The following is a 57,671-nucleotide window of genomic DNA, read 5'->3' as shown; positions in this document are numbered from 1 at the left end:
GGTAGGCTGATAGCAAGCATTTCTGGCAAACACTTTCAGATTATTCGAACATGCATACAGCCATTACGATTGACGCACTCAAAGTGCTGGACGCCATTGACCGCAAGGGCAGTTTTGCCGGGGCTGCCTCGGAGCTGTTCCGGGTGCCATCCGCCATCAGTTACACGGTTCAGAAGCTCGAAGAGGATCTGAACGTCAGTATCTTTGACCGCAGCGGTCATAAGGCTGTGTTGACCTCGGCCGGGCGGTATCTGCTTGAGGAGGGGCGTTCACTGCTGGAAGCCGCTGAGAACCTTGCCCATACCACGCGGCAGGTGGCCCAGGGCTGGGAAACCCGGCTGCGCATTGGCTTTAACTCGCTGCTGCCGGCTGAATGCCTGTTTCCGGCCATTCAGGATTTCCATCAGCTTGGGGTTCCGGTTGATGTGCAGATTATCGAAGAAGTTTTCGCCGGCGCCTGGGATGCCCTGCAAAGCCGCCGTGTGGATATGGTTGTCGGGGCAGACCTGCTTAGCAAACCAGCCGGAGCTTTCGCCACCAAATCGCTGGGGGAGGTGCCGTTTGTGTTCGCGGTAGGCGCAGAGCACCCTCTCGCCAGTGTAACCGGCCCGCTGGCCGAAGCGGATATTGCGCCATATCCGGCAGCGGTAGCGGCCGATACTTCACGTTCGCTGCCACCGGGACATGCGGGAATATTCCGGCGCCAGAGAACCCTCACCGTCAGCAACATTGACCAAAAGATTCTGGCCCAGGAGGCAGGTCTGGGCGTTGGCTGGCTCCCCTACCCGCGTATCCGGGAACAGCTTGCCCGGGGCTCGCTGATTGCCAAAGAGACGAGTGAACCCCGCTCCGCCATCAGCGTACATCTGGCCCGCCACAGCGAAGACAAAGGCAAGGCACTGATGTGGTTCTGGGACAGACTCAGCCACGATGAGACCATCCACAAATGGCTTCAACCGGAATAAAATCGGGGCATCGGGGCCAATAGGCCCCATCATGCCATGGGCTATACTCCAAGGCCCGCAACCTTAACCGTGACACACAAGGGAGTGCGCTGGATGCGTCAGCTGTCGGAACTGGATGCCTCATTTCTCTACCTGGAGTCAGAAACCACCCCCATGCACATTGGCGGTGTGTACCTGTTCGACGCCAGCGGCCTGAGCGATCCCCTGGCCTTCAGTACGTTTGTGTCATACCTGCGTAGCCGCCTGCACGTAGTGCCCCTGTTTCGGCAAAAGCTCAAGGAAATCCCCCTGCGCCTGGGTCGCCCCTACTGGATCGATGACCCCGGCTTCAGTATTGAGCGGCACCTGGCCTACGTTAACCTGGGCGAGCACGGTAAACAGGCAAGTCTGATGTCTTTGGCGTCAAAAATCATGGAAGAGCCGCTCAAACGTGACCGGCCCCTTTGGCACATCACATTTGTCGACGGCTTTCGCATTGACGACCCGGAAGGCGATAAACAAGGATTTGCGCTGATCGTCAAACTGCACCATGCCGCCATTGATGCCTTCAGTGGCGAGGAGATCATGGGCAAGTTACTGGAATACACGCCGGAGCCCCGATCCATCGCACCGCCACGACCCTGGCTGGCGCGACCGGAGCCTTCCGAGGAGCGTGTATTTCTTCAGGCCAGCGCCAACATGCTCAAGACCCCCATGCAGGTTGCCTCACTCGCCTACAACGCGGCAGAAGCCACCGCCCGGGGCCTGGTCAAGAAACAGCTGCAGAAACTGCCGGTACCCTTCCCCCTGTTCACCGCACCCCACAGTCCGTTTAACCGGCAAATCACCGCCAACCGACGCATTGTCTCCGCCAGTGTCAGCCTATCCCGGCTCAAGGCAATCAAGGCCAGCCTCGGGGATGTCACCCTGAACGACGTTGTGCTCGGATTATGCGCTGAAACGCTACACCGTTACCTCGACCAACAGGGTGGCGACACCGACAAGTCTCTGGTAGCAATGACGCCGATTTCCGTGCGCTCCAGCAGCCTGCGCAAAGCCACCGGCAACCAGATGTCTGCGATGCTGCTGGATCTTGCCACTAACGAACCCAATCCCGCGGCCCGGATCAGGCGAATCCATCAGAACGCGGTGGAGTCTGAACCCTACCGAGAAGCCATTGCCGCCGACCGGCTGACAGAACTGCTGCCATCCACCCTGCTGGCGCTGTCTGCCCGGCTATATTCCGAACTGCAGGTGGCGCAGCGTTATCACCCGCTCTTCAACTTGCCGATCACCAATGTACCCGGACCACAGGTTCCGCTGTTCCTGCAAGGCGCGCGACTGATCCGGCAATACAACACGGCCCCGCTGTTCGATAGCCTTGGTCTGGTCATTGTGGCGGTGAGCTATCAGGGGCAACTGACTTTGAACTTTACCCTGTGCCCGGACGTGGTTCCCGATGGAGACAGCCTGAAAGACCTGATTGAGGATAGCCTGACCGGGATCGAGGAATGCCTGCATGACCTCGGCCCCGATCAGGGCCTGGAGACTCCGCACGGCAGCGGCCAAAACCTGACCGATGAGGTACTAGGGGCGCTTGAAAACATGATCAAGGGCGGGCTTCAGCGCTTTCGCCGATAGCTCGGGCCGGGCACCAAACGCCCGGCCCGCCGACAATATTACTCAAACGCCCAGCGAAGGAAGGTTCGCTTCTCTTCCTCGGTAGCGTCTTCCCACAGAGCTTTCAGGCGCTCCAGCGTGGTCGAGCCAGGTTCGCTGCCGGCGCTACCGCCAGATGCCGCCAACGGCGTGCGAGAAGCGCTGCCCTGAGACGCCCCATCCCACTTGCTGGATTCAGCCACCAGCGCCCCATTACTGTCGATAATGGCTGCGGAAAAGCCCGTCATCATGGCTTCAGCCTGCTGCCGCGACGACGGCTTGTCAAAACGGAAGCGATACTCTGCGCCCGGCTGGGCGTCGAAGCGCACCACTTGTTGCTCGCTTTCAACGGTATGCACTTTGGATTCGCCATCACGCACCACCCCGGTTCGGGCCCATATGGTCTTGTAGGTAAAGACGACCTCGGTTTCGCCGGGCAACAAGCCGTAGTCCAGAGCCAGATCGTCCAACATGAAGCGGGTCATGCTTCTGCCGTTGATGGCAGCTACCTGGATTTCACCCGGGGCTTTCAACACCGCCGGGTTCGCCGCCCCCTCGGGGTCGCCCTGCCAGGCATCCACTCGCGTCAGTGATGATGCACAACCTACCAAGGTAACGCTCAGCATCAGGGCAACCAACTTGAAAACCCTGGAAACGTGACACATACTCATTTCATCTCCTTTTCCTTGAGAGGCCTGGGCGGCCATGACGGAATCACACGCTCTCGCATTCTGACCATCCAGGCCATGGGGAGCAAGCAAAGCTTTGATATGCGGGTGCCAAGTACCGGAGATTTTTACCGGGCTCATGCAACGCCGATCACAAGAATGTAAAAAATTGTTGAATTAAGCGGCAATTGGATTAATTTTAATCAGGTCGGCAAACAAAACGCGTTGCCCGAGAAGAAAAGAATAAGCGGGCTCAGGAGCAACCATGGACACTCAGCGCAGGACCGGGGAACAAGGCCCGGCACCCTTTCGCAGCAGTCGTTTTTTCTGTGTAGGCAGCAAATGGTATTTCACCACCCGGGAAGGCTTTGACAGCGGTCCCTTTGCGTCCCGGGAACGTGCAGAGATCGGCCTCAAGCGATTTCTGCACGTGGTCAGGATGCTACCGGAAGAACAGCAACTCCATTAAACCTGGCCGAACGGAAGCTCCGGCTGGCCCATCCGCCGGGTAATGTTCTTCAGATGATGAAGGGCATTACCCAAACATCGATACCCCACAAGCAGACCAGGGCCATGAATCCGGCCACCACATCATCCACCATGATCCCCAGCCCTCCTGGCATCCGGGCATCCAGCCAACTGATGGGCCAGGGCTTGACCACATCGAACAGCCGGAACAGCAGAAACGCCATCAATACACCGTAGATCTGGTCCGGGAACAGGCCAAGGGCTATCCACATGCCTACAAACTCGTCCCAGACGATACCTCCATGGTCATGCACCTTGAGCGAGTCTGCGGTTTTCCCACACAACCAGATACCCACCAGGAAAGCCGCCAGAACCACCAGCCAATAGGCAACCGGGGGCAACCAGGCGAAGGTGTACCATACCGGTATCGCCGCCAGGCTCCCCCAGGTGCCGGGCGCCTTTGGCATGGCGCCACTGCCGAAGCCAAAGGCCAGAAAATGCACTGGGTGTCGCAAAAAGCCCGGTGGCAGTATAGCCGTTGGACTGTCTGGTTCATGCATCAGATCTTCGTCCTTCAAACCGATCTCCCAAAATGATCAAATCCGGCGGGTGATTCCGTCATGTCCACTCCCGTCACGCGCAGCCCCGACGCCTGCTGAATACGCCCTATAATAATCAACCCACCCTGCACCTCCGGTGCCAGGGCAGCGTATTGATCAGGCGCGATGGCCACGCACAATTCATAGTCGTCGCCTGCGGTCAACGCCAGACTGAGCGCCGCAACCCCTTTAAGTCGGCGCAACTCCGGCAACATTGGAATGCTATTGGCGTCCAGCTCAGCACCCACACCGGACTGCTCGAGAATGTGCTCAAGATCCGCCAGCAAGCCATCGGAGATATCGATCGCCGCTGAAGCCCTGCCAATCAGCTGTTGGCCAAGCGCCAGCCTGGGCTCAGGAAAATGGTAGCGAGCCAGCACGGCTTTCTCGTCGGAAGCTGGGGCGGTTGCCTCCAGAAATTCGAGTGCGGCGCCGGCGGCACCCAATGGTCCGGACACGCAGATAAGATCACCCGGGCGGGCGCCAGAGCGCCGGATAGCAGAGCCTTGTGTCACCGTACCGTGTACCTGGATGGAGACCGCCAACGGCCCCCGGGTAGTATCGCCACCGGCCAGAGCAATTCCGAAATTATCACTGGCCTTAGCAAGCCCTTGGGCAAAATCCGCCAACCATTCAGGCTGCGCCTCAGGCAATGTCAGTGCAAGGGTAAAGCAAACAGGTGTAGCGCCCATGGCAGCCAAATCACTGGTGGCTACCGCCAGCGCTCGCCATCCCAGACAGAAAGGGGAATAGTTAGCAGGAAAATGAACGCCTTCTACCAGCGTATCCACTGAGAAGACCAGATCCCGGCCCTCGGGAACACGCTGGATAGCGCAATCATCCCCGGGGCCGAGCACAAGCTGATCTGTCATGGCCTTGTTGGCCAAGGGCACAAAGAAGCGACGGATCAGCTCGAATTCACCCATGAATCAACGCGGGCGAGTCTCTGCCAGGCGCAGGCGCTGGCTCAGTTTATCCAGAATACTGTTCACAAACTTGTGGCCTTCGGTACCGCCAAAACGCTTGGCCATCTCGATGCCTTCGTTAATCACCACCTTGTAGGGCACATCAATCCGATGCTTCAGCTCATAGGTGCCCAGGCGGACAATCGCCAGCTCAACCGGATCCACCTCTTTCAGGGGCCGATCAAGGAAAGGCTCGATCAGTTTATCCAGCTCGGCCTGTTCCCGATGGATGCCCCGCAACAAATCCCGGAAATACATGATGTCTACTTTGCTCATGTCATTATCGACCATGAACTCCGCTTCAATGTCAGAGATCGGCGTTTTGCTGAAGTGCCGCTGGTACAGGCCCTGCATGGCAAGGGCCCGTGCCCTGCGCCGATCACCAGCCTTGGGCTGGCCGGTTTTCCCCGGCTGGGGGGAGGTATCACCCGCTTCGTTCATTACTCACCCAACTTTTTGAACAGACTGACCATTTCCAGGGCAGTAATGGCCGCTTCCGCGCCTTTGTTGCCGGCCTTGGTGCCTGAGCGCTCAATGGCCTGTTCGATCGAATCGACGGTCAATACGCCAAAGGTAACCGGAACGTCGGTTTCCAGGCTGACCGCGCCCAAACCACTGGAGGCTTCGCCGGCGACGTATTCGAAGTGCGGCGTGCCACCACGAATAACCGCGCCCAGGGCGATGATGGCATCGTAGTCGGAGGTTTCGGCTACGCGCTTGACTGCCAGCGGCATTTCATAGGCACCCGGTACCCGGATGATGGTGATGTCGTCTTTGGAAATACCGTGGCGCAACAGGGTATCTACAGCCCCATCTACAAGACTTTCAACCACAAAACCGTTAAACCGGCCAACCACCAGCGCGTAACGGCCGCTGCACTGGGTAAAATCACCTTCAATTACTTTGATATCTGCCATCTTGGGCTCCTTCGCGAGCTGCGGCACTCAGAGCCGCAGCCGGGTTTATCATTCGGGGGTGTAGGGTACGTATTCCACAACTTCCAGATCGAAACCGGAAATGGCAGAGAATTTTACCGGCGGGCTCAACAAGCGCATTTTGCCTACGCCGATATCCCGCAGAATCTGGGAACCGGTTCCGACGGTGAAGTACACGCCAGAACTGCCCTTCCCGGCAGATGCTGTGCCCTCGTCGTAGAATTCCTGGATTCGATCTTCCAGGTTATAGCTGTCTTCAGCGCTGTTCAGCAGAACCACAACGCCACGCCCTTCCTCAGCCACTTTCTCAAGGGCATGATGCAATGGCCAACTGCGCGAGTCCTTTCGGCGTGCACCCAGCAGATCCCGAAGGGTATCGGTGATGTGTACACGCACAAACACAGGCTCTTCAGGGGCAATATCTCCCATCACCATGGCCAGGTGGGTAGCACCCTGAATGTTGTCTCGGTAGGTACGTAACTTGAAAAGACCATACTCGGTATCCAGGTCATGCTCTTCCACGCACTCCACGGTTTTTTCATTCATGGTGCGGTAGTGGATCAGATCTGCGATGGTGCCGATTTTCAGGTCATGCTCTTCTGCGAATCTTTCCAGGTCTTCACGGCGCGCCATGGAACCGTCGTCATTCATGATTTCACAGATCACGCCGGCAGGCTCGCAACCGGCAAGAGCCGCCAGGTCACAGGAGGCTTCGGTGTGCCCGGCCCGGCTCAACACCCCACCAGGATCCGACATCAAGGGGAAAATATGGCCCGGCTGAACCAGGTCTGACGCCTTGGCATTGCGGGCAACCGCCACTTGTACCGTGCGGGCGCGATCAGCCGCAGAGATACCGGTGGTCACGCCTTCACGCGCCTCGATAGACAGCGTGAACTTGGTGCCGAAGCCGGAAGCATTCTGCTGCACCATCAACGGCAAGCCCAGCTGTTCGCACCGGTCGCGGGTCATCGGCATACAGATCAGGCCCCGGCCGAAGCGAGCCATGAAATTGATCGCTTCCGGCGTGCAATGTTCTGCAGCCATTACCAGATCGCCTTCGTTCTCGCGATCCTCATCGTCCATCAGGATCACCATTTTGCCCTGGCGGATGTCTTCGATGATGTCTTCAATGCTGTTCAGTGCCATACGGTTCTGCACCCTGTCACCCTGGCCGCATCTTGCTGCGACCGAAGGGAATGAATTGAATGATTAGCTGCGGGCCAGGATCAGCCTCTGATCCTCACCCACCTGACGCCGATCCAGCACTTTCCATTGCACTTTATCAGCCATTGTTTCAAGCGGCAGATGAGCGGTTGGTCGCCCGGTGCTGCCCAGAAATACCGGCGCCTGATACAACCAGAGTTCATCCACAAGGTTTTCCCGAATGAACGTTCCGGCCAGTGTTGGCCCCGCCTCTACCAATAATTCGTTGATGCCAAGTTCGCCCAGGGCATCCAGCAGCTCAGCAAGGTCAACACCATTATCTTTCCAGGCCACACCGGTCAGGCTAACGCCCAGCGCGGCCAGATCCTGCGCCGGCGCCGATGCCAGTGCCGAACTGGCGCAGAACACCTGAACATTGCCCCCCTGGAGTATACGCGCCGTCGCCGGTGTGCGGGCGTCCCGGTCTGCAATAACCCGCAGAGGCTGGCGTGAGGGGTCCGTGGCATCACCAATCTCCCCCATTTCATCCCGACGCACCGTCAACGATGGATCATCCGCCAGAACGGTACCTACTCCCGTCAGGATAGCATCGCTGATGGCGCGCAGCCGCTGCACGTCCCTCCGGGCTTCGGTCCCGGTGATCCACTGGCTTTCGCCAGAGGCCATGGCAGTACGGCCATCCAGGCTGGCGGCCATTTTCAGGCGAACCCAGGGCCGGCCAGTATTCATGCGCTTCATAAAACCGGGGTTCAAGCGAACCGCTTCATCGGCCATCAACCCCTCGGTCACCTTGATGCCGGCATCCCGGAGCATGTCCAGCCCCCGGCCAGACACTGACGGATTAGGATCTTTGGTTGCGGCAAATACCTGCGCCACGCCAGCATCGATCAGCGCTCTGGCACAGGGCGGCGTTCGGCCATAATGGCTGCAGGGCTCCAGGGTGACATACGCGGTCGCCCCACGGGCATCCTGGCCTGCCTGACTCAGAGCGCGAACTTCTGCGTGAGCCTCTCCGGCACGTTCGTGCCAGCCTTCCCCGACGATGCGGTTGCCCTTGGCAATCACGCAGCCAACCCGGGGGTTGGGGTGGGTAGAATAGCGACCACGCCAGGCCAACTGAATGGCCCGGGCCATCATCGCCCGGTCACGGTCTGCAATCATGCCTTGCCTTTTCCGGACTGCTTGTCGGCCAACGCCCTTGCCACATCAGCCGCGGTTTCACCATTGCCCTGAGACAATCGTTCAATCTCTTCCTTGAACTCGTTGATGTCCTGAAAGCTGCGATAAACAGAGGCAAAGCGAACGTAGGCCACCTTGTCGAGCTGGCGCAGCTCTGTCATCACTTCCTCACCGAGCTGCATCGACTTTACTTCACGCTCGCCAGTGGAACGCAGGCGGTACTTGATGCGGTTCAGGGCAGCGTCGATTTCCTCGATGCTGACCGGCCGCTTTTCCAGCGCCTTCATCAGGCCTGCCCGAAGCTTTTCTTCATCGAATGGCTGCCGGGTGCCATCCTGCTTGACCACGCGCGGCATCACCAGCTCGGCGTTTTCGAACGTAGTGAACCGCTCGCGGCAGGACAAACACTCCCTGCGGCGGCGAACCTGATCACCTTCAGCCACCAGGCGCGAATCAATCACCTTGGTATCGGCTTCACCACAGAAAGGACAATGCATAATTCAGATGCTCCGGAAAGGAAGAGCCCGGGGCTCCGTTAGGAACACCCGGGCAGTCTTGTTACGCTATCACTTAGCCATAGACCGGGAAGCGGGCACACACCGCTTCTACCTGCTCACGCACGCGGCTGATGGTTGCTTCGTCTTCGAGGTTGTCGAGGATGTCACACATCCAGCCGGCCAGATCACGACACTCCCCTTCCTTGAAACCACGAGTGGTGACTGCGGGGGTACCAATGCGCAGACCAGAGGTCACAAACGGCGAGCGCGGGTCATTCGGGACGGCGTTCTTGTTCACGGTGATGTGCGCTTTGCCAAGCGCGGCGTCGGCGTCTTTACCAGTAATGTCCTGCTTGATCAGGCTGACCAGGAACAGATGGTTCTTGGTGCCACCGGAAACCACGTCAAAACCACGCTCAACAAACACTTCAGCCATGGCTGCAGCATTCTTGACCACTTGCTTCTGGTAAGCCTTGAACTCATCGCTCATGGCTTCCTTGAAGCACACAGCCTTGGCAGCGATCACGTGCATCAGCGGGCCGCCCTGGCCACCCGGGAATACGGCAGAGTTCAGTTTCTTCTGCAGATCTTCATCATCACAGGCCAGGATCAGGCCACCACGGGGGCCGCGCAGGGTCTTGTGAGTGGTGGTTGCAACCACGTGGGCGTGTGGCACCGGGTCCGGATACACGCCCGCAGCAACCAGGCCAGCCACATGAGCCATGTCCACAAACAGGTAGGCGCCAACCTTGTCGGCGATGGCACGGAAGCGGGCAAAGTCTAATTCCTGGGAATATGCTGAGAAGCCGGCAATGATCATCTTCGGCTTGTGCTCAACGGCCAGTGCCTCGATTTCGTCGTAGTCCAGCAAGCCGGTGTCGGTGTTGATACCGTACTGAACGGCGTTATAGATCTTGCCGGAGAAGTTGACGCTGGCACCGTGGGTCAGGTGGCCACCGTGGGCCAGGCTCATGCCCAGAACGGTATCGCCGGGTTTGAGCAGGGCCATGAACACGGCAGAGTTGGCCTGGGAGCCAGAATGGGGCTGCACATTGGCGTAGGCAGCACCAAACAGTTCCTTGGCACGGGCAATGGCCAGGTCTTCAGCGATATCGACAAACTCACAGCCGCCGTAATAACGCTTGCCGGGATAACCTTCGGCGTATTTGTTGGTCAGCACACTGCCCTGGGCTTCCATCACCCGCGGGCTTGTGTAGTTTTCAGACGCGATCAGTTCGATGTGCGCTTCCTGACGCTTCTCTTCCGCCTGCATGGCGTTCCACAGTTCGTCATCGAAACCGGCGATTTTCATATCACGATTAAACATGGATGTGCTGCCCCTGTCTGTATGGCTGGCCCGGCGCTGCCTCTGTGCATGCCGTAACCCCTGAAAAATTGGGCCGCTATTCTATCCCGAAAGCGGGTTAAAAATCATCCTTTATGCCGTCCGCAGATACCGGCACACCGAGGGTCCCGATTTTCACTCAATTGCTATCCCGGATAGGTTTAGATACCTTAGCCGATCAACATTCAATGGTGTCGACTTTGGCAGTGACGGCCTTCGGGGTGGGCGATTCGGGATACGCTGTGAATACGTCCCTGTACGCTCCGCAAAAACATCCCTGTTTTTGAGGATCCCGAATCGCCCACCCCGAAGGCCTTAGCCAGACACCTGTCGTGTTTTCTGTTATCTACGCGAATTTCGGATAAGGATTCTGCCAATATGGCCCAGTACGTATACACCATGAACCGCGTGGGCAAGGTGGTACCACCCAAGCGGGAGATTCTGAAAGACATTTCCCTGAGCTTCTTCCCGGGCGCCAAAATCGGCGTTCTCGGCCTTAACGGCTCCGGTAAATCCACCCTGCTCCGTATTATGGCGGGTGTCGACCAGGATTACATCGGCGAAGCCCGGCCACAGCCCGGCATCAATGTAGGCTACCTGCCACAGGAGCCGGAGCTGGACGAAGAGAAAACCGTCAAGGAAATCGTCGACGAGTCCGTCGCCCACGTACACAACGCCCTGGCCGAACTGGACCAGGTATACGCCGCATACGCCGAGCCGGATGCCGATTTCGACGCCCTGGCCAAAAAGCAGGGCGAACTGGAAGCCATCATCCAGGCCACCGACGGCCACGATATCGAACGCAAAATGGAAGTGGCCGCCGACGCTCTTCGCCTGCCGGCCTGGGATCAGAAAGTCAAAGTACTGTCCGGCGGTGAACGCCGCCGTGTCGCCCTATGCCGCCTGCTGCTGTCCGGCCCGGACATGCTGCTGCTGGACGAGCCCACCAACCACCTGGATGCGGAATCCGTGGCCTGGCTGGAGCGCTTCCTGCACGACTACGATGGCACTGTGGTCGCCATTACCCACGACCGCTACTTCCTCGACAATGTGGCCGGCTGGATCCTGGAACTGGACCGTGGCCACGGCATTCCGTTCGAAGGCAACTACAGCCAGTGGCTGGAGAATAAAGAGAAGCGCCTGGAAATGGAATCCAAACAGGAAGCCTCGCACCAGAAAGCCATCAAGCAGGAGCTTGAGTGGGTGCGTTCCAACGCCAAGGGCCGCCAGTCCAAGAGCAAGGCCCGCCTGGCCCGCTTCGAAGAGATGAGCTCACAGGAATTCCAGAAGCGCAACGAAACCAACGAACTGTATATCCCGCCCGGACCGCGCCTGGGCGGCAAAGTGATCGAAGTGGAAGGCATCAGCAAAGCCTTCGATGATCGCCTGCTTTATGAAAACGTGTCTTTCAGCGTACCGCCGGGCGCCATTGTTGGCATTATCGGTGGTAACGGCGCGGGTAAATCCACGCTGTTCAAAATGATTGCCGGCATGGACCAACCAAACTCCGGCACCATTACCGTGGGCGAAACCGTGGAACTGGCCTACGTAGACCAGATGCGCGACCTGGACGGCAGCAAGACCGTGTGGGAAGAACTGTCCGACGGCAACGACATCATTAAGGTAGGTAACTACGAAACACCTTCCCGCGCTTATGTGGGCCGCTTTAACTTCAAGGGCACCGACCAGCAAAAACGGGTAGGCGACCTGTCCGGCGGTGAGCGTAACCGCCTGCATCTGGCCAAGCTGTTAAAGCAAGGTGGCAACGTGTTGCTGCTGGACGAACCTACCAACGATCTGGACGTGGAGACCCTGCGCGCCCTGGAAGAAGCCATCCTGAACTTCCCCGGCTCCGCACTGATCATCTCGCACGACCGCTGGTTCCTGGACCGCGTCGCCAGCCACATCCTGGCGTTCGAAGATGACGGCGAGGTGGTGTATTTTGAAGGCAACTTCACCGACTACGACGCCGACTTCAAGAAGCGCAAGGGCGAATCAGCGATGCAGCCCAAGCGCATGAAGTACAAGAAGCTGGCCTGATGGCAAAAGCAAAAACTGCCTATGTCTGCACCGAATGCGGTGCAGACTATTCCAAGTGGCAAGGCCAGTGCACAGCTTGCCAGGCCTGGAATACCATCAGCGAAGTACGCGGCGTTTCCGGCCCCGGCAAGGGCGCCCGCAGCGCCCGTTTTGAGGGCTACGCGGGCAGCCTCTCCGAGGTCAAAAGCCTGGACGAAGTCAGCCTGGCCGAACAGGCCCGCATCAGTACCGGCATGCAGGAGTTCGACCGGGTACTGGGCGGCGGGTTAGTGGAAGGCTCGGCAGTCTTGATGGGCGGCCACCCCGGCGCGGGCAAAAGCACCCTGCTACTTCAGGCGGTCTGCCAGTTGGCCGAGCAACACTCAGCCCTGTATGTCACTGGCGAGGAATCCCTGCAACAGGTCGCCATGCGCGCCAAACGCCTTGGTTTGCCCACCAAAGACCTGAAAATGCTCTCGGAAACCTCCGTGGAGCGGTTGATGCAGGTGGCGGAAATGGAGAAGCCGCGCATTTTGGTGATCGACAGTATCCAGGTGATGCACGTGGCCGATATCGAATCCGCCCCGGGTTCGGTATCCCAGGTGCGTGAGAGCGCCGCCTTCCTCACCCGTTTCGCCAAACAAACCGGCACGATTTTGCTTCTGGTCGGCCACGTCACCAAAGACGGCAGCCTGGCCGGTCCGAAGGTGCTGGAGCACATGATCGATTGCTCCATCCTGCTGGAAGGCTCCAGCGACAGCCGCTACCGCACCCTGCGGGGCATCAAGAACCGTTTCGGCGCGGTAAACGAGCTGGGCGTGTTTGCGATGCTGGAACAAGGCCTGAAGGAAGTGAAAAACCCCAGCGCCATTTTCCTGAACCGGGGCGAAGAGGCGGCTCCCGGCAGTGTGGTGATGGTGGTCTGGGAAGGCACCCGGCCGATGCTGGTGGAAATCCAGGCACTGGTGGACATGGCTCAGGGCAGCTATCCGAGGCGGGTAGCCGTGGGTACCGACCAGAACCGGTTGGCGATGCTTCTGGCGGTGTTACATCGTCATGGCGGTATGCATGTGGCCGATCAGGATGTGTTCGTGAACGTGGTAGCGGGTGTGAAGGTCAACGAAACCAGCGCGGACCTTGCTCTGTTGTCAGCGGTGGTGTCATCGTTCCGGAATCGGGCGCTGCCCCAGGATCTGGTGATTTTTGGGGAAGTGGGACTGTCCGGCGAGATCCGGCCGGTGCCGAATGGTCAGGAGCGGATTTACGAGGCAGCCAAGCACGGCTTCACCCGGGCTTTGGTGCCCAAGGCCAACGTGCCGCGCAAGCCTGTTGAAGGCATGAAGGTCATTCCGGTGACCAAGCTTTCTGATGCCCTTTCAGCTTTAGAGGAACTTTAGGCTCTAGCACCCAGCCTTCCCAGGCTTGGAGTTAGGGCGGTGTTGGGTGACCTTTCAAAAAAACGCTACGAGCACATCCCTGTGCGCTTCGCTCCGGCCATCCATGGCCTACGAGATTTTTTGAAAGGTCACCCAACACCACCCTCTCTATCAGTCGTCCAAACCGCTAATCCAACAGAGAAATACAAACACACCCGCATCAGTCAATCAGATGCGCAAACTCCCGCTCCAACAGCGCCTGATCCCCAAGATTTAACTCAACCAGCCGCTTCAAATGCGTGGCACTTTCAAGATCAATATACTGACACCGAAATCCCAACCGATGATCCTCCACGTGCTTCAACTCCACCGCCATCACAATCGCGGCTTCATGCTCATTCAGATGAATCACCACCTCACAAGGCTTGTTCAGCGGAACCTTCCAACCTTCCGGCCGCTGGACCAAAACGCCCTTCAGGGAAATATCCAACACCTCGGTTGACCACACCTGGTCCTGACAATGCAGCTCACAGGGCGCATCGAAACTGATTCGATGGAAACGGCGTTTTTCGGAAGTTTTGGTAGACAAGGGGCAGCTCCGGCTCGACGGTCATTACTCTCTATGACTATAGACCGGACATAAAAGGGAGTACAGCGTGGAGTGGTTAACGAGAGCTTCGCTCCCGAGGGCTTAAGATATTCCCGAAACGTTGGACTGCAGGGTGGCGATAGGGCCTCCAAAAAATCTCGGAGGCCATGGATGGCCGGAGCGAAGCGCTCAGGGATGAGCTCGTAGCGTTTTTTTGGAGGCCCTATCGCCACCCTGCCTACTCCACAGCCCGCAGGCTAGGAGTAAACAAAGCACAAACTCGAACCTATTGGTGATACTGCCCGCTAAGCTCAACAACCGCCTCAATGAAGGCCCCGGCATGCTCCGGATCCACATCCGGCGTAATCCCATGCCCCAGGTTGAAGATATGCCCGGAACCCGAGCCATAACGCTTCAGGATATCCGCCACTTCCTGGCGAATCCGCGCCTTCGGCGCATACAACATGGCCGGGTCCATATTGCCCTGCAGAGCCACTTTATCGCCCACGCGGGCGCGGGCATTGCCGATGTCCGTCGTCCAGTCCAGGCCCACGGCGTCGGCGCCACAGTCGGCAATGGACTCCAGCCACTGACCACCGTTCTTGGTGAACACAATCACCGGCACACGGCGACCCTCGCTCTCGCGAATCAGACCATCCACAATCTTCTTCATGTAGCGCAGAGAAAACTCCTCGTAGGCCCAGCTGCTCAGCACGCCACCCCAGGTATCAAAAATCTGTACCGCCTGGGCACCGGCCTTAATCTGGCCGTTGAGATAGTCGATCACCGAATCGGCCAGATGGTCCAGCAAGCGGTGCATCACTTCCGGCTGGCCGTACATCAGCTTCTTGGCTTCAGAGAAGGTCTTGGAGGAACCACCCTCAATCATGTACGTGGCCAGGGTCCAGGGGCTGCCGGAGAAACCGATCAGCGGTACCCGGCCGTTGAGTTCGCGGCGGATGGTGGAGACGGCGTTCATCACGTAGTCCAGATCCGACTCAGCGTTCATTTTCGGCAACGCGTCTACATCCGCTTCTGAGCGAATCACCTTGCGGAACTTCGGGCCTTCGCCGGTTTCGAAGTACAGACCAAGACCCAGCGCATCAGGAATGGTCAGGATATCCGAGAACAGGATGGCAGCGTCCAGCGGATAGCGCTCGAGCGGCTGCAGGGTAACTTCGCAGGCCAGCGGCGTGTTCTTGCACAGGCTGAGAAAATCACCGGCTTTTGCCCGGGTTGCGCGGTACTCCGGCAGGTAGCGGCCCGCCTGGCGCATCATCCACACCGGGGTGCGGTCTACAGGCTGGCGCATCAGGGCGCGCAGGAAGCGGTCATTCTTCAGCTCGGTCATAAGGTATCCCGTTCTCGTCGGTAAATGGTCAGAGATAATGGGGAGCAATGATACCCCGTTTATACGAATAAAAAAGGGCGGCTTACCCGTAGCAAGCCGCCCTTCTGACTCTGATCAACTCAGAGTTATACGTCGAGGTAGTCCAGAATGCCTTCCGCAGCCTGGCGACCTTCCCAGATGGCAGTGACCACAAGATCTGAGCCGCGCACCATATCGCCACCGGCGAAGATCTTCGGGTTGCTGGTCTGGAACGGGAACTCGGCTTCCTCCGGCGCTGCAACACGACCGGAATCATCGGTGCTCACCTTGTGTTCACCGAACCAGTCAGCGGGGCTCGGCCGGAAACCAAACGCCACCAGCACCGCATCCGCAGGAATGACTTCCTCACTGCCCGGCACGACTTCAGGGCGGCGACGGCCATTTTCGTCCGGTTCTCCCAACTGGGTAGACACAACCTTGACGCCCTCAACACGGTCTTCACCGATGATGGCGATAGGCTGCCGGTTAAACAGGAACTTCACACCTTCTTCCTTGGCGTTTGCGACTTCCCGGCGCGACCCCGGCATGTTGGCTTCATCCCGACGGTAGGCACAGGTGACGCTCTCCGCCTGCTGACGAATGGAGGTCCGGTTGCAGTCCATGGCGGTATCACCACCACCCAGCACCACCACGCGCTTGCCCTTCATATCGATGAAGTCTGACGCTTTTTTCTCGAACCCAAGACGGCGATTCACGTTGGAAATCAGGAACGGCAGAGCATCATAAACACCCGGCAATTCTTCTCCCGGGAAGCCGCCTTTCATGTAGGTGTAGGTGCCCATGCCCATGAACACCGCATCGAATTCTTCCATGATGCTCTTCAACTGGACGTCTTTACCCACCTCGGTGTTCAGACGGAATTCCACGCCCATCTCCTCAAAAACCTTACGGCGCCGGGACATCACGGACTTTTCCAGTTTGAACTCGGGAATACCGAAGGTCAGCAGGCCGCCAATTTCAGGGTAACGATCGAAAACCACCGCCTTGACGCCATTACGCACCAGGATATCGGCACAGCCGAGGCCAGCGGGGCCGGCGCCGATAACGGCAACTTTTTTGTCTGTCCATTTCACATTGGACATATCAGGCTTCCAACCCAGCGCGAAGGCCGTGTCGGTAATGTATTTTTCCACCGAACCGATGGTTACCGCACCGTAGCCATCGTTCAGGGTACAGGCACCTTCACACAGGCGATCCTGTGGGCACACCCGGCCGCACACTTCCGGCAGGGAGTTCGTCTGGTGGCACAACTCCACGGCCTTCATGATGTTGCCCTCAGACACCAGCTTCAGCCAGTTCGGAATATAGTTGTGTACCGGGCATTTCCACTCGCAATAGGGGTTACCGCAAGCCAGGCAGCGGTGAGACTGAGATGCCGCATGGGTTTCGGTAAACGGGTGATAGATCTCACCGAATTCTTTCTTCCGCTTTTTGGCAGGCACCTTCTTCGGGTCTACCCGCCCAACTTCCACAAACTGAAAGTCATTGTTGAGACGTTCTTTCATGTTGCTACTCTCATCAGCTCAATTTCGACGGGGGCTGCGCCCGTTGGCGCAGCCCATCAACCTTTGCGTTGCCCAGCCTTATTCCGGGCGGGCACGGGTGCTGGCCAGCAGGCTGCGCAGGTTCGCAGCCTTTGGCTTCACCAGCCAGAAGCGGCCGATGTAATCGTCGAAATCTTCAAGTAGGTGCTCCGCCCAGGCGCTTCCGGTTTCGGAAATATGCTCCCGGATCACACCACGCAGGTGGTTCCGGTAGGCTTCCATGTCTTCCCGCGAAATGCGCTGGATCTCAACCAGTTCATGGTTGTACTTGTCCACGAAGGTGTTGTCCAGATCCAGCACATAGGCGAAGCCGCCGGTCATGCCGGCACCGAAGTTGTAGCCGGTGGAACCGAGAACGGTAACCAGGCCGCCGGTCATGTATTCACAACAGTGGTCCCCGGCCCCTTCTACAACCGCATGGGCACCAGAGTTACGAACGGCAAAGCGTTCACCGGCTGTGCCAGCGGCAAACAGCTTGCCCCCTGTCGCGCCGTACAGGCAGGTATTACCCACGATGGATGTTTCCTGGGTTTTGAAGTCGCTGCCGCGGGGCGGTTTAACAACCAGCTTGCCGCCAGTCATACCCTTGCCCACATAGTCGTTGGCATCGCCTTCAAGAATCAGGTTCAGACCACCCACGTTCCACACACCAAAGCTCTGGCCTGCGGTCCCGGTAAGATCCAGAGTGATCGGTGCATCCACCATTCCCTGGTTACCGTACTGCGCTGCAATTTCGCCAGACAGCCGCGCACCAATGGAGCGATCGCAGTTGGTAACCTTGTAGCTCCAGGCGCCGCCGGACTTCTCTGCGATAGCTGCAGCGGTGTCTTTCACCATCTGCTCCGCCAGGCGGCCTTCGTCGAACGGATGGTTGCGCTCAACCTGACAAGTCTGGGGCTTGTCCGCCGGGATGTGATCATTCTGCAGCAGACGGGTCAGGTCCAGCTTTTTCTGGCGCTCGGTATTGCCCGGCAGGCGCTCAAGCAGATCGACACGGCCAACCAGTTCCTCAAGACTGCGAACACCCAGCTTGGCCATCCACTCGCGGGTTTCTTCCGCGACAAAACGGAAGAAATTCATGGCCATCTCAACGGTGCCCTTGAAGTGCTCTTCCCGCAGGTAATCGTTCTGGGTAGCAACACCGGTGGCACAGTTATTCAGGTGACAGATACGCAGGTATTTACAACCCAGGGCCACCATTGGCGTAGTGCCGAAGCCGAAGCTTTCGGCGCCCAGAATGGCTGCTTTAACAACATCCAAGCCAGTCTTGATACCACCGTCAGTCTGCAGGCGAATCTTGCCCCGCAGGTCATTTGCCCTCAGCGCCTGTTGGGTTTCGGTCAGACCCAGCTCCCACGGCGAGCCGGCATAGCGAATCGATGTCAGCGGGCTGGCCGCAGTACCGCCATCGTAACCAGATACAGTAATCAGGTCGGCATAGGCCTTTGCCACACCGGCGGCGATAGTACCCACTCCAGGTTCGGACACCAGCTTCACCGACACCAGAGCTTCCGGGTTCACCTGCTTCAGATCGAAAATCAGCTGCGCCAGATCCTCGATAGAATAGATATCGTGGTGCGGTGGTGGCGAAATCAGGGTCACACCCGGCACGGAATAACGCAGGCGAGCGATCAGATCATTCACCTTGCCACCAGGCAACTGGCCACCCTCACCGGGCTTGGCACCCTGGGCGACTTTAATCTGCATGACATCGGCGCTTCGCAGGTATTCTGCGGTTACACCGAATCGGCCAGAGGCAACCTGCTTGATCTTCGAACGGCGGTTGGTGCCATGGCGGGCAGGGTCTTCACCACCCTCACCAGAGTTAGACCGGCCACCCAGAGTATTCATGGCTACTGCCAGCGCCTCGTGGGCCTCGGGAGACAAAGCGCCCAACGACATGGCCGCCGAATCAAACCGGGGGAAGATATTCTCAACCGGCTCAACCTCGGAGATATCAATCGGCTTGAGATCTTTCTTGAATACCAGGAGGTCACGCAGAGTGGCCACCGGGCGCTCGTTCACCAGGCCAGCATATTCCTGGTAATGGCCGTAATCACCACTGATAACCGCATCCTGGAGCTTGGCAACCACGTCCGGGTTAAAAGCGTGATATTCCTGGCCGTGAACGTACTTGAGCAAGCCACCTTGAGACAGCGGCTTACGGGGCTTCCAGGCAACGGCTGCGAGCTGCTCCTGATCCTGCTGGAAGTCGAAGAAGTCCGCGCCTTGAATACGGCTGGGCACACCCTTGAAGCAGAGATCCACAACGTTATCGGCCAGACCGATGGCTTCAAACAGCTGGGCACCGCGGTAGGAGGTGATGGTGGAGATCCCCATCTTCGACAGGATCTTCAGCAAGCCTTTGTTGATGCCCTTACGGTAGTTGTTCTTGGCTTCAATCGGATCCATCAGCAACTCGCCGGTCCGGATCAGATCGTTAAGGACCTGATAGGCCAGGTACGGATAAACCGCAGTGGCACCAAAGCCGAACAGTACGGCGAAGTGATGGGGATCCCGGGCCCAGCCGGTTTCCACAATGATGTTGGAATCGCAGCGCAGACCCCGCTCAACCAGGTGGTGGTGCACAGCACCGGTCACCATCATGGCGTTGACAGGCAACTCGCCTTCCACCAGGTCCTTGTCGCTTAGAATCAGCAGTACCTTACCGTCGCGGACCGACTTTTCAGCCTCATCGCACATCCGGCGAACCGCCTCCTGAAGGCCTTCCTCCGGGCGGTAGCTCATGGCAATTCTGGCCACTTCAAAGCCCGGGCGATCGTTATTGCTGAGCTTGAGGAACTTGGCCGGCGACAACACCGGGGTTGTCAGAATAATCCGGTTGGCGTGTTCCGGGGTCTCCTCAAAGACGTTTTGCTCCGCACCCAAGCAGGTTTCCAGCGACATCACGATGGTTTCGCGCAGCGGGTCGATAGGCGGGTTGGTGACCTGGGCAAACTTCTGGCGGAAATAATCCGCCGCATGCCGCACCTTGCTGGACAGCACGGCCATCGGCGTATCGTCACCCATGGAGCCCACAGCTTCTTGCGCGCTTTCAGCCAGCGGACGCAACACCTGGTCGCGCTCTTCAAAGGAGATATTGAACATCTTCTGATGAACCAGAAGTTCGTCCGGCTCCATCAGTTTGAACTCAGGGGTGGCCTGGTTCAGCGTGGTTTCTACCCGCAGGGCGTTGTCTTTCAACCAGCGCTTATAAGGCTGCGCGGTTTTCAGGCGCTGATCGATATCCGCTGTGTGCAACACCTCCCCTGACTCGGTATCGATGGCCAGCATCTGCCCGGGCCCCACACGGCCCTTGGCAACCACATCGTCGGGCGAGTACCCGTAGGTGCCCACTTCCGACGCCAGGGTGATGAAGTCGTCCTTGGTGATGACCCAGCGAGCCGGGCGCAAGCCGTTACGGTCGAGCATACACAGGGCATAGCGACCATCAGACATAACCAGGCCGGCAGGGCCATCCCAGGGCTCCATGTGCATGGAGTTGTATTCATAGAACGCCCGCAACTGGGAATCCATGGTGTCTACATTCTGCCAGGCCGGTGGGATCATCATCCGAACGGCACGGAAAAGGTCAACGCCACCGGCCAGCAATATCTCCAGCATGTTATCCATGCTGGATGAATCCGAGCCGGTCAGGTTAACCAGCGGCTGCAGGGTTTGCAGGTCTGGCAGGTCCGGTGAACTGAACTTGGCCGCACGGGCGATCGCCCAGTTACGGTTGCCGTCGATGGTGTTGATCTCACCGTTATGAGCCAGGAACCGGAACGGCTGGGCCAACGGCCACTTGGGCATGGTGTTGGTGGAAAACCGCTGGTGGAACACACAAATGGCGGTTTGCAGATCCGGGTCACCCAGATCCTTATAAAAGTTGGCGAGATCCGCCGGCATCATCAGGCCTTTGTAGGCCAGGGTCCGATGCGACAAGCTGCAGATGTAAAACTCAGAGTCGTCCGACATCTCCCGCTCAGCATGGCGGCGGCCAACAAACAGCGCAACGGCAAACTCCTGCTCGGTTTTTCCACCCGGCTCAACAAAAACCTGCTCAATCCTGGGCAGACAATCCAGGGCCATCGGCCCCAGGCAACTGTCGTCCACAGGCACTTCTCGCCAGCCCACGATTTCCAGCCCCTGATCGACGAGATTTTTCTCAACCGCAGCGCGACCCGCGGCCGCCTGGCTTTCGTCCCGGGCTAAAAAAACCTGGCCGACTGCAAATAAGTCTCCAGGTTTTTTCCCGAACGCCGCCTGAGCAGCTTTGTAGAGGAAGGCCTTGGGACTTTGAATAAGAAGCCCACAACCATCACCGGTTTTGCCATCGGCTGCGATGCCTCCACGGTGGGTCATGCAAGTCAATGACTCGATGGCCGTTTGCAACAGCTTATGGCTCGCCTCGCCCTTCATGTGGGCAATCAGGCCAAAACCACAGTTGTCCCTGAACTCATCGGGATGATACAAGCCTGTTGTCATAAGCGTTCTCTCGCGTGTAAATGCTTTCTCGCCAGCCCGAAGCGCACCAAATTAGTGCGCAAAACGTACTGACACCGAAAAAAAGGGGGAAGCGATTTTACACACGTGAAACTACGTATACAATTTTTTTCGCTGTTTTACCGCTAGAACAGGACGAAAATGCACCATAACGGTGCACCTAGTAACTTTCGAAGGATCGCACCCAAGGCTCAGATATCCCGAGCGCGGCGGGCAATTGTCCGGCTGCCTCCCGGGCGGATTCGAGGCTGGGATACTGGCCATACACCAGCATAAACCAAGGCTGCCCCTGGCGCTCTCCGACGGTATAGCTCAACTGAGGGTTATCTGGCTGGCGATCAATAACGCTCAGAATCGTACGCTCCTGATTACCAGCCACGAGCTGAAGCGTCCAACCTTTACGTTGTTTCAGTTGCGCCAAAGCCACAAAGTTCTCCGGTCTTGCCGGAGCGAAGGCTGGTTCTGGTTCTGGTTCTGGTTCTGGTTCTGGTTCTGGCTCTGGCTCTGGCTCTGGCTCTGGCTCTGGCTCTGGCTCTGGTTCTGGCTCTGGCTCTGGCTCTGGCTCTGGCTCTGGCTCTGGCTCTGGCTCTGGCTCTGGCTCTGGCTCTGGCTCTGGCTCAGCTTCGGTCACCGCATCCAGGTCCGTCAACGCGGGGTTATCCGGTTCCTGCTGGCGTGCCAACTCCGGCGACGGCAGTGCATCAACGGGAAGTGTTTCACCCGCCCCTCGCCCTGCCTCAGGCCCGACGGTAATGCTCCTTCGAACAGTCTCTCTCGGGGTCTCCATACCCGCAGAACCAGCGACCGAGTCATCGTATTGCCGCGCCACGAACCACCATGACACCAGCAATATCACCAGTGCCAAGGCGGGCCAACGCATTGAAGCAAGGGGTGGCCAGCTACGGGCTGCGGCTCGGCTTTGTGGCGCAACCATGTCGAGCCAGATACCTGGTGCAACGCGTTTCAGTCGGCCGAAACTGCCCTGACTCAAAGCATGAAGCTGCTTTAGCCGTGATGAAGAAAGCAACTCTTCCTTTCGGCCACCAGCGCGGTGAACCCGGGGCTCAAGGAAGGCGAAAATCTCGTCTCGGCTTAACGGGGGAAGGCTGATGTGGTGGATGTGAACGGCAAGATCTTCCACCCGAAACTGATCCTGCAAACCTTCGGCACCAGAGAACACCAAAGCAGCGGCCAGCGACCGGTCAGCCGCAAGAAATCCGGAGAGTAAAAGATTCAATAACTCCGGAGCTACCCGGTCGGCATCATCCAGAATCAACACCAGCCGCTGCCCACGTTGAGCACGCGCCTGGGACCACCGGAAAAATTGGTAAACCAGCTCTCGAGGCTCCGAGTCCGCCGGTACACCTGAACGGGCGATTTTACGGAGATCCCTGGCCAATGCCTGGGCACTCGTCAGCGCTGCCGTGGGGATACGATGAAAATCGAGCCGGGATGATTCGCTGCGAACCAACTCCGTGAGTATCCGCGTTTTGCCAGCACCTGGCGCACCCGTTACCAGCAGCGCCATATCCCCGAAACCGCAGAGATGACGCAGTGACTCCAGTGCATGGTGGCGCATGGCGTCCGGGAAGAACGGCGTCTCCATGTCCAGCGGATTATCGCGCAAGCCGTAGCGTTGCTGGAGGCGGGGAAACAATCCGCCACTGTCTATCGCGTTCAGGTTATCCTGGGTCACAACTCATCCCTGCCCGTTGCTCAATCACTGCGTGATACGACGCTTAATCGATAAATTCCAATAAGGTCTTTCTGAGGTTGTCCGGCTGGGCGTCAGCGGTTACAAAAGCATCCCCCAAGGCCCGCATCAACACCAGCCGGAGCTTGCCATCCACATTCTTCTTATCAACGGCCATCAGAGACATGAAATCATCGGGCGTCATGCCTTTGGGGGCCCGCTCCGGTAGCCCAGCCCGGCGAATCAAGGCCAACGCTCTCTTATGATCGTCGGCACTGATCATACCTTCTCTCAAAGACAAGTCAGATGCCATCATCATCCCGGTTCCAACCGCCTCGCCGTGGAGCCAGTTGCCGTAACCCGCGTAGGTTTCGATCGCATGACCAAAGGTATGGCCAAGATTCAGGATGGCCCGCAAGCCCCCTTCCCTCTCATCAAAGGCCACAACGTCTGCCTTGCACTGGCAGGAACGAAAAATGGCCTCTCCTACTGCTTCGGGCTCCAGCCGGACCAACGCATCCATGTTAGCTTCCAGCCACTCCAGAAAAGGCACGTCACGAATCAGGCCGTACTTGATAACTTCCGCAAGCCCAGCCGACACCTCCCTGGGGGGAAGTGTGGTCAGGGAATCGGTATCAATCAGGACGATGTTCGGCTGATGAAAAGCGCCAACCATGTTCTTGCCCAATGGATGATTGATTCCGGTTTTACCACCAACGGATGAATCCACCTGGGAAAGCAGGGTTGTGGGCATCTGGATAAATGGCACGCCCCGCTGATAGCAGGCCGCTGCAAACCCCGCCATATCCCCGATGACGCCGCCGCCCAGGGCAGCAAGCGTTGTTTTTCGGGAGTGCCGGCGCTCCAGCAGCCGGTCGAAAATCAGGTTAAGGGTCTGCCAATCCTTGAACTTCTCGCCATCCGGAAGCGTGACCACATCAACCGATTTTCCTGGGAAGCAAGCCTTCGCGCGCTCAAGATATAAAGGTGCAACCGTCTCGTTGGTGACAATCATAACCTGACTGCCGGAGACCCAGGGTGTCAGATCATAAGCCCCCAGCAACCCCTGACCAATAACGATGGGATAGCTGCGGTCACCCAGCTCTACTTTAAGCTCTTTGAGTACCTGGTACATGTTGACGACCTTCTTTACGTCTCTGCCGTTTGTGTCTTGGGGTTTTGGGATTGATTCGATTCACCAGCTGGCGCACCACCAATCGTGGACTCTTGCGATCGGTGAACATCACGATATCAGCGAGCTTGGTGTATAGCGGGTCCCGGACTGCGAACAGCCTTCTCAACACACCCTCGGGGTCATCGTTCTGAAGCAGGGGGCGATTTCGATCTTTTCGGGTGCGCTCTACCTGCTGCTCAATCGACGTTTTGAGATAGATCACCACTGCATTTTTCCGCAACAATGCATGGTTTTCCGGGCGCATGACCGCACCACCTCCGGTCGCCAATACCGTTCCCTGCGTTTCTGAAAGCTCATCCAGCATGGCGGTTTCGCGCTGCCGGAATCCGTCTTCTCCCTCGACATCGAATATCCAGGGAATATTGGCTCCGCACCGCTCTTCGATTATCCGGTCTGAATCAAGAAAACGATAACCCAGCTCTTTGGCGAGCATACGGCCAATCGTACTTTTTCCGGCTCCCATAGGGCCGACCAGGACAACACGTTCGGGCAAAGACATAATTTCCGCTCAACAGGGTTCAAGCGCGTGAGAATAGCACAGGGCAAGACATTCCATAAGCCGGAGGCCGATACAAAGAAAAAAGCCGCCGGGGTTAGCGGCGGCTTTTTATGTGCGGAGCGATTACTGAATCAGATCGTTTTTGATGATCTTGGGTGTGATGAAGATCAGCAACTCGCTGCGCTCATCAATGTGTACTGTTCGCTTGAACAGGCGCCCAAGGTAAGGAATGTCCCCCAGGAATGGAGTTTTGGTGGTTTGAGTCGCCACTTCAGACTGGAAGATACCGCCCAACACCACGGTCTCCCCATTGGCTACCAGAACCTGAGTCGTAACAGAGTTGGTATTGATGGACGGAATACCAGCTGTTACCTCACCCCGGGAATCCTGGTTTACCACCAGATCCATGATGATCTTGTCATCCGGAGTGATCTGCGGGGTTACTTCCAGAGACAGAACCGCTTCCTTGAACTCAACGTTTGTCGCACCGCTTGAGGTTGCTTCCTGGTAGGGAATTTCCTCACCGGACTTAATGGAGGCACTCTGGCGATCCGCTGTCACCACGCGCGGCTGAGACACAACCTCGGCACGACCATCGGTTTCAAGAGCAGAAAGCTCAAGGTCGATCAGGAAGTCGTCACTACCCCAGCCAATCGCAAAGGATGATGCGCCGTCTCCTGAAACACCCATATCGACACCCAGAGCACCGGGGAAGGAAATGGCGCCACTGCCGCCCGCCGCAGCGTCACGAGCTTCCTGGAGTGTACCCAGGGAACCACCAATACTGATGACATCGTTACCACTGACGTTATATGCGGCGCCGCCCCAACGAACCCCGAGACTCTCCGCAACGTTGGTCTGGGCGCGGACAATACGGGCCTCAATGGACACCTGACGGACCGGTACATCCCAGGTACCCACAAGTCGACGAATCTCTTCCAGCTTCTGCTGCGTCTCACGAACGCTAATCGTGTTGGTGCGGACGTCTGAAGAGACAAAGCCACGAGAGGATATCAACTCTTCATCCGCACGAATCAGCGCCACAATATCTGCCGCTTTCGCGTAGTTCACCTGAATAATATCCAGGCGCACCGGCGCCAGTTCGGCGATTTGCTTACTGGTCTCGAGCTCAAGCTTTTCGCGGGCGGCGATTTCCTCTGCCGGAGCCACCAGCAGAACGTTGCCAATTTGACGCTTGTCCAGCCCCTTGGTCTTCAGAATAAGGTCAAGCGCCTGATCCCAGGGTACATTCTGCAACCGCAGGGTAATGCTGCCACCAACGGTGTCACTGGCCACCAGGTTCAGGCCGGTAAAGTCGGCAATCAACTGGAGAACCGAACGTACTTCGATGTCCTGGAAGTTCAAGGACAGCTTGTCGCCGGTGTACGGGAATTTCTCTTCGCGACGGGTCTCCGCCTCTTCTTCAGTAAGCTTCTCAACGCTAACGGTAAACTCGCGACCTGACTGATAGGCAATATAGTCATAATTGCCTTCCGGGCGAATCTCAACCACCGCGTTGCCGTCCTCAACGAATGTATCGATCCGGGTAACAGGAGTGGCAAAGTCTGTAACATCAAGACGACGACGAAGATCTGAAGGGACATCCAGCCCCGGCATGGTCAGCCGGATGCGACCAGCCTGCTCAGACAGATTCACCGCCGCAGAGGCACTTCCAAGATCAACGATGACGCGCCCCTCGCCTTCCTTGCTCCGGCGGAAGTCCACGCCTGCAAGGGCATTGGAGGAGGCAGCGGCCGTCGATCCTGACTGGCTCTGCTGGGAAGCTGCCGCAGTGGCCGTAGCTCCACTGGCGCCGCCAATAGTCATGACCAGCGAATTGTTTTGACGAACTGTCTCGTGGGGAGTCAATTCCACCAGATTGAAGATCAGCCGAGTGCGATCTTTGGTTTCCACCACGGTCACGCTTTGCGCATTGCCGGACCCAAGCGGAATACTCCGCTGGTTAAGCCCACTGGTGGTGTCCTTGAGGTCCACAGCGATGCGCGCCGGGCGCTCAATCGTGTACCCGGTAGGCTCGGGCGGTGGCCCATCGAATTTCATGGTCACTTCCAGGCGTTCTCCCGGCAGCGACGAAAACGACACGTCTTCCAGCGTGACCGCGCTGGCCAGGCTGCTCCATAACCCGATGGCGATCACGCCCACGCAGACATTGAGTTTTTTGAACATCGCTAGCCTCGACCTTAAACCATTTTGTTCGTGCATGTTTTTTTCATTCATCCTTTATCGCTCCCGGCCTTATCCTTCATCCAAAGACAGGGAACGCGGGCGCTCGACCCAGCCACCCCGGCCATTTGGAACGATTTCAATCAATTCAATGCGAGTTTCACTGATACCGACAATCCGGCCGTAGTTCTGACCCATATAATTTCCGCTTCGCACCCGGTGGATGCCGCCACTGCCATCACGAATCAATGCAAACAATCCGCCGCCGACACCCTGAAGCGTACCAACCATGGTCAGAGATTTAAGATCGAAGTTCTCAAGAACCTCTCTCGGCCTGTCCAGGTCCGGCTCGACATCACTGATCGGCTGTTCGTCCACCATGGTCAACTGAACGTCGACGGGCGGCTCAAAGGGGGCCCGGCGATCTGCCGCTGAATAACTGAACGCCTCGTAGGCCTTGAATTCTGGCAGGGGCTCCACGTGCCCCCGGGGCTTCGCCCGGGTATCGGCCATGAACTTGTCCAGATCCGAGAAACCGTTGCCCTGGGAACAAGCCGTCAGCAAAGACGCCAGACACACACCCAGCCAGGCTTTTCCCGCATGCTTTCCTGTCATGCTCACTCTCCAGCCCGGTAGCGGTAGGTACGTGCAACAACTTGCATATCAAGCCGCTCACCATCTCCGCCAATTGGTTTTATGGTTAAATCGTGCAATGTCACAATCCGCGGCAGACTTGCCACACTGCTAACAAACGTCGCAAGTTCGTGATACGCACCGGATACCCGGATATTGATCGGCAACTCCGAGTAAAAATCCCGCCGCCGCTCAGGCTGCAGCGCCACTTGCTGCAGAGACAGACCACTACCCAATGCGGTATTGGTAATGTCCTCCAACAAGCCCGGCACCTCAGTCTCACTGGGCAACTGGCGTACCAGCGCGCCAAACGTCTCTTCCATCTCGGCCATTTGAGCCTTGAACACGTCAAGGTTGGCCACCTGATAGGCCTTACGCTCATATTGTTGCTTGAGTTCCTGCTCGGTGCGCTCGACCCTGTCCAGTTGGACATATTGATCTTTGATAAAGAACCAGTATCCGCCGCCAAGAATCAGGCCAAAGATAATCAGTGCAACAATCACTTTTATCGGTGCAGGCCAGATACCGGCGTTATTGATATCGAGGTCGTTGATATCAAATTCGTTCAAGCTTTTGAGTGAGTCCGCGAGGCTCATTAATTATCCTCCCCTTCGGGCTCTGGTGTCTGCTGCTGAACAGACAGGTTGAACTGGCTATAACCTGCACGCCGGGCTTCGGCGGCGGCCACATTGGTGAGATTGGGATTGGTAAACCAGTCCGAGTCTTCAAACTGGCGCATCAGATTGGAAATGCGGCTGTTCGACTCCGCCATACCCACGATCTCGATGCGCTCGCCAGTCCGCTTAAGATCAGTGTAGAAGAGGCCGTCCGGCAAGGTGCGTACCAGCTCATCAAATACCCGAACGATGACCGGGCGAGTACCCTGCAGATCCTGAATTACCTGCATTCTCGCCAGCAATTCATCGCGCTGACGCTTGAGGTTCTCGATTTCCCTGATCTGTTGATCAAGCTGTTTTGTCGCGGTTTCAATATAGGCGTTTCGGGATTGCTGATAGGCAATCCGGCTGTCCAGATCGGATTTCCAGAGAAACGCCAGGCCGGCAGCAACAATAGCTGCGCCAAGGATCATGACCACGAACTGCTTCTGCTTCTCAGCTCGCAGTTCCTCACGCCATGGTCTGAGGTTAATCTTTGCCATCAGTCGAAACTCCTCATTGCCAGGCCGCAGGCAATCATCAACGATGGAGCATCATTGCTCAGGGCTGATGCATTCACCCTGGAACCCACGGCCATGTCGGCGAATGGATTCGCAACCAGGGTTGGCGTACCGGTCTTCTCCTCCACCATCTCGGTCAGGCCCTGAATGGATGCCGTACCGCCTGCAAGAACGACGTAATCAACGGCGTTGTACTGGCTGGCACCAAAGAAGAACTGGAGAGCGCGTGCAACTTGCTGCACAACCGCTTCACGGAAGGGGGTAAGGACCTCCGGCTCATAGTCGTCCGGAAGCCCGCCCTGTTTCTTCGCGAGACCGGCTTCTTCAAGTGATAAGCCGTAGCGGCGCTGAATTTCCTCGGTAAGCTGCTTGCCCCCGAAAATCTGCTCACGGGTATAAACTGTCTTACCCTCAGCCAGCACACTCAGCGTGGTCATGGTTGCGCCGATATCGACGATGGCAACCACCAGCTCTTCGCCCTGGGACTCCAACTGGGGCTCGATCAGTTTGTACGCCCTTTCCAGTGCATAGGCCTCGACATCGACAATCTTGGTGGTCAGGCCGGCAATCTCGAGAGCGTCCTCACGGATATCCACGTTCTCTTTTCTGCACGCAGCCAGCAGCACGTCGACCTGGTCCGGATTCGACTCAGACGGACCCTGCACCTCAAAATCGATGGCTACTTCATCCAGCGGATACGGGATGTACTGATCGGCCTCGAGGGTGATCTGGTCTTCCATCTCGAACTCGTTGAGGCCGCCATCCATCTGGATGACCTTGGTGATAACCGCAGAACCTGACACAGCCACGGCAACCTGCTTAACGCTGGTACGGGACTTAGAGGCCACTCGCTTGAGCACCTCACCCACCGCTTCTACATCAGTGATGTTTTTCTCGACAACTGCGTTGGCCGGCAACGGCTCAACCGCATAGCTTTCGACCTTGTAACGGTCGCCATGCCTTGACAGTTCCAGAAGTTTGACCGAGCTGGAGCTGACATCCACGCCCAGCACTGCACTGGATTTTTTTCCTAGCAATCCGAACACGCGCTCACCCTATACCTGGTTTAATGCACCCGGCTAAGGCGCCTCTGAACCAATCCCTGATACGGCAATCATGACAGAGACGCTTTATGTGTTTTTTATGTAAGAGAATTCTTCAAGTTTTCCGTCTACAATGCAGGCTCTTTGTTATTCAAGAGATCTTGCATTCAGTGAAGCAACTCAACCTTCCTAAAGCAATTTCTCAAATAATAGACCTATATCCAACTGTTGTCAGAAAAAAATGTCTCATTTGCTGCGCACATCTCGTGTTTTCGCCTGGTTCCTGCTCACCGGCCTGAGTGTCGCCATTATTATCGCCTCGGCCTTCTATTTATACCTTCGGCCCAGTCTGCCTCCTGTTCACCAACTGCTGGACGTAAAACTTCAGACGCCGCTTCGGGTATACAGTGCAGACAACAGATTAATAGCAGAATTCGGCGAAAAGAGAAGGGCACCGATCACAATCGAACAGATCCCTACAATTCAGTTACAAGCCTTTCTGGCCGCGGAAGACGCCCGATTCCACGACCATTTCGGAGTCGACATCAAAGGGTTGACGCGGGCTGCCATCGAACTGGTGTCCACCGGCAGTATCCAGTCCGGCGGTAGTACTATCACCATGCAGGTTGCAAAAAATTACTTTTTGTCACGCGACCGCACCTTTATTCGTAAGTTCAACGAGATACTTCTGGCTCTTCAGATCGAACGTGAACTTGATAAAGACAAGATCCTGGAGTTGTACCTGAACAAGATCTACCTGGGCAACCGCGCCTACGGCATCGCCGCCGCCGCCCAGGTCTATTACGACAAACCCGTCGACGAGCTCACCCTTGCCCAGATGGCCATGCTGGCTGGACTGCCAAAGGCGCCTTCTGCCTACAACCCTCTAGCCAACCCTGAGCGAGCACTGATACGCCGAAACTGGATTCTTGGAAGAATGCGGGATCTCGGCTACATCACACAGGAAGACTGGTCAGAAGCAACCAAAGCCCCGCTCACCGCCACCTATAACATGCGGGAAGCTGAGGTAGACGCCGATTACGTCGCCGAGATGGCACGAACGGAGATGGTTCGCCGTTTTGGTGAAGCTGCCTACAATGATGGCTACAGCGTGACGCTGACCGTTGACGGAACCAAACAACAAGCGGCAACGGAAGCCCTTCGCACCGGCCTTGAAAACTACGATCGGCGTCACGGCTTCCGGGGCCCCATCGGCCAGTTTGACGTTGCCGGTATGTCTACAGCAGAGCTGTCCAATCAGCTACTCAACTACCCGAGGGTAGAAGGCCTCATCCCTGCAGTGATCACCTCAGTCAACGATGATGAGGGCGCAGCAAGGGTTCACACCCGCCACCTCGGTCCGGGAAAAATGGACTTCGAAACCATGACCTGGGCTAAGCGATACCGCACAGAGAACCTGACAGGACCAACCCCGGAGAAGCCATCCGATGTCGTTAATGTCGGCGACGTGGTCTATGTGAAGGTAACGCAACTGCCGCAAATTCAGGAGCAACCCCCTGAAACCGACGGCAACGAGCCTCGGCTTGAACTGCAGGTTGCGCTCTCTCAGGCCCCAAGAGTGGAAGGCGCAGTGATTTCTCTGTCGGCAAAAACCGGCGCCATTGAGGCCCTTGCCGGCGGCTACAGCTTTAGCCAGAGCAAATACAACCGGGCAACCCAGGCTAACCGCCAGCCGGGTTCTACGTTCAAGCCTTTCCTGTACCTCTCTGCCCTGGAGAACGGCCGCACACCGGCAACCATTTACAATGATGCACCCATCGTATTTGAGGACTCAGAACTCGAAGGCGCCTGGCGCCCCCAGAATTCATCGGGCCAGTTTTATGGCCCAACGACACTCAGGGAAGGCCTCTATCGCTCGCGCAACCTGGTTTCAATCCGGCTGCTGAGAGATCTGGGCATTCGCCAAACACTGAACTATCTGGATCAATTGAAGATCCCGACCGCCAACATGCCAGCCAACTTGTCTCTCTCCCTGGGGGCAGGCCAGCTCACGCCAATGGAGCTGGCGCGCGGCTTCGCCGTTATCGCCAACGGCGGCTATGACGTGGAACCGTATCTGATTAAAACCATCCAGGAACCGGATGGCACCGTTGTCTACGAGGCACCTGAAACCGTACTTTGCGACAGCGACTGCGAACAGCAACTGACAGATAACGTCAGTGAAGGCCCGCTCACAGAGAGCAACAGCGACACACCGGAAACGGATGGCATTCTGTTGCCGGCAAGCGCTCAGCAGTCTTCGGAAAAACGCGTGATGAAACGCCTGGCCGACGAACGCTCGGTTTATATCATGCACACGATTCTTCAGGACGTGGTCCGTCGCGGCACTGGTCGCCGCGCACTGGCACTGAACCGCAAAGACCTGGCCGGTAAAACCGGCACCACAAACGAACAGAAAGACACCTGGTTTGCCGGCTTCAATCACGACGTGGCAACAACCGTATGGGTGGGCTTCGACCAGCCAGCCCCCCTCGGCCGACGGGAATTTGGCGCAAGCACAGCCCTGCCAATCTGGGTTGACTACATGAAAACCGCCATGCAAGGCGCACCCGAATCTACCATGGCAAGACCCAACGGGATTGTGAACATCCGCATTAACCCCAGAACCGGCGAACGGGCGCGCCCTGGAGAAGATGGCACGTTTGAAATCTTCAAAGAGGAAGATGCCCCAGCGCCGCTATCACAGGACACCAACGGCAACGGGTCTGGCGCCAACGACTCTGACAGCCTGCCCGGACAGATTTTCTGATCCGGCGCAGCCGAGCCCAGCAATGGGCAGACACAAAAAAACCGGCGGGATCTCCGCCGGTTTTTTTGAGGCCCAACAACTACATCCAGATCAGATGATGTCGTCCATGGACTTCAGCGGGTAGTGCGCCGGGTAAGGATTGCGCGCCACACCAGAGTCTACGGCAGCACGGGCAACCGCAGCAGGCACTACGTCAAGCAGACGAACGTCCATCGGCTTGGGAATAATGTATTCCTTACCGAACTCCAGGCTGTCGACACCGTAAGCGGCGCAGATTTCCTGGGGCACGGGCTCTTTAGCCAGTTCACGAATAGCATGAACCGCTGCCACTTTCATTTCCTCGTTGATGGCGGTTGCACGAACGTCCAGCGCGCCACGGAAAATGAACGGGAAGCCCAGAACGTTGTTCACCTGGTTCGGATAGTCCGAACGGCCGGTTGCCATGATCAGATCATCGCGGGTAGCCAGAGCCACTTCCGGACTGATTTCCGGATCCGGGTTGGAGCACGCGAATACGATCGGGTTCGGAGCCATCTTCGCCAGCTGCTCAGCACTCAACAGGTCCGGACCAGACAGACCCAGGAACACGTCGGCGCCGTCAATGGCGTCATCCAGTGTACGCTTGTCTGTCTCGTTGGCGAACATCGCTTTGTACTGGTTCAGATCGTCACGACCAGAGTGGATCACACCCTTGCGGTCGAGCATGAAAATGTTTTCAGAGCGAATACCGCAGCTGATCAACAACTTCATGCAGGCAATGGCAGCCGCACCGGCGCCCAGACAAACCACCTTTGCCTCTTCAATTTTCTTACCCTGCAGCTCAAGGGCATTGATCATGCCAGCTGCAGTCACGATGGCAGTACCGTGCTGGTCATCATGGAAGATGGGCACGTTGCACTTTTCGATCAGCGCACGCTCAATCTCGAAGCACTCCGGTGCCTTGATGTCTTCGAGGTTGATACCACCGAAGGTATCCGCGATACGCTCTACAGTTTCAATAAACGCTTGCGGGCTTTCGGAATTGACTTCGATATCGAACACGTCAATACCAGCAAAGCGCTTGAACAGTACGCCCTTGCCTTCCATTACCGGCTTGCTTGCCAGGGGGCCGAGATTACCCAGACCCAGGATCGCAGTACCATCAGAAATCACAGCTACCAGGTTGCCCTTGGCCGTGTACTTGTATGCGTTCTCGGGGTCCTTCGCGATCTCGCGGACCGGTTCGGCAACCCCGGGGCTGTACGCCAGGGAAAGGTCGCGGGAAGTTTGGGTTGGCTTGGTGATTTCAACACTCAGCTTACCCGGCCGCGGTTTGGCGTGATATTCAAGGGCTGCTTCTTTCAGATCTTGAGACATTGCCACTGTTCCGTTTGTCACGTTTAAAGGTATTAACCGCCGGGGCTCGCCCAACGGAGCGCGACATTATGGCGCGACCGCCCCGAAACGACAAGCCAAAACCGAATATTTTATGACCAGTCAATAGTGCATTTTGCGTATAAGACATCGAAAAAACCGACGTCCAGACACAAAAAAAGCGCCCTGAGGCGCTTTTTTGCAACATTTCGGTGCAGATCAGGCTTTCTTGCCGCCGATACGGCTGCCGAAACGCTTCTGGAACCGATCAATACGACCGCCGGTGTCCATAACCTTCTGCTTGCCAGTGTAGAACGGGTGGCACTGGGAGCATACGTCCAGCTGCAGGTCGTGGCCTACAGTGGAGCGAGTCTTGATCACGTTACCGCATGAACAGGTGGCGGTAATGTCTTCGTACTTCGGGTGAATACCTTCTTTCATGGCGAACCTCTGTCGGTCATGCCGCTACCTGATCACCCGCCGAAAACGGCCTACATGCCAGGCACCGCATGTTTGAATCAATTGGAAAGACCGTGCACAATCATGCCCGGCCATAAACAGACCGCGAATCTTACTGACAAACCCGGCCACAGGCAAGTATCTTGACTCCTCACAAGACTCCAGAACACAACGCCCGGCGCCAGAAGGCCCGCCATCAGGATACGCAGATACCGTGACACGGCCAGCTATCGCCCGAATCGCCCTGAACCGCCCCCTGAGGCGCCTGTTTGACTACCTGATTCCCGACAGCCTTGAGCTCGCACCTGGCCAGCGGGTTACCGTGCCTTTCGGGCGCCAGACTTTGACTGGCCTGGTAGTAGAGATTGGCGTTGAGCCCCCGCCCGGCGTCAACCTGAAGGCTATCAAAGGCACACTGGAAGCCTGGCCAGCCCTGCCAGACAACACCTTTAACCTGCTCACCTGGGCCAGCGATTATTACCAGCATCCGCTGGGAGAATGCCTGTTTACCGCCCTCCCCCCGGCCTTGCGACGGGGTCGGCCCGCTCAGGAGAAAGCCGATGAAAGCTGGCACCCGGCAGCAACAGAGGCCGTCTTACCAGCCAACGCACATCGGCAAGTCGCCCTGTTCAATGCCATCAAGGAATCACCCGGCATTAGCTCCAGCGCGCTGGTGAAATCCGGCTTCAGCCGGGCCCAGATTCGCAATCTGCAACAGAAAGATCTGATCACCGAGGGCGCCAAAGCCATAACTGCGCCGGCCACCAAAGACCTGCCGGCCCCGACCCTGTCCGCCGCCCAACAGGCAGCGTCAGCTCAGATGCCGGAGCACACACACGAATTCTCTGCCACCCTGCTCTATGGAATAACCGGTAGCGGTAAAACCGAACTTTACCTTCATTATTTAAAAACGCACCTCAACGCGAACGAGCAGGCACTGGTACTGGTACCCGAGATCAACCTGACACCACAAACACTCGCCCGCTTTCGCCGCTACTTCGGCAACCGCATTCAGGTATGGCACTCTGCCCTGAATGACGGTGAGCGCCTGAGCACCTGGCTGAAAATCCGCAATGGCGAACCGGTGATCCTGATAGGCACCCGCTCGGCAGTACTGCTTCCTTTTAGCCACCTTCGCACCATCATCGTCGATGAGGAGCACGACAGCTCCTACAAACAGGGCGAAGGTTTCCGGTATTCCGGGCGGGATGTTGCCGTCTACCGCGCTCACCTGAACCGGTGCCCGGTGATTCTCGGCTCGGCCACACCGTCCCTGGAATCCTGGCATAACGCGCAACAGGGCAAATACCAACTGATTCGACTGGAAGAACGGGCCGGCAACGCGAAGCCGCCCCAGCTTGAATTACTGGACATCCGAAGCCGGCCACTTGAAGCGGGACTGTCCCGCCCAACCCTGAATACGATCAAAGAAACGCTTGCGAGGGGCGAGCAAGCACTGGTCTTCGTCAACAGACGGGGATTTGCCCCGGTAATGATGTGCTTTGATTGCGGCCACTTAGAAGAATGCCCACGCTGCGACACCCGACTGACCTACCACCGCCGCGACCACGCCATGCGCTGCCACCACTGCGACTTCCAGATGGCGGCCAGCCACACCTGCCCAAAATGCCAGAGCGAAAACTACAAACCCGTTGGCCAGGGCACCGAGCGCACCGAAGACACCCTTGCCGAGCAATTTCCGGACACGCCCATCGTGCGGGTAGACAGGGACAGCACCCAGCGCAAAGGCAGTATCCAAGCCATCCTGAAAAGGGTGAATACCGGCGAGCCCTGCATTCTTGTCGGCACCCAGATGCTGGCCAAGGGCCACGACTTCCCCAACGTCACCCTGGTGTGCGTGGTAAACGCCGACGGCGGCCTGTTCAGTGTTGATTTCCGGGCACCGGAACAGATGATCCAGACTCTGCTACAAGTCAGTGGCCGCGCCGGTCGGGGCGACAAACCGGGAAAAGTGCTGATCCAGACCTGCCACAGCGACCACCCGCTTCTCACCAACTTGTGCCGGGGTAACTACGCTGCGATCGCCGACCAGCTCCTGGCCGAGCGAGAAACCGGCGCCCTGCCACCCTACCGCGCTATGGCGATCGTACGAGCCGAAGCCGACACCATGCAGAACAGCCTGCAACTTCTGGACACCCTGAAACCCATGGCGCAAAGCCCCGGCATCGAAATCTGGGGCCCGTTACCTGCCGTTATCGCCCGCAAAGCCGACCGCCACCGGGCCCAACTGATTCTGTGCAGCGATAGCCGTGGCCACCTCAATCGCGTGCTGACACAGCTATGCCAATACCTGGACCAAGCCAGACTGTCCTCCAGTACCCGATGGGTGGTTGATGTAGATCCGCAGGAAACCGGCTAACCTGTTCAGCCAACAAAATGTGACGCAGTCGATAACCTGCAAATCGTTACAATCTTTTGCAGAAATCCGCACCCGTAAGCATTGCGTTTGCTCCGACTGTGCTATGATTTTCAGCAAACTACCTAACAAAGCTGTAACAACACCTGAGGTTGCGGTTCTCGTGCAGGGAATGCGCAGCGAAAAGGCTTTTGCTGTAACGAAAACTGGAGATATAAAAATGTCAGGGAAATTCCTTGCGCGTGCGTCAGCGTTGTCGCTGGCTTTTTTGTTGGCGGCTTGTGGTGGAGATGATAGTTCCACCCCACTTGCCGGCGGTGGCAATCAACAAAACAACGACTCCCCGGATACTGGCACCGGAGGCGGTGTAGACACTGATGGCGACGGGGTGCCAGATACCACCATCGGCTCACTCAGAATCAGCGCTTCTCCCGTTCAGATGGGGACCAGCGAAGCGTCTGTATCGGAAATACTCGTATTTGCTCGGGACGCAAACAACGTATTAGCTGAGAACGTTCTTATAAATTTCAGCGTTGATTCCGACGCCACACTGCAGGTTACGCGAAGCACGACAGATGAAACGGGAACAGCTGAGGCGCGGCTCTCAACCCGCCAAAACCCAAAGAACAGACCGGCGACCGTCACAGCCACAGCGGGCGGGCTCGAAGCTTCGATTATGGTCAACATAACAGGGACAACACTCTCCCTTAACGGCCCAACCAACATTTCAGCGGGTAATGCAGGAACCTATACAGCAGTCCTTCTGGATTCTGAAGGCAACGGAATTCCCCTCGAAATCGTCTCGATCGACAGCCCGCTAACGAACCCAGGGACACTTAATACCGACGATGAGGGAGAGGCCGCATTTACGCTTCAGTCGAATACTGCAGGTAGTTACCCAGTTGAAATTTCTGCATTCTCAGGACAGAGCTCACTGAGCGCAAGCCTCGAAGTTAATGTGTCCGACAGCGACTTCAGATTTACAAACCCGATGCCTGGTTCCGAAGTTCCGATTAACTCTCCATCAAACCTGACGTTTTCCTGGGAGGAAAATAGTAGCGGAGTTGCAGGAGAGACTATTTCTATTAGCCTTTCTCGTGGCTTGATTGACGGAGGCCTATCTTTCCAGGGCACAACAGATGCTAATGGCGAAATTTCCACCACCATTACATCTGACTCCGCCGGCCCAGCGACAATAGTTGCTCGTAATGAAGCATCAGGCCTAGAGACCAAAATGAACTTTGAGTTCGTGGCAACCGTCCCCGACAGCTTGGTAGTTCAAGCCAGTCAAACACAAGTAAAGCCAAATGAGCAAAGCAGAATTACTGCGGTTGTAAGAGACGCCAATAACAACCTCGTGAAAAACCAAAGAGTACTCTTCAACATTCAAGAGGGTTATGGAAACCTCTCTACCCCAGATGCGGTCACCGATTCACTTGGCCGTGCGTCCACAGTATTCACTGCAGGTAGCAGCGGCAATGGATCAGATGGAACTGTGATTACCGCAGCCCTTGAAAGTGACAATTCTATACAGGATCAAGCTTTGCTGACCGTTTCCGACGGCCCACTGCGCCTTTCTATCGGAACGGGCAACACCATTCAAGAAGAGAATAGCGCCACCTACCTCAAGGAATGGGTAGTGTTCGTATCCGATGCAAATGGGCAGCCAATTCCTGATGCCGACGTTGAGCTATCTGTACTACCTTCTCGCTACTTTAAAGGTGTTTGGGTGCCCGGCATCTGTGGAACAGGAACAGAGCCTAACTGTTGGGTAGCAGATGTAACAGCGTCCTGTCCAGCAGAGGACATCAACCGGAATGGTCAGCTTGACGCTGGCGAAGACGTTAACTCAAGCGGCAAACTAGAACCAACAAATGAAGCGGTTGCCGTCGCTAACAGCAACGCATCAGCTGATGATGGCGCTTATGGTTTCAATCTCAAGTATCCACAAAGCGCATGCCGTTGGACCGAGGTAACCGTTCAAGCCAAGGTTTCCGTTCGAGGGTCAGAGTTTAGCGAATCGGCTACTACAACACTTTCCTGCCTGGCCAGCGACCTAAATAATCTGGACGTTACTCCGCCAGCAATTAGTGGCGGAAGCCGTTACGGCCAATCAACTAGCTGCTTTGATGCTGACTGATAGCAAATGAACGAGAAAGCCCGGCCCCAGCGCCGGGCTTTTTGCTTACACCCAAACTTTCCGCGATAATACGCCTCTTCTGATTTCAACGGGCGCCCAGCCCTGCACCCATTCTCCTGAAAACCGAGTCATCTGACGCATGAAAGAGACCGTATCCGAGCTTCTCCAGTCCGCACTGGCTGCCCTGCAGTCTGAAGGCACTCTGCCGGCTGACCAGACCTTTACCCCCCAGGTTGGCAACACCAAGGACAAATCCCATGGCGATTACGCTTGCAACATTGCCCTGATGGCCGCCAAGGCGGCTGGCTGCCCGCCGCGAAAGCTGGCCGAGGCCCTGGTGGCGGCGTTGCCGGAGAGTTCAGCGGTCGAGAAGGTGGAGATTGCCGGGCCGGGCTTTATTAACTTTTTCATGAGCACCGCCAGCGCGTTCGGAATAGTGAATACCATCCTGGGCGAAGCGGAACAGTTTGGCCGTAACAACTCGGGCAAAGGTGAAAAGGTTCAGGTGGAGTTTGTGTCGGCCAACCCCACCGGCCCCCTGCACGTGGGCCATGGCCGCGGTGCCGCTATTGGCGACTGCCTGTGTCGCCTGCTGGAAGCCAACGGTTACGACGTTACCCGTGAGTTTTATTACAACGACGCCGGCGCCCAGATCAACAATCTGGCGCGGTCGGTTCAGTCCCGCGTGAAAGGCCTGACCCCGGAGCATGAAAGCTGGCCGGAAGACGGATACCGGGGCGACTATATTGTCGACGTGGCCAACGCCTATATGGCCGGCGAAACGGTGATTGCCGATGACCGGGAAGTGACCGCCAAGGCCGACCCGGACGACCAGGACGCCATCCGCGACTTTGCCGTGGCCTACCTGCGCCGGGAGCAGGACCTGGACCTGAAAGCCTTTGGCGTTCAGTTTGATGTGTATTTCCTGGAATCTTCCCTGTACGAGGACGGCAAGGTGGAAGCCACCGTTGAGCGCCTGAAGGCCAACGGCTACACCTACGAGCAAGACGGCGCCATGTGGCTGAAAACCACCGAGTTTGGCGATGACAAAGACCGGGTTATGCGTAAAAAGGATGGCGGCTACACCTACTTCCTGCCGGATGTGGCCTATCACCTGGACAAGTGGCAGCGTGGCTTTACCACCGTGATCAACGAACAGGGTGCAGACCACCACTCCACCGTGACCCGCGTGCGCGCCGGCCTGCAGGCACTGAAAGCCGACATCCCACAGGGCTGGCCGGACTACGTTCTGCACCAGATGGTGATGGTGACCCGCTCCGGCCAGGAAGTGAAAATCTCCAAGCGGGCCGGCAGCTACGTAACCGTACGGGACCTGATCGACGAAGTCGGCCGCGATGCCACCCGTTTCTTCCTGGCCGCGCGCCGTGTCGATTCCCAGTTGACCTTCGATATCGACCTGGCCCGCTCCCAGACCAATGAAAACCCGGTGTATTACATCCAGTATGCCCATGCCCGTATTTGCAGCGTGCTGCGTAAGCTCGCAGCCGAGGGCGTACAACGGGGCATGACCGAATGTGTTGGCGATCTCAGCCTGTTAACCCTGGACGAAGAGAAAGAACTGGCCAATCAGCTGGCCAAGTATCCGGAGCTGATTGCCAACTCCGCCACCCAGCGGGAACCGCACCACCTCACCCATTACCTGCGTGAGCTAGCCGGCCAGTTCCATACCTATTACAACGCCCACAAGGTGTTGATTGAAGACACCGCCCTGCGGGATGCCCGTGTCAGCCTTTATCTGGCCGTGCGCCAGGTGATTGCCAACGGCCTGGATTTGCTGGGCGTTAGTGCGCCAGAGGAGATGTAAAAAGACCATGGCCAGAGACTACGCCAAGAAAGACCGGCCTGCGGGAAAAGGAGCGGCCTCGTCCAGAAAGCCCGCGCCGAAGCCCCGTAAAGCTTCCCCCGCCAAGCGGAGTGCGCCATCGCACTCCCAGCACGGGGCGCTGTCGTTCAAATGGATTCTGTCTCTGGCTGCGGTGGGTGGTTTTGTCGGCTTTATCGTGTATCTCAACACACTGCCTACGGGCCAGGAATCCGCCAGGCCGAGCCAACCCGCACAGCAGTCTGCCCAGCCCAAAACACCCGCGCCCAGCACCGCCAAGCAGGAGCCAAGCCGGCCACGGGAGCAGAATTTCCGGTTCTACGATATGTTGCCGGAATCAGAAGTGGTGCCCCCCAAGGTTCAGGAGTACTCCCCCAACCCTGCTCAGCAAGACTTCAATTATATCGTCCAGTCCGGCTCTTTCCGCAGCCAGGCGGATGCCGAACGGCAGCGGGCTCAGATCGCGTTCCAGGGTTTGCGAGCGCAGGTTCAGCGCATTGATCTGGAAAGTGGCAGTGTGTGGTATCGGGTGAATGTGGGGCCATTTGAGTCTCGCAGCCAGATGAATGCGGCGGTGGATAAGCTGGTTTCTATTAATATTCAGCCGCTGGTTCGGAAGATCCCGAAAGAAGGCTAGACTGTTGGAGTTGTCGGGGCTCAGGAAAGGTTTTACGAAACACGCTGTGAATACATCCCTGTACGCTCCGCTCCGCCATCCATGGCTCCGCAGGGTTTCGTAAAACCTTTCCTGAGCCCCTCCAGATATTACTCCAGTGGATTCTAAAGCGGGGTCTGCCCCCGAGGGGTCCGAAAAGATAACCGCGCCGGAGATTGGGACAGGTTTGCGGGGGTGCTTTTCAAAACCTTGCGGAGCCATGGATGGCGGAGCAGAGCGTACATGGACGTATTCACAGCGTGTTTTGAAAAGCACCCCCGCAAACCTGGCCTCCACCTCAAGCCGGCCCTCTTGAATTCCCGCCAGAAGCCTCCATAAAGCTCCAAGACACTTTTACATCAGGCAACTGGAGCCAAAATGACTACCATAGTTTCCGTCCGTCGGGACGATGAAGTCGCCATGGGCGGCGATGGCCAGGTTTCTCTGGGCAACACCGTCATGAAAGGCAATGCCCGTAAGGTTCGCAGGCTCTATAACGGCCAGGTGATTGCCGGGTTTGCCGGCGGCACCGCTGATGCGTTTACCCTGTTTGAACGCTTTGAAGCCCAGCTGGAGAAGCACCAGGGCAATCTGACCCGGGCTGCGGTAGAGCTGGCCAAAGACTGGCGTACCGATCGCGCCCTGCGAAAGCTCGAGGCCCTGCTGGCCGTGGCCGATAAAACCGCCTCGCTCATCATTACCGGCAATGGCGATGTCATCGAGCCTGAACAAGGGCTGATTGCCATTGGCTCCGGTGGCCCGTTTGCCCAGGCCTCGGCTCGTGCGCTGCTTGAAAATACCGACCTGAGTGCACATGAAATCGCCGAAAAGGCGCTCGAGATCGCCGGTGATATCTGCATTTACACCAATCAGAACCGCACTCTGGAAGTGCTGTCCTTCAAAGACTGACCGGAGCGACCATGTCTGCAATGACTCCCCGTGAGATTGTCCACGAGCTCAATAAACACATCGTGGGTCAGGATGAAGCCAAGCGTGCCGTAGCCATTGCCCTGCGTAACCGCTGGCGCCGCATGCAGCTGGACAGCAGCCTGCGTGACGAAATCACTCCCAAGAACATTTTGATGATTGGCCCCACCGGCGTGGGTAAAACCGAGATCGCCCGGCGCCTGGCCAAGCTGGCGGATGCGCCCTTCCTGAAAGTGGAAGCCACCAAGTTTACCGAGGTGGGCTATGTGGGCCGGGATGTGGAATCCATCATCCGGGACCTGGCGGATATGGCGGTGAAACTGCTCCGCGAGAAGGAGATGAAACGCCACGAGAACCGTGCCCTGGATGCCGCCGAGGACCGTATTCTGGATGCCTTGCTGCCACCAGCCCGGGATTTCAACGAAGACAGCCAGCGCGCCAGTAACGATTCCGCCACTCGCCAGATGTTCCGCAAAAAGCTGCGGGAAGGCGAGCTGGATGACAAGGAAATCGAGATTGATGTTCGCAGTGGCGGCGCCGGCGTTGAAATCATGGCTCCTCCTGGCATGGAGGAGATGACCAACCAGCTTCAGAGCATGTTCTCCAACCTGTCATCTGACAAGCGCAAGACCCGCAAGATGAAAGTGGCGGACGCCATGAAGCAGGTGAAAGACGAGGAAGCCGCCAAACTGGTGAACGAGGAAGAGATCAAGCACAAAGCCATTGATGCGGTTGAGCAGAATGGCATTGTATTCATTGATGAGATCGACAAAGTCGCCAAGCGCTCGGAGAACACCTCATCGGATGTCTCCCGCGAGGGCGTGCAGCGGGATTTGCTGCCGTTGATTGAAGGCAGCACCGTCAGCACCAAGTATGGCGCGGTGCGCACAGATCACATTCTGTTTATCGCCTCCGGCGCCTTCCACCTGTCCAAGCCGTCAGACCTGATCCCGGAACTGCAGGGGCGTTTGCCGATCCGGGTAGAACTCCAGGCGCTGACACCGGACGACTTCAAACGCATCCTGACCGAACCAGACGCCTCTCTGGTGCAGCAATACGAAGCCCTGATGGGCACCGAAGGCGTGAAGCTCAACTTCAGCGAAGATGCCATTGCGCGGATCGCAGAGGTGGCTTTCAAGGTGAACGAAACCACCGAGAACATCGGTGCCCGTCGCCTGCATACGGTGCTGGAACGCTTGCTTGAAAGCCTGTCGTTCGATGCCGGTGACAAGGTAACGGATGGCTTCGAGATTACTGCGGAGTACGTCGATGAGAAGCTGGGCGAGTTGTCTGAAGACGAGGACCTGAGCCGGTATATTCTGTAACCGGCTTCGCCCGACACTGAAATGGCCGGATGTGTTTAACGCATCCGGCCTTTTTTGTACCCTGGCGCTTTTTTTACTGGGCTTTCGAGAACAAATGAGTGACGTTGCCGATACTTGCGGCTAACTTGCCCTTCTCCGCCTGCTTCTTGCGGCCCTTGGCCACATACAAGGGCAGCATTTCGCCATACAGGCTGGTGCTGATGGTGCGTTGTTCGTCTTCCAGGCGATCCCGGCGCAGTTTGATACCGTACTTGAGCAGCTTTGGCTCCAGTTCATCGGCCCGATTCAGCAGATCTCTACGCGTCATTTGATAGGCGTGTTCGCACACCATCCTCCGGCTCTGGAAGCTGAACACGTTGGAGAAGAACAGCTTGGCGTCGTCCCGGGTGGGCTCGAACAGCAGGATGTCTTTGTCCGGGTAGTCACGACCATACTGGGCAATACCGGACTGCATCCGTGAGTAGACCATGGTGCGGAACGTCTGGGACAACAGGTTGGGCATGCCTGAGCGCGTGAGGTCGCCAGGCTTCATGGTGCCTGCACGCACCGCTGCGCTGGCGTCGATAGGCACCTGAGGGTTCACCGCCAGCACCAGATCGGCGCCGTCTTCGAAGGCGACCGAGGCATGCAACCCCTTACGCAAGGTGCCGTCCACATAATAACGACCATCGATGTCGACCGGCACATACAGCCCCGGCGAAGCCGTGCTGGCCTGGACCGCCTTGGAAATGGGCACGTGGTCATACCCCGGGGCACCAAAGCATACCGCTTCCGTGCTCTCCACATCCGCAGCCACCACGTACAGGCTACGCTTTAGCTGACGGAAATCGTTGGTGCGGCCAAGCATGGTAAACGCCCGCCGCAGGTATTCGTGCAGCCCCTCGTTATCAAACAACCCGGCTGGCGCGGCTTGGGCCAGAATGGTCAAGGCTTCCAGAAGGCTCTGGTCGTAGGGGTTATTGATAAAACGGCTGACAGCCGAAGACAACAAACCGGGAACCGCCAGCAAGCGACTACCAATCTCCCGGAATGCAGGGCGATAGAATACTTCCGGGTGGAACGGGTGAACCTCGGCTTCATTGCGCACGAAGATACGACACAACTGGGCCGTGGTCATCTGATTGGCCAGGTTAGCCGCCACAAAGGAGCCGGAGTTAACCCCGACATAAACATCGATATTATTGAAATCCAGGCCTTCCAGGGCTTCGTCCAGCGCCCTTAGCGCTCCGATCTCATAAATGCCACCCAGTGGCCCACCGCCCCCAAGGGCGAGGCCAATGCGCGGTGCTGGTTTGAGCTCGGTCGCTTTGGTCATAGCCTGTCCTTCGTAGGTACTGCAGTAAGAATTACGTTACTAACCTATCAACGGATTTTAGAGTAAGCACCCTATTACTGTCACAGTCGGTCAGGAAACCGCCTGCTCTGCCATCGCAGCGCTGGAGGATTTCACCGGTCGCAAATACCGGCCAAACCCGGCATTACGCAGGGCCAGGTCGACACAGCTCTTGATGACGTGGGGGGAATCCAGCAGCAGAACATCTTCCAGCAACTGGATAGCCCACTCCCGATCAATGCTGCGGATAACGGATTTCACCTTCGGCAGACTGGCCGCGTTCATCGACAGGGAATCATAGCCCATCGCCATTAACAGCAACGCGCCACCCGGGTCGCCGGCCAGCTCGCCACAGATGCCCACCGGCTTACCCACGGAGTGGGCATCCTGGGCAATGCGCACCAATGCCTGTAAAACGGCCGGATGATAGGAATGGTAAAGCTGGGCAACACGCGGGTTGTTGCGATCTACCGCCAACAGGTATTGGGTCAGGTCGTTGGAACCCACCGATAGAAAGTCCACGCGCTCAGCCAGTTCACGAATCTGGTAAACGGCAGCCGGCACTTCCACCATCACACCCACTTTGGGCATGTGGATGTCGTAGCCTTCTTCGCGCACTTCGTGATAAACCCGGTAAATCAGGTGCAGGGATTCCTCCACCTCGGAAATGTTGCTGATCATCGGCAGCATGATCTGCAGGTTGTTCAAGCCTTCGCTGGCCTTCAGCATGGCCCGCACCTGAACAAGAAAGATCTCGGGGTGATCCAGGGTAACCCGGATGCCCCGCCAACCAAGAAAGGGGTTTTCCTCCTCAATCGGGAAATAGGTCAGGGCTTTGTCACCACCGATGTCCAGAGTACGCATGGTCACCGGATTAGGCGCAAAGGCTTCCAGTTGTTCCCGGTAATACTCCCGCTGCTCCTGCTCAGACGGAAAGCGGTCCTTGATCATGAACGGGACTTCGGTGCGATACAGCCCAATGCCTTCGGCCCCGTGAGACAGCGAGCGCACCACATCGGTCATCAGGCCGGTATTTACCAGCAGTGATACCCGATGGCCATCGGTGGTTTCGCAGGGCTTGTCCCGCAGCACCTCAAGCCCACGGATCAGCTCGTCTTCTTCCTCACAGATGGCCTGGTAGAAAGCGCGAAGATCCGATGACGGCGAGGCAAAAATCTGCCCTTCAAAGCCGTCCACCACCAGTTCTCGGCCGTCCAGCTGGTTGACCGGAATATCCACCAGCCCCATCACCGTGGGCACACCCATGGCGCGGGCCAGTATGGCCACATGGGAGTTACTGGACCCTTTGACGGACACAAGGCCAACCAGTTGCCCTTTCGGCACTTCGCCCAGCATGGCTGGCGTCAGTTCTTCACTGACCAGTACCGTGTGCTCCGGGTATTCCTGAAGCTTTTGCTCGCCTTCCTGCATATGGGACAGCAGCCGCCGGCCGAGATCCCGGATATCCACCACCCGCTCTTGCAGGTAAAGATCATCCATCATCTCGAAATGACGGATGTACTGCTGCACCACCTGTTTCAAAGCACCCTGAGCCCAGATGCCTTCGCGAATTTTGATCGCAACTTCGCCTGGCAGGGCACCGTCATCCAGCATCCGCAGGTAAACGTCAAACAGGGCCTGTTCTTCGGGGCGCAGTTGCGAGGCCAGGCGGTTCGCTACCCGCTCGATGTCTTCCCTAACGGCCTGCACGGCAGACTGGAACAGCTCCAGTTCCTGCTCGATGTTCTCGGTCGGTTTCTCCGGCACCACATCCAGATCGGCGGACGGATACACCACCACACCAGTACCAATCGCGACACCAGGGGAGCCCGGCACACCATTGAAACTGACATCCTGGGTTTCTTCCCCGGTCAACGACAAGCCGCTTATGGCCCCGGTGGCCTCGCTGTGGGCAATGACACCCGCCAACTGGGCAGAGACCGTGACCAGGAACGCCTCTTCGCCCTCATCAAAACAACGGGAGCTCTCCCGTTGCTGAACCACCAGCACGCCCAGTACCCGGCGATGGTGAATGATGGGCACGCCCAGGAATGAACGGAAGCGTTCCTCACCCGTCTCCGGGAAGTAACGATAGCGGGGATGGGCAGGGGCGTCTTCAAGATTGATAGGCTCCTCACGGGAGCCTACCAGGCCCACCAGGCCCTCAGAATAAGCAAGACTGACCTTTCCAACAGAGTCTTTGTAAAGACCCTCGGTAGCCATCAGGATGTAACGGTTGGATGCCGGATCTAAAAGATAGACGGAGCAGACCTCGGTATTCATGGCCTTTTGCACCCGCGAGACAATGATATCCAGCGCCTCCTGCAAATCGCGGGCGCTGTTTACCTCTTGTACTAGACTTCGCAGGATGCTCAGCATGGAGTCAGTCCGTCATTTCTGGTGTTCCTTCAAACGCCGGTTCTGCTCACTCCGTTGCCACTGTTCCATGTTGTGGAACAGCCTGGGAGCCAGTTCTCTCAGCGCGCGCCTATACACTTCTCTCTTGAATGAAACTACTTGTCCTAACGGATACCAGTAGCTTACCCACTGCCACCCGTCGAATTCCGGTGAATCGGTACCATCCACGCGCACATGCGCGTCTGGCGACATCATCCTCAGCAGGAACCATTTCTGTTTTTGCCCCACACAAACGGGGTGCGAGTTATGGCGTACCATCCTCCTCGGAAGCCGGTAACGCAGCCAGCCCCGGGTGCAGCTGATGATTTCCACATCGCTGGCACTCAGGCCGATTTCCTCTCCAAGCTCCCGATAAAGCGCATCCTCCGGTGATTCGTCGTGCTTGATACCACCTTGTGGAAACTGCCAGGAGTCCTGCCCTATTCGCCTTGCCCAGAGAACCTCTCCCCTGTGGTTGGCCAGAATGATTCCGACGTTGGGTCTGAAACCGTCTGAGTCGATCACGGCACAGTCCTCATTAAAGTCGGCACCGGTTAAGTTTTAACCGGCGAAAATTGTCCAAGTTGCTCTCATTCTTACAGAATCCCAAGGCTTCGGCAAACGGAGCCGTTAGCGGCAGGTCATGGTAGACTGTGGCTCCTGCTTCAGAGCCTGTCACAATGGGAGGAAACGGCTTGACGCTCGCAATATTTGATCTGGACAACACCTTGCTGAACGGTGACAGCGACCATGCCTGGGGTGAGTTTCTGGTGGAAGAGGGCATGGTGGATGCCGAAGAGTACAAGCGCGCCAATGACCGCTTTTACGAAGAGTATCTGAACGGAGAGCTCGACGTATTCCACTATCAGCGCTTTGTCCTGGCACCACTGACCCGGCACAACATGGACGAACTGGAACGCTGGCGCGAAGCCTTCATGGCCAAGAAAGTACAGCCCATGATGCAGGATAAGGCGGCGAAGCTACTGGCCGACCACCGCGAACAGGGCCATACCCTGATGATTATCACCGCCACCAACCGATTCATTACCGAGCCAATTGCTGAACTAATGGGCATTGAGCACCTGATCGCCACCGAACCCGAGCTGGTCAACGGCAAATTCACCGGTGAAGTGGCTGGCACACCAAGTTTTCAGGAAGGCAAAGTGGAACGGCTGAACGACTGGCTGGCAGCTCACGGTGAGAGCCTTGAGGGCGCCTGGTTCTACAGCGACTCACATAACGACCTGCCGCTGTTGCGGAGGGTGGAGAACCCGGTGGCGGTTGATCCGGATCCGACGCTGGAGAAGACGGCTGTGGAGAATGGCTGGAAGGTTATGTCGTTACGGGTCTGACCTAGGGGTCTGTCCCCATTCGGGGACAGACCCTTAAAACCTAGAAAAACCCTGTCAGAGACCGCACAAAGCAGGACTTGATGTAGTCCGTCTCCGGAATCCCCGGCACAATCGGATGGTCCGGCGCTTGGTGCCCCTGCTCCAGCAGCTGCACAAACCGATCAATCTTGCGGCCACTGCCACGAATAATGTCGATCAGCTTTTCCTGGGACAGATGCATGGAGCAAGATGCTGACACCAGCAATCCATCACGCTCCAGCAGCCTGAGCCCCAATTGATTCAGCCGGGCATAGGCCTGCTCCCCAGCTTTCTGGTCACGGCGGCGGGGAATCAGCGCGGGCGGGTCCAGCACCACAATGTCGAACTTTTCTTTCTCATCCGCCAGGGCTTTCAGGGCATCAAAGGCATCGCCCTCAATGGTATCTACATTGTCCAGCCCGTTCAGTTTGGCGTTGTGGTGCACCGCATCCACCGCCGATGAGGACGCATCCACACAGGTCACCTGGGATGCCCTGGCACAAGCGGCCTGAATACCCCAACCGCCCACGTAACTGAACACATCCAGCACTTTCTTACCCGGCGCATAGGCCTGCAGGCGTTGCCGATTCATACGATGATCATAGAACCAGCCGGTTTTCTGACCACCGGCCAACGGCACCTCAAAGCGAGCACCGTTCTCCTCCACCAGCACCGTATCCGCTTCCGGCCCATGGGCAAACTCCACATAGGTGTCCAGCCCCTCAACCCTGCGCATCTTGCCATCATTCTTCAGCACGATAATCCGGGCATGAGCCAACCGCTGAACGGCACGCACAATGGCATCCTTCATCTGCTCCATGCCCGCGGTGGAAATCTGCACCACCACGACATCATCAAACCGATCCACCACCAAGCCAGACAGCCCATCACTGTCACCAAACACCCAACGGTAAAAAGGCTTATCAAACAAACGCTCCCGAAGACTGAGCGCCGCCTCCATCCGATCCGTCAGCCGCTTAGGCGTCATGCCATGGTCCGCATCCCGACTGATCAGCCGGCCGCAAATCAATGCGTGAGGGTTCACAAACGCCACACCCATCGGCTTGTCGTTCGATGCACGCACCTGAACCTGCGCGCCGGGCTCAAACCCTGGCAGCGGGCTACGCTGGGTGTCTACTTCGTTGCTGTACACCCACAAATGGCCGGCACGAAGACGGCGTTCTGCGCCCTTGCGCAGGTAGAGAACGGGAAAATCCATCGAATAGTTACCTGAGAGTTCGGTTAAATAGAGGACCGCGCCATTGCTTGGGCGTGCTTCCGGGGACAGGCCTCACGAAACTGTGCGGAGCCATGGATGGCGGAGCCCAAGCGCCACATGGATGTGCCGAAGGAGCGTGTTTCGGGAGGTCTGTCCCCGGAAACACGCTTGCACCAGGAGCGGATCTTACTCTTCTGCTGCCACATGCTCACCATAGGCTGCCGCATCCATCAGGCCATCAAGCTCGTCTTTATCAGCCAGCTTCACCTTGAACATCCAACCATCGCCATAAGGATCTTCGTTCACAATCTCCGGCTCGTCTTCAAGCTTCTCATTAATCTCAATCACCTCACCCGTCACCGGGCTAAAAACATCCGAAGCCGACTTAACCGATTCAGCCACACCGGCCTCCTCACCACCATTCACCGTCGCACCAACCTCCGGCACACCGATATAAACCACATCACCCAACTGCTCCTGGGCAAAATCGGTAATCCCCACGGTGGCAGTGCCATCGGCATCCACCCGAACCCACTGATGAGTTTCGATGTATTTCAGATCTGCAGGAATATCGCTCATGATTTTGTGTGTCCTGTTGAAATTTTTCGCGCAGTTTAACCGAAGATCCTAGCCCCAGCGAACCTCACGCGCCAACTTCACAAACTCCGTAAGATAATCCACCGGCTCATCCCGCTCCCGGAAGCCCAGAAAAATCTGTTTGGGCATACCCTCTTTACCCAGCTTCAGCGCAGTAATTGGCAGGTTTCTGGCGTACTCATCCACCAGCCAGCGCGGCAACGCACTCACTCCCCGGCCCGCAGCCACCATCTGCAACATGATATCAGTGGTTTCGATGGTCTTGTGCCGGGCGGGCGCGCAGTGGGCCGGCAGGAAAAACCGGGTAAAAATATCAAGCCGCTCCACCGCCACCGGGTAGGTAATCAGGGTTTCTTTCTCCAATTGGTGGGGCTCTACCCACGCCTTGTCCGCCAGCGAGTGACCTTCAGGCACCACCAACACCTGCTCGTAGTCGAACACCGACTCAAAACATACTCCCGGCTTGTGCAGCGGATCTGGCGTTACCAGAAGATCGATGTCATGGCCGAAAAGCGCCCCCATACCACCGAACTGGAACTCTTGCTTTACATCCACATCCACATCCGGCCAATACTGCAAGTAAGGACCCACTACCTTCAGAAGCCATTGATAGCAAGGATGGCACTCCATTCCCACACGCAGGCTCCCGCGTTGGCCCCTGGCAATCTGTCGAACCTGCATTTCCGCATGTTCAAACTGGGGCAACAGGCGGTTCGCCAATCCCAACAGCTGACTGCCCGCCTGGGTAAACCGCAATTGGCGCCCTTCCCTCAGCCAGACCGGCGTGCCCAGTTGCTGCTCCAACTTGCGTACCGCATGGGAAAGCGCGGATTGAGTCAGGTGCAACTGTTCCGCTGCCGCCGTCAACGAGCCCTGGCGCTCCACCGCTCGCAATATCTCCAGGTGATGTCGTTCAATCATGGCCAACCCGTGAATTATTCTCATGAATAGGTGAAATAATACCATTTTTATTCATGTCATCAGCCACCTAACCTTGAAGGCCTTCAACAAACCACGGAATTCAAGGATTCAATCATGGCAATCACTCACAACCTGGGCTTCCCCCGCATTGGCGGCCAGAGGGAGCTGAAATTCGCACTGGAAGCCTACTGGGCTGGCCGGCAGACCGAGCAAGAATTAGCCATCACGGCCGCCGACCTGCGCCGGCGCCACTGGCAGCAGCAAGCCGGGCTGGACTATGTACCGGTAGGTGAGTTCTCACTTTACGACCAGGTATTGGATATGTCCGTCTCCCTCGGCAACCTGCCAGCACGGGCCAAAGACAAAGAAGGCTCGGAACTGGACGCCTACTTCCGTGCCGCCCGGGGCCGGGGTGCCAACGACAGCCCCTGCTGCGCCACCGCCGCTGGCGAAATGACCAAATGGTTCGATACCAACTACCACTACATCGTGCCGGAGCTTCATGCCAACACCCAGTTCGAGCTGAATCCCGAACGCCTTCTGGCCCAATTGGCTGAAGCACGGAAACAGGGCGTTAATGCCAAGCCCGTGATCATCGGGCCCGTTACTTACCTGTGGTTAGGCAAAACCTCGGATGGCAGTCATCGCCTGGATTTGCTGGAGCGCCTGCTGCCAGTCTACTCGCAGCTACTGGAAGCCCTGGCCGATGCCGGTGCCGAATGGGTGCAGATTGATGAACCGGCCCTGGTGACCGATTTGGACGCCAACTGGCGCTATGCGTTCAACCTGGCCTATCACCAGTTAAAGGCCAATCGCCCGAAGCTGCTGCTGGCTACCTATTTCGGAGAGCTCCGGGATAACCTGCAACTGGCTTGCGAATTGCCGGTGGCCGGGCTGCACATCGATGCTGTGAGCGCCCCTGCTGAAGTCAGCCGCGTGGCAGATTGGCTGCCCAGCCACAAGGTGCTTTCCCTTGGTGTCATCAACGGCCGTAACATCTGGAAATCCGACCTGAACGCCATATTGGAGTGGCTGGAGCCGCTGAGTGAGAAATTGGCCGACCGCCTGTGGCTGGCGCCGTCGTGCTCGCTGCTGCATGTGCCGGTAGACCTGGATCGTGAGCAGGAGCTGGATACTGAAATCCGCAGCTGGCTGGCCTTTGCTGTGCAGAAACTTGATGAGCTGAGCACGCTGGCGAAGTCCCTGAACGAAGGCCACGCCAGTGTTCGCGCAGAGCTGGCCGCAAACCAGCGGGCCATTGACAGCCGCCGGAAATCCGACCGTGTTATCAACCCGGAGGTTCGCCGTGCCATCGCCGCAGTGACGCAGGAACTGGGCAACCGCCAAAGCCCCTATCCCCAGCGAATTGCCAGGCAGCGTCAGATCCTGAACCTCCCGGCGTTCCCGACCACCACCATCGGTTCTTTCCCGCAAACGCCGGAGATCCGCCAGGCAAGGTTGCAATTCCGTAAAGGCGAACTGACCGGGCAAGCCTATACCGAGCAGATGCAGGCAGAAATCGCCCGATGCATCGAAGAGCAGGAAAAGCTGGGACTGGATGTGCTGGTTCATGGTGAGCCAGAGCGCAACGACATGGTGGAATACTTCGGTGAGCAGCTGGAAGGCTATGCCTTTACCCGCTTCGGCTGGGTGCAATCCTACGGCTCCCGCTGTGTAAAACCACCCATCCTGTTTGGAGACATCCGCCGGCCAGCAGCGATGACGGTGGACTGGATTCGTTTTGCCCAATCCCTCACCGACAAGCCGGTAAAAGGCATGCTGACCGGCCCCGTGACGATTCTGAACTGGTCCTTCGTGCGGGACGATCAGCCAAGGAAAGACTCCTGCCTGCAACTGGCCCTGGCCATTCGTGAAGAGGTACAGGACCTGGAAAAGGCTGGCGTGAACATCATCCAGATCGACGAAGCCGCGTTGCGGGAAGGCTTGCCCCTGCGCCAGTCAGACTGGGCAACGTACCTGGACTGGGCGATTAACAGCTTCCGCATCGCCGCCAATGGCGTGGATGACAGCACCCAGATTCACACCCACATGTGTTATTCGGAGTTCAACGACATCATTGAGGCCATCGCCCACATGGATGCCGACGTGATCACCATCGAGACCTCACGGTCGGACATGGAGTTGCTGGATGCTTTCCGGAACTTTGAATACCCGAACGACATTGGCCCGGGCGTGTACGATATTCACTCCCCCAACATTCCGGACAAGCAACACATCATCAATCTGATGACCCTGGCGGCAGAACGCATCCCGGCAGAACGATTGTGGATCAACCCGGACTGCGGTTTGAAAACCCGTAAATGGGAGGAAGTGACGCCTGCGCTGGAGACGATGGTTGCAGCGGCCCAGGCTTTGCGGGCCTGACGCTCGAACACGGACTGTCCCTGTATATTCACAGGCCGGCGAACACGCCGGCCATTGGGAATATACAGGGACATAATAATCGGCTAGTAACCGGTACTCTTCTCGTCCAGATCAAACTCGAACCCATTCGCCCGGCATACTTCCGTGGAGTACTGCCCGGAAGCCTCAAGCTCAAACCAACGGTATCCGGGCGCCAGCGGCTCTACGGCAAATTTGCTGGAGCCAGTGGCGAACTGGATGCAAGTGGAGGGCGTGGCGAGCAGCTGCACGCTATTACGCTGCTGTTGGAGATCCTGGTGAATATGACCCCAGAGTACGATTTTCACTTGCGGGTGCCTGTCGATCACCTGCCAGAAAGCATCGCGGTTCTTCAGGCCGATTTTTTCCATCCAGTCAGAGCCAATATCCACCGGGTGATGGTGCAGGCACACCATGGTGGGTAACTCCGGTTGCTGCGACAGTGACTCGTCCAGGAAAGCAAGCTCCGGCTGCGAAAGCTCACCGAAAACCTTGCCGTGCACGGAAGAGTCCAACATCACAAAATGCCAGCCTCCCTGCACGAGCTGTTTTTGCTCCGCCTGAAACTCCGCTGCGATGGACGCCAACAAGTCGGAATCGTCGTGATTGCCGGCAATCCAGAGCGAGGGGCAGTTAAACGCTTTCAACTGCTCGCCAAAATACCGATAGGCCTCAGATGACGCATCCTGAGTAAGATCACCGGTCGCGAGGATCAGATCCGGCTGGCCATGGTTGCGCAAGACTTCATCAATCACCGCCGCCAGGCTGTCCCGGGTATTGACCCCAAGCAACGCGCCATCTGCCGACGCCATCAGGTGCGGGTCGGTCAGCTGCAATACCTTCAGGGGGTGAGCAGTATGCGCAATGGTCATTCAGGGCCTGTTGTCTTGAGTGCAACCGTTTGATATTTCAGACAAGTGTACGACGGCTGCGTTCCGTTTTATCAGTTTTAAATGGAAGGTAGGTCACATTCTGGCCCGCCACCACAAAGATTTTGCAGTTTTTGACAACTATGGCACAGGCAAAGCCGGGAGCAAGTCAGACTTTCAGCGCACTGTGGCGCAGTTCATGACAGAGACAACGAATTCAGTCGCAGCCTTCGCCCGCAGACCAGGCGGCGTGCTCCATAGGCAGGTGTCCAAACCGCAGGCAGTAATCCAGCCAATCGGCCAGAAACCCATTAACCTGAACTTTCTCATCCGGGTGATGCATGAACCGGTTCGGGTAGTCGTTTACCGGCGCAATCTGGCGCTGCCGGTAGCAACTGATCACCTCAGCCATGAGCGCGTCATGGTAAACACGCACCGTCATTTGCGGGTTGTTCAGCCACCGGCCACTGTTATGCACTTGCTCGAGTAACAGGGTTTCAGTGAACTTTGCGGTTTGCAGCACTTCGATGCGCACCCGGCCCAAATACTGGTTTTCCCGGTGCAGCTCAAACTCGCAAACGGGCTTACCATCAGCCTCCAACTGGCGCAGTTTGCGCAAGCGCTGGTAGTTGCCATCACACAGCGCACCCAACTGACGCAGATCCGGCACATACGGCTTGGGCCGTTTTACCCACTCGGTCATGCCCGCCACTCCCGGCGCAGCCTGTCCCGGTTCAGCTGCAGCCATTGGATAGCGATGATGGCGGCAGCGTTGTTGATACGGCCATCGGCAATCATGGCGAAGCACTCTTCAGCGCTGACCACGTGGCTGAGAATGTCTTCGTGTTCGTGCTCCATACCGAAAACACCGCCAGCCTCGGCCGTACTGACCTGTCCGCAATAAAGGTGAATCATTTCAGTGGTGCCACCCGGAGACACCAGGTAATCGCAGATTTTATCAAGTCGGCTAAAGCTCAACCCTGCCTCTTCCTGCCCTTCCCGCTGGGCCACGTCTTCCGGGCTTTCGCCGTCTTCATTCATGCCGGCCACGAGCTCCAGCAACCAGGGCGACTGGTTACGGCCCAGAGCGCCGAGGCGAAACTGTTCCAGCAGCACGACTTCGTCCCGTTCCGGGTCGTAGGGGAGCACGCAGGTGGCGTCGCCCCGAACGAAAAGTTCGCGGGTGAAGGTGGGCATGTCGCGGCCGTCAAAGCGCGGGTGAGTCAGCCAGAGCTTGTCCATGCGGAAGAAGCCCTGGAAAACGGTTTCGCGTTTTTCGACGGTGACGTCGCTGGCGTTGAACTGGAACGGTTTCGGCATTCGTGTTTCCGGTTTGGTGTTCGGCTTGGAACGATAGCCTTTGGGGTTGCTTGGGTGCAAGTGTCTTACGGCTGGCGTAATGGTTTGGTTCTGGCCCTAGCCTGCTCAGGTTGGTGCATCGCAGTCGTTGGGTATTGCTTTCCAAAACACGCTCCTTCGGCCCATCCATGGGGCGCTTGGGCTCCGCCATCCCTGGCTCCGCACAGTTTTGGAAAGCAATACCCAACGCCTGCAGCCGACGCTTGTGCGACACGCCCCAACATTGCCTGACGCCCTCTTGGGAGCGATTACTGCCAAAGCCCAAGAGAGTTGGGGTGGGGGTGCCGTTCAGGAGTGTGCGGAGCCAGGGATGGCGGAGCCCAAGCCGCACAGGGACGTCTTGAGGCGTCTCCTGAACGGCACCCCCACCCCGACTCACAACGCCTAACCAGCAGGCTAAGGCGATCTAGAGCGCCAAAGTCAGACCTTGTCGTAAAGCTTGGAGCCGGACTCCACGAACTCCCGCGATTTGGCCTGCATCCCGGCATCAATCGCCGAAACTTCGTCGATTCCCTGCTCTGCCGCGTAATCCCTTACTTCCTGCGAGATTTTCATGGAACAGAACTTCGGCCCACACATGGAGCAGAAGTGGGCCACCTTCGCCGATTCCTTGGGCAGGGTCTCATCGTGGAAAGCGCGGGCGGTGTCCGGGTCCAGGCCGAGGTTGAACTGGTCTTCCCAGCGGAACTCGAAACGGGCCTTGGACAAGGCGTTATCGCGGATCTGGGCCCCCGGATGGCCCTTGGCCAGATCGGCCGCGTGGGCGGCGATTTTGTAGGTGATGATGCCGGTTTTTACATCATCCTTGTTCGGCAGCCCCAGGTGCTCCTTCGGGGTAACGTAGCAGAGCATGGCGCAGCCGAACCAGCCAATCATGGCCGCACCAATTCCGGAAGTGATGTGGTCGTAGCCTGGAGCAATATCCGTGGTCAGTGGGCCGAGGGTGTAGAACGGCGCTTCGTCGCAGCATTCCAGCTGCTTGTCCATGTTCTCTTTGATCAGGTGCATGGGTACATGGCCGGGGCCTTCGATCATGCACTGGACGTCGTGCTTCCAGGCAATTTTGGTGAGCTCGCCCAGGGT

Annotated in this window: 47 protein-coding genes (1 of these 47 cut by a window edge); 14 read left to right on the top strand and 33 right to left on the bottom strand. The window is 57.3% G+C overall.

The window, feature by feature from the left end; genetic code table 11:
* Positions 1-50 precede the first annotated feature (50 nt).
* Both QUE75_RS04255 and QUE75_RS04250 read left to right on the top strand, forming a co-directional pair.
* Positions 51-965, top strand: a complete 915-nt coding sequence (locus tag QUE75_RS04255) for a LysR substrate-binding domain-containing protein (RefSeq protein WP_286253865.1) — start codon at positions 51-53, stop codon at positions 963-965.
* A gap of 93 nt (positions 966-1,058) precedes the next feature.
* Positions 1,059-2,585 carry a WS/DGAT/MGAT family O-acyltransferase gene (locus QUE75_RS04250; protein WP_286253863.1) on the top strand — a complete coding sequence of 509 codons (1,527 nt, stop codon included), beginning with the start codon at positions 1,059-1,061 and terminating at the stop codon, positions 2,583-2,585.
* 38 nt (positions 2,586-2,623) lie between these two features.
* Here the strand turns inward: QUE75_RS04250 and QUE75_RS04245 are convergent, their stop codons facing one another.
* Positions 2,624-3,274 carry a DUF2057 family protein gene (locus tag QUE75_RS04245; protein WP_106693190.1) on the bottom strand — a complete coding sequence of 217 codons (651 nt, stop codon included), beginning with the start codon at positions 3,272-3,274 and terminating at the stop codon, positions 2,624-2,626.
* Between the two features lie 262 nt (positions 3,275-3,536).
* Here QUE75_RS04245 and QUE75_RS04240 point away from each other — a divergent pair, with 262 nt between their 5' ends.
* The gene (locus QUE75_RS04240; RefSeq protein WP_058091282.1) at positions 3,537-3,740 is read left to right on the top strand and encodes a DUF6316 family protein; all 204 of its coding nucleotides are present in this window, start codon (positions 3,537-3,539) and stop codon (positions 3,738-3,740) included.
* 49 nt (positions 3,741-3,789) lie between these two features.
* Here the strand turns inward: QUE75_RS04240 and QUE75_RS04235 are convergent, their stop codons facing one another.
* The 8 genes from QUE75_RS04235 to glyA all read right to left on the bottom strand — a co-directional run bounded on the left by QUE75_RS04235 (position 3,790) and on the right by glyA (position 10,405).
* On the bottom strand, positions 3,790-4,299 hold the full coding sequence (locus QUE75_RS04235) for a phosphatidylglycerophosphatase A family protein (protein ID WP_286255596.1): 510 nt from the start codon (positions 4,297-4,299) through the stop codon (positions 3,790-3,792).
* Between the two features lie 14 nt (positions 4,300-4,313).
* Positions 4,314-5,264: a thiamine-phosphate kinase gene (gene thiL, locus QUE75_RS04230; RefSeq protein WP_286253859.1), complete on the bottom strand. Its 951-nt coding sequence runs from the start codon at positions 5,262-5,264 to the stop codon at positions 4,314-4,316.
* Between the two features lie 3 nt (positions 5,265-5,267).
* Positions 5,268-5,744, bottom strand: coding sequence for a transcription antitermination factor NusB (gene nusB / locus QUE75_RS04225; RefSeq protein WP_072678316.1), 477 nt, complete (start codon positions 5,742-5,744; stop codon positions 5,268-5,270).
* Positions 5,744-6,220 carry a 6,7-dimethyl-8-ribityllumazine synthase gene (ribH, locus tag QUE75_RS04220; protein WP_106693188.1) on the bottom strand — a complete coding sequence of 159 codons (477 nt, stop codon included), beginning with the start codon at positions 6,218-6,220 and terminating at the stop codon, positions 5,744-5,746. The genes nusB and ribH overlap by 1 nt, the downstream gene beginning before the upstream one ends.
* 48 nt (positions 6,221-6,268) lie before the next feature.
* The gene (ribBA, locus tag QUE75_RS04215; protein ID WP_286253855.1) at positions 6,269-7,384 is read right to left on the bottom strand and encodes a bifunctional 3,4-dihydroxy-2-butanone-4-phosphate synthase/GTP cyclohydrolase II; all 1,116 of its coding nucleotides are present in this window, start codon (positions 7,382-7,384) and stop codon (positions 6,269-6,271) included.
* A 63-nt stretch (positions 7,385-7,447) separates the two neighbouring features.
* Positions 7,448-8,563 (bottom strand): bifunctional diaminohydroxyphosphoribosylaminopyrimidine deaminase/5-amino-6-(5-phosphoribosylamino)uracil reductase RibD, encoded by a 1,116-nt coding sequence (ribD, locus tag QUE75_RS04210; protein ID WP_061332375.1) that lies wholly within the window; start codon positions 8,561-8,563, stop codon positions 7,448-7,450.
* Positions 8,560-9,078, bottom strand: a complete 519-nt coding sequence (nrdR, locus tag QUE75_RS04205) for a transcriptional regulator NrdR (protein ID WP_058091276.1) — start codon at positions 9,076-9,078, stop codon at positions 8,560-8,562. The genes ribD and nrdR overlap by 4 nt, the downstream gene beginning before the upstream one ends.
* 73 nt (positions 9,079-9,151) lie before the next feature.
* The gene (gene glyA, locus QUE75_RS04200) at positions 9,152-10,405 is read right to left on the bottom strand and encodes a serine hydroxymethyltransferase (RefSeq protein WP_061332376.1); all 1,254 of its coding nucleotides are present in this window, start codon (positions 10,403-10,405) and stop codon (positions 9,152-9,154) included.
* Positions 10,406-10,801: 396 nt separating this feature from the next.
* Here glyA and ettA point away from each other — a divergent pair, with 396 nt between their 5' ends.
* Together ettA and radA are read left to right on the top strand one after the other, a co-directional pair.
* Positions 10,802-12,463 (top strand): energy-dependent translational throttle protein EttA, encoded by a 1,662-nt coding sequence (gene ettA / locus QUE75_RS04195; RefSeq protein WP_061332377.1) that lies wholly within the window; start codon positions 10,802-10,804, stop codon positions 12,461-12,463.
* Positions 12,463-13,839, top strand: a complete 1,377-nt coding sequence (radA, locus tag QUE75_RS04190) for a DNA repair protein RadA (RefSeq protein ID WP_061332378.1) — start codon at positions 12,463-12,465, stop codon at positions 13,837-13,839. Before ettA ends, radA begins: the two co-directional genes overlap by 1 nt.
* 199 nt (positions 13,840-14,038) lie before the next feature.
* Here the strand turns inward: radA and QUE75_RS04185 are convergent, their stop codons facing one another.
* From QUE75_RS04185 to QUE75_RS04130, 12 genes are all read right to left on the bottom strand, one after another.
* Entirely contained in the window at positions 14,039-14,407 is a 369-nt protein-coding gene (locus QUE75_RS04185; RefSeq protein WP_058091272.1) for a PilZ domain-containing protein, read from the bottom strand.
* Positions 14,408-14,693: 286 nt separating this feature from the next.
* On the bottom strand, positions 14,694-15,758 hold the full coding sequence (gene hemE / locus QUE75_RS04180; protein ID WP_286253844.1) for a uroporphyrinogen decarboxylase: 1,065 nt from the start codon (positions 15,756-15,758) through the stop codon (positions 14,694-14,696).
* Between the two features lie 125 nt (positions 15,759-15,883).
* Positions 15,884-17,302 carry an FAD-dependent oxidoreductase gene (locus tag QUE75_RS04175; RefSeq protein ID WP_106693184.1) on the bottom strand — a complete coding sequence of 473 codons (1,419 nt, stop codon included), beginning with the start codon at positions 17,300-17,302 and terminating at the stop codon, positions 15,884-15,886.
* Between the two features lie 78 nt (positions 17,303-17,380).
* Positions 17,381-21,829, bottom strand: coding sequence for a glutamate synthase large subunit (gltB, locus tag QUE75_RS04170; protein ID WP_286253843.1), 4,449 nt, complete (start codon positions 21,827-21,829; stop codon positions 17,381-17,383).
* A 178-nt stretch (positions 21,830-22,007) separates the two neighbouring features.
* On the bottom strand, positions 22,008-23,543 hold the full coding sequence (locus tag QUE75_RS04165; protein WP_286253842.1) for an AAA family ATPase: 1,536 nt from the start codon (positions 23,541-23,543) through the stop codon (positions 22,008-22,010).
* 43 nt (positions 23,544-23,586) lie between these two features.
* Positions 23,587-24,675 carry a 3-dehydroquinate synthase gene (gene aroB, locus QUE75_RS04160; RefSeq protein WP_286253840.1) on the bottom strand — a complete coding sequence of 363 codons (1,089 nt, stop codon included), beginning with the start codon at positions 24,673-24,675 and terminating at the stop codon, positions 23,587-23,589.
* The gene (gene aroK, locus QUE75_RS04155; RefSeq protein WP_058090087.1) at positions 24,650-25,234 is read right to left on the bottom strand and encodes a shikimate kinase AroK; all 585 of its coding nucleotides are present in this window, start codon (positions 25,232-25,234) and stop codon (positions 24,650-24,652) included. Before aroK ends, aroB begins: the two co-directional genes overlap by 26 nt.
* 123 nt (positions 25,235-25,357) lie before the next feature.
* Complete coding sequence (pilQ, locus tag QUE75_RS04150) at positions 25,358-27,472, bottom strand: type IV pilus secretin PilQ (protein ID WP_286253836.1); 2,115 nt, start codon at positions 27,470-27,472, stop codon at positions 25,358-25,360.
* 18 nt (positions 27,473-27,490) lie between these two features.
* Positions 27,491-28,033 (bottom strand): pilus assembly protein PilP, encoded by a 543-nt coding sequence (locus QUE75_RS04145; protein ID WP_061332384.1) that lies wholly within the window; start codon positions 28,031-28,033, stop codon positions 27,491-27,493.
* A gap of 2 nt (positions 28,034-28,035) precedes the next feature.
* The gene (gene pilO, locus QUE75_RS04140) at positions 28,036-28,647 is read right to left on the bottom strand and encodes a type IV pilus inner membrane component PilO (RefSeq protein WP_286253832.1); all 612 of its coding nucleotides are present in this window, start codon (positions 28,645-28,647) and stop codon (positions 28,036-28,038) included.
* Complete coding sequence (locus QUE75_RS04135; RefSeq protein WP_286253830.1) at positions 28,647-29,210, bottom strand: PilN domain-containing protein; 564 nt, start codon at positions 29,208-29,210, stop codon at positions 28,647-28,649. The genes pilO and QUE75_RS04135 overlap by 1 nt, the downstream gene beginning before the upstream one ends.
* Positions 29,210-30,274, bottom strand: a complete 1,065-nt coding sequence (locus QUE75_RS04130) for a pilus assembly protein PilM (protein WP_106693177.1) — start codon at positions 30,272-30,274, stop codon at positions 29,210-29,212. The genes QUE75_RS04135 and QUE75_RS04130 overlap by 1 nt, the downstream gene beginning before the upstream one ends.
* 238 nt (positions 30,275-30,512) lie before the next feature.
* Between QUE75_RS04130 and QUE75_RS04125 the strand changes: the two genes are divergently transcribed.
* Positions 30,513-33,041: a penicillin-binding protein 1A gene (locus QUE75_RS04125; RefSeq protein ID WP_286253828.1), complete on the top strand. Its 2,529-nt coding sequence runs from the start codon at positions 30,513-30,515 to the stop codon at positions 33,039-33,041.
* Between the two features lie 90 nt (positions 33,042-33,131).
* Here QUE75_RS04125 and QUE75_RS04120 read toward each other — a convergent pair whose 3' ends face one another.
* Positions 33,132-34,397, bottom strand: a complete 1,266-nt coding sequence (locus tag QUE75_RS04120; protein WP_061332389.1) for a malic enzyme-like NAD(P)-binding protein — start codon at positions 34,395-34,397, stop codon at positions 33,132-33,134.
* A gap of 216 nt (positions 34,398-34,613) precedes the next feature.
* The gene (gene rpmE, locus QUE75_RS04115; protein ID WP_061332390.1) at positions 34,614-34,835 is read right to left on the bottom strand and encodes a 50S ribosomal protein L31; all 222 of its coding nucleotides are present in this window, start codon (positions 34,833-34,835) and stop codon (positions 34,614-34,616) included.
* A 232-nt stretch (positions 34,836-35,067) separates the two neighbouring features.
* Between rpmE and QUE75_RS04110 the strand changes: the two genes are divergently transcribed.
* The 6 genes from QUE75_RS04110 to hslU all read left to right on the top strand — a co-directional run bounded on the left by QUE75_RS04110 (position 35,068) and on the right by hslU (position 44,120).
* Entirely contained in the window at positions 35,068-37,233 is a 2,166-nt protein-coding gene (locus QUE75_RS04110; protein WP_286253826.1) for a primosomal protein N', read from the top strand.
* Positions 37,234-37,336: 103 nt separating this feature from the next.
* Positions 37,337-39,370: an Ig-like domain-containing protein gene (locus QUE75_RS04105; protein ID WP_286253824.1), complete on the top strand. Its 2,034-nt coding sequence runs from the start codon at positions 37,337-37,339 to the stop codon at positions 39,368-39,370.
* 139 nt (positions 39,371-39,509) lie between these two features.
* Positions 39,510-41,195, top strand: coding sequence for an arginine--tRNA ligase (gene argS / locus QUE75_RS04100; RefSeq protein ID WP_061332392.1), 1,686 nt, complete (start codon positions 39,510-39,512; stop codon positions 41,193-41,195).
* A gap of 7 nt (positions 41,196-41,202) precedes the next feature.
* A complete protein-coding gene (locus QUE75_RS04095) occupies positions 41,203-41,850 on the top strand; it encodes an SPOR domain-containing protein (RefSeq protein WP_061332393.1) in 648 nt (215 codons plus the stop codon).
* A 396-nt stretch (positions 41,851-42,246) separates the two neighbouring features.
* The gene (gene hslV / locus QUE75_RS04090; protein WP_058090075.1) at positions 42,247-42,777 is read left to right on the top strand and encodes an ATP-dependent protease subunit HslV; all 531 of its coding nucleotides are present in this window, start codon (positions 42,247-42,249) and stop codon (positions 42,775-42,777) included.
* A gap of 11 nt (positions 42,778-42,788) precedes the next feature.
* Complete coding sequence (gene hslU, locus QUE75_RS04085) at positions 42,789-44,120, top strand: HslU--HslV peptidase ATPase subunit (protein ID WP_072678338.1); 1,332 nt, start codon at positions 42,789-42,791, stop codon at positions 44,118-44,120.
* A gap of 73 nt (positions 44,121-44,193) precedes the next feature.
* Here hslU and QUE75_RS04080 read toward each other — a convergent pair whose 3' ends face one another.
* The 3 genes from QUE75_RS04080 to QUE75_RS04070 form a co-directional block, all read right to left on the bottom strand.
* Positions 44,194-45,435, bottom strand: coding sequence for a patatin-like phospholipase family protein (locus QUE75_RS04080; RefSeq protein ID WP_286253820.1), 1,242 nt, complete (start codon positions 45,433-45,435; stop codon positions 44,194-44,196).
* A gap of 90 nt (positions 45,436-45,525) precedes the next feature.
* Positions 45,526-47,832 (bottom strand): phosphoenolpyruvate--protein phosphotransferase, encoded by a 2,307-nt coding sequence (ptsP, locus tag QUE75_RS04075; protein WP_061332396.1) that lies wholly within the window; start codon positions 47,830-47,832, stop codon positions 45,526-45,528.
* 12 nt (positions 47,833-47,844) lie between these two features.
* Complete coding sequence (locus QUE75_RS04070; protein WP_061332397.1) at positions 47,845-48,375, bottom strand: RNA pyrophosphohydrolase; 531 nt, start codon at positions 48,373-48,375, stop codon at positions 47,845-47,847.
* Positions 48,376-48,545: 170 nt separating this feature from the next.
* Between QUE75_RS04070 and QUE75_RS04065 the strand changes: the two genes are divergently transcribed.
* The gene (locus QUE75_RS04065; protein ID WP_061332398.1) at positions 48,546-49,202 is read left to right on the top strand and encodes a histidinol-phosphatase; all 657 of its coding nucleotides are present in this window, start codon (positions 48,546-48,548) and stop codon (positions 49,200-49,202) included.
* Between the two features lie 40 nt (positions 49,203-49,242).
* On the opposite strand, the gene QUE75_RS04060 is transcribed toward QUE75_RS04065, so the two are convergent.
* From QUE75_RS04060 to QUE75_RS04050, 3 genes are all read right to left on the bottom strand, one after another.
* On the bottom strand, positions 49,243-50,439 hold the full coding sequence (locus QUE75_RS04060; RefSeq protein WP_286253815.1) for a class I SAM-dependent rRNA methyltransferase: 1,197 nt from the start codon (positions 50,437-50,439) through the stop codon (positions 49,243-49,245).
* Positions 50,440-50,625: 186 nt separating this feature from the next.
* The gene (gene gcvH, locus QUE75_RS04055; protein ID WP_286253814.1) at positions 50,626-51,018 is read right to left on the bottom strand and encodes a glycine cleavage system protein GcvH; all 393 of its coding nucleotides are present in this window, start codon (positions 51,016-51,018) and stop codon (positions 50,626-50,628) included.
* Positions 51,019-51,066: 48 nt separating this feature from the next.
* Complete coding sequence (locus QUE75_RS04050) at positions 51,067-51,957, bottom strand: LysR family transcriptional regulator (protein WP_286253813.1); 891 nt, start codon at positions 51,955-51,957, stop codon at positions 51,067-51,069.
* A 114-nt stretch (positions 51,958-52,071) separates the two neighbouring features.
* On the opposite strand from QUE75_RS04050, the gene metE reads away from it, so the two are divergent.
* Positions 52,072-54,342 (top strand): 5-methyltetrahydropteroyltriglutamate--homocysteine S-methyltransferase, encoded by a 2,271-nt coding sequence (metE, locus tag QUE75_RS04045; RefSeq protein ID WP_286253812.1) that lies wholly within the window; start codon positions 52,072-52,074, stop codon positions 54,340-54,342.
* Between the two features lie 83 nt (positions 54,343-54,425).
* Here the strand turns inward: metE and cpdA are convergent, their stop codons facing one another.
* The 4 genes from cpdA to thiC form a co-directional block, all read right to left on the bottom strand.
* Complete coding sequence (gene cpdA, locus QUE75_RS04040) at positions 54,426-55,232, bottom strand: 3',5'-cyclic-AMP phosphodiesterase (RefSeq protein WP_061332403.1); 807 nt, start codon at positions 55,230-55,232, stop codon at positions 54,426-54,428.
* Between the two features lie 214 nt (positions 55,233-55,446).
* Complete coding sequence (locus QUE75_RS04035) at positions 55,447-55,932, bottom strand: DUF1249 domain-containing protein (RefSeq protein ID WP_061332404.1); 486 nt, start codon at positions 55,930-55,932, stop codon at positions 55,447-55,449.
* Positions 55,929-56,549: an NUDIX domain-containing protein gene (locus tag QUE75_RS04030; RefSeq protein ID WP_138438156.1), complete on the bottom strand. Its 621-nt coding sequence runs from the start codon at positions 56,547-56,549 to the stop codon at positions 55,929-55,931. Before QUE75_RS04030 ends, QUE75_RS04035 begins: the two co-directional genes overlap by 4 nt.
* Positions 56,550-57,008: 459 nt before the next feature.
* A protein-coding gene (gene thiC / locus QUE75_RS04025; protein WP_286253809.1) for a phosphomethylpyrimidine synthase ThiC crosses the window boundary here: on the bottom strand, positions 57,009-57,671 show its 3' portion. The gene runs 1,215 nt beyond the window's last position; the window shows 663 of its 1,878 coding nt (coding positions 1,216-1,878); the start codon falls outside the window, past its right edge — the gene reads right to left on this strand; its stop codon occupies positions 57,009-57,011.

The sequence above is a fragment of the Marinobacter shengliensis genome, from assembly GCF_030297115.1.
Taxonomy (GTDB): domain Bacteria; phylum Pseudomonadota; class Gammaproteobacteria; order Pseudomonadales; family Oleiphilaceae; genus Marinobacter; species Marinobacter shengliensis.
Note: the sequence above shows the minus strand (reverse complement) of the source record. Positions and strands in the feature narration are given on the sequence as shown.

What these genes read in the sequence shown, in the direction of transcription:
- thiL (WP_286253859.1), bottom strand. Translation starts at nt 5,264, where the DNA reads ATGGGTGAATTCGAGCTGATCCGTCGCTTCTTTGTGCCCTTGGCCAAC.
- QUE75_RS04255 (WP_286253865.1), top strand. Translation starts at nt 51, where the DNA reads ATGCATACAGCCATTACGATTGACGCACTCAAAGTGCTGGACGCCATT.
- gltB (WP_286253843.1), bottom strand. Translation starts at nt 21,829, where the DNA reads ATGACAACAGGCTTGTATCATCCCGATGAGTTCAGGGACAACTGTGGT.
- hemE (WP_286253844.1), bottom strand. Translation starts at nt 15,758, where the DNA reads ATGACCGAGCTGAAGAATGACCGCTTCCTGCGCGCCCTGATGCGCCAG.
- ribBA (WP_286253855.1), bottom strand. Translation starts at nt 7,384, where the DNA reads ATGGCACTGAACAGCATTGAAGACATCATCGAAGACATCCGCCAGGGC.
- rpmE (WP_061332390.1), bottom strand. Translation starts at nt 34,835, where the DNA reads ATGAAAGAAGGTATTCACCCGAAGTACGAAGACATTACCGCCACCTGT.
- cpdA (WP_061332403.1), bottom strand. Translation starts at nt 55,232, where the DNA reads ATGACCATTGCGCATACTGCTCACCCCCTGAAGGTATTGCAGCTGACC.
- metE (WP_286253812.1), top strand. Translation starts at nt 52,072, where the DNA reads ATGGCAATCACTCACAACCTGGGCTTCCCCCGCATTGGCGGCCAGAGG.
- QUE75_RS04235 (WP_286255596.1), bottom strand. Translation starts at nt 4,299, where the DNA reads ATGCATGAACCAGACAGTCCAACGGCTATACTGCCACCGGGCTTTTTG.
- ptsP (WP_061332396.1), bottom strand. Translation starts at nt 47,832, where the DNA reads ATGCTGAGCATCCTGCGAAGTCTAGTACAAGAGGTAAACAGCGCCCGC.
- QUE75_RS04035 (WP_061332404.1), bottom strand. Translation starts at nt 55,932, where the DNA reads ATGACCGAGTGGGTAAAACGGCCCAAGCCGTATGTGCCGGATCTGCGT.
- QUE75_RS04245 (WP_106693190.1), bottom strand. Translation starts at nt 3,274, where the DNA reads ATGAGTATGTGTCACGTTTCCAGGGTTTTCAAGTTGGTTGCCCTGATG.
- nrdR (WP_058091276.1), bottom strand. Translation starts at nt 9,078, where the DNA reads ATGCATTGTCCTTTCTGTGGTGAAGCCGATACCAAGGTGATTGATTCG.
- hslU (WP_072678338.1), top strand. Translation starts at nt 42,789, where the DNA reads ATGTCTGCAATGACTCCCCGTGAGATTGTCCACGAGCTCAATAAACAC.
- QUE75_RS04145 (WP_061332384.1), bottom strand. Translation starts at nt 28,033, where the DNA reads ATGACAGGAAAGCATGCGGGAAAAGCCTGGCTGGGTGTGTGTCTGGCG.
- QUE75_RS04175 (WP_106693184.1), bottom strand. Translation starts at nt 17,302, where the DNA reads ATGAAAGAACGTCTCAACAATGACTTTCAGTTTGTGGAAGTTGGGCGG.
- QUE75_RS04030 (WP_138438156.1), bottom strand. Translation starts at nt 56,549, where the DNA reads ATGCCGAAACCGTTCCAGTTCAACGCCAGCGACGTCACCGTCGAAAAA.
- glyA (WP_061332376.1), bottom strand. Translation starts at nt 10,405, where the DNA reads ATGTTTAATCGTGATATGAAAATCGCCGGTTTCGATGACGAACTGTGG.
- gcvH (WP_286253814.1), bottom strand. Translation starts at nt 51,018, where the DNA reads ATGAGCGATATTCCTGCAGATCTGAAATACATCGAAACTCATCAGTGG.
- argS (WP_061332392.1), top strand. Translation starts at nt 39,510, where the DNA reads ATGAAAGAGACCGTATCCGAGCTTCTCCAGTCCGCACTGGCTGCCCTG.
- radA (WP_061332378.1), top strand. Translation starts at nt 12,463, where the DNA reads ATGGCAAAAGCAAAAACTGCCTATGTCTGCACCGAATGCGGTGCAGAC.
- hslV (WP_058090075.1), top strand. Translation starts at nt 42,247, where the DNA reads ATGACTACCATAGTTTCCGTCCGTCGGGACGATGAAGTCGCCATGGGC.
- nusB (WP_072678316.1), bottom strand. Translation starts at nt 5,744, where the DNA reads ATGAACGAAGCGGGTGATACCTCCCCCCAGCCGGGGAAAACCGGCCAG.
- QUE75_RS04120 (WP_061332389.1), bottom strand. Translation starts at nt 34,397, where the DNA reads ATGTCTCAAGATCTGAAAGAAGCAGCCCTTGAATATCACGCCAAACCG.
- QUE75_RS04240 (WP_058091282.1), top strand. Translation starts at nt 3,537, where the DNA reads ATGGACACTCAGCGCAGGACCGGGGAACAAGGCCCGGCACCCTTTCGC.
- QUE75_RS04125 (WP_286253828.1), top strand. Translation starts at nt 30,513, where the DNA reads ATGTCTCATTTGCTGCGCACATCTCGTGTTTTCGCCTGGTTCCTGCTC.
- aroB (WP_286253840.1), bottom strand. Translation starts at nt 24,675, where the DNA reads ATGTACCAGGTACTCAAAGAGCTTAAAGTAGAGCTGGGTGACCGCAGC.
- QUE75_RS04095 (WP_061332393.1), top strand. Translation starts at nt 41,203, where the DNA reads ATGGCCAGAGACTACGCCAAGAAAGACCGGCCTGCGGGAAAAGGAGCG.
- aroK (WP_058090087.1), bottom strand. Translation starts at nt 25,234, where the DNA reads ATGTCTTTGCCCGAACGTGTTGTCCTGGTCGGCCCTATGGGAGCCGGA.
- pilO (WP_286253832.1), bottom strand. Translation starts at nt 28,647, where the DNA reads ATGAGCCTCGCGGACTCACTCAAAAGCTTGAACGAATTTGATATCAAC.
- QUE75_RS04105 (WP_286253824.1), top strand. Translation starts at nt 37,337, where the DNA reads ATGATTTTCAGCAAACTACCTAACAAAGCTGTAACAACACCTGAGGTT.
- ettA (WP_061332377.1), top strand. Translation starts at nt 10,802, where the DNA reads ATGGCCCAGTACGTATACACCATGAACCGCGTGGGCAAGGTGGTACCA.
- QUE75_RS04050 (WP_286253813.1), bottom strand. Translation starts at nt 51,957, where the DNA reads ATGATTGAACGACATCACCTGGAGATATTGCGAGCGGTGGAGCGCCAG.
- ribD (WP_061332375.1), bottom strand. Translation starts at nt 8,563, where the DNA reads ATGATTGCAGACCGTGACCGGGCGATGATGGCCCGGGCCATTCAGTTG.
- QUE75_RS04080 (WP_286253820.1), bottom strand. Translation starts at nt 45,435, where the DNA reads ATGACCAAAGCGACCGAGCTCAAACCAGCACCGCGCATTGGCCTCGCC.
- pilQ (WP_286253836.1), bottom strand. Translation starts at nt 27,472, where the DNA reads ATGAATGAAAAAAACATGCACGAACAAAATGGTTTAAGGTCGAGGCTA.
- QUE75_RS04060 (WP_286253815.1), bottom strand. Translation starts at nt 50,439, where the DNA reads ATGGATTTTCCCGTTCTCTACCTGCGCAAGGGCGCAGAACGCCGTCTT.
- QUE75_RS04135 (WP_286253830.1), bottom strand. Translation starts at nt 29,210, where the DNA reads ATGGCAAAGATTAACCTCAGACCATGGCGTGAGGAACTGCGAGCTGAG.
- ribH (WP_106693188.1), bottom strand. Translation starts at nt 6,220, where the DNA reads ATGGCAGATATCAAAGTAATTGAAGGTGATTTTACCCAGTGCAGCGGC.
- QUE75_RS04250 (WP_286253863.1), top strand. Translation starts at nt 1,059, where the DNA reads ATGCGTCAGCTGTCGGAACTGGATGCCTCATTTCTCTACCTGGAGTCA.